The sequence below is a fragment of the Wenjunlia tyrosinilytica genome (assembly GCF_014646055.1).
Classification (GTDB): domain Bacteria; phylum Actinomycetota; class Actinomycetes; order Streptomycetales; family Streptomycetaceae; genus Wenjunlia; species Wenjunlia tyrosinilytica.
The window spans coordinates 1-57,671 of record NZ_BMMS01000013.1; the positions used below are offsets into that span (position 1 = coordinate 1).

Consider the following 57,671-nt stretch of genomic DNA (forward strand, 5'->3'; position numbering starts at 1 on the left):
CATTGGCGTGCGCGGCAAGCTCGGCGGGCGGCTCGAAACGCCGCTCCTCCTTCAACAGGTTGGCCAGGCTCTCGTTGCTCAACGCCTTCTCCCTTTCAGGGTGTACCACTTCAGGGTGTCCACGATGGATCGCGGCCCCTAGCTCATCAGGAGCGGTCCACGCTGACAAGGGTCCTCAGAATATTGGTTTAGACCTGTGTCGATGCGCGGAGGGCCGCGTTCCCCGCGACAGGATCGAAGGTACCCGTGAGCGGGTCGAGAACGTAGGCCTGAGCAGCGGCGAAGTCGAAGTACATGCCGGTCAGGCGCAGGCTGCCGTCGCGGACGCGGCGGGTCACGCACTCGTGCGCCACGAGGTGATCCAGTTGCTGCACGACGTTGACGAGGGCCAGCAGCTCCACCCGGTCCGTCACCGGACGATCGCCCAGTCGTGGCGCGGCGGCGCCCGGGGCACCGAGGCCATCGAGCCGTTCCAGGGCGTCACGCTGTTCGAGGGTGTCGAGCCGTTCCAGGCCGTCACGCCGTTCGAGGGTGTCGAGCCGTTCCAGGCCGTCACGCTGTTCGAGGGTGTCTAGCCGTTCCAGGGCGTCGAGCCGCTTGAGGCTGGGGCGCCCATGGCGCAGCCAGCGGGTCAATGGGGTCTGCGTGCCGCCCGGCCCAGCGCCGTCTGCCTCCCCGCCGTCTGTCTCAGCGCCACCTGCCCACGCGCCCTCCCGCGCCCCGTCGGCCTCGGAAGCCCCGGTCGCCTCAAGGGCCGCAGCGGTGACGAGCGCGTTCATGGCCCCGCAGGTGGAGTGCCCGCACACCGTGATGCTGGCGACCCTCAGCACCTCCACCGCGTACTCGATCGCCGCGGCGACCGAGTCGTCGCCCGCCTCGGCGTCGGGCAGCGGGACGAGATTGCCCACATTGCGGACGGTGAACAGATCGCCCGGCCCACTGGACGTGATCATGCTGGTGACCAGGCGGGAGTCCGCGCAGGTGAGAAAGAGCTGCGACGGCTGCTGCCCCTCGCGCGCCAGCCGGGCCAGCTCCTCACGCACCAGGGGTGCCGTATTGCGCTGGAACGCGCTGACTCCGCCGAGCAGCTGCGGGCTGCCATGGCCCTCGGCGCCCTTGTGCGGCGTCGTGCAGCGGTGGCGGTGCCATGGGGTCCACGGCCGGCAGGGATACGCCGTGGCGTCCGGCTCCGCCACACACCCGAGATGCAGGTCCTGGGGATAGCGCCCCGCCCGGCCCCGTACCTCCACCGAGCCCCCACGGGCCTCGTGGGCAGTCCGCCACCCCTGAAGCGCCTCCAGCGCCGCATGGTCCATGAACGAGCCGTCGAGCTCCACCACCGCGGAGGCGCCGTCCGGCACCTGGGCCAGCATGCGGCTCAGCCGCGGTACGGCCAGAAATGTCAATTGCCCCCTTGCCTGCACTCGGTGGCGCCCGTCGTCCTCGACGACCAGCACCCGGGTGCGCGCCAACCGGTGCAGGGCCACCGCCAGCGACACCACGATGCCCAGGGCGACGCCCTTGAGCACGCCAAGGGTCACGACCGCGACCAGCGTCGCCAGATACACCGGGAACTCGCGGTGCCGCTGCACATGGCGGATGTGCGCGAAGCTCACCATCTGCACGCCGACGACCATGACGAGCGCGGCGAGCGCCGACAGCGGGATCCGTTCCAGCAGCCCGGCGAGCAGCGCCACTCCCAGCAGGATCCAGCAACCGTGCAGGACGGTGGAGGCACGGGTCACGGCACCCGCCCGTACGTTGGCCGTGCCGCGCATGGCCCCGCCCGCGACGGGCAGGCCGCCGAGCGCACCTGAGAGCACATTGGCGGCGCCCTGGCCGAGCAGTTCCCGGTCGAGATTGGCGCGAGGGGCGCCGCCGGGGCGGGAGGCGGCCAGGCGCTCGACGGCCACCGCGGACAGCAGCGACTCGGCACTGGCCACCAGCGCCATCGACACCACGGCACCGGCCAGGCCCAGGAGCGGGCCCTCTGGCAGCGCGGGGAGCACATGCTCGTTCCACGTGGGCAGATCGACGCGAGCCACGTCGAGCCCGAGCCAGGAGGCCGCGAGCGTGGCGACCAGGACGGAGACCAGGGCGGCGGGGGCCTTGCGCAGCACATGGCCGACGCGCCCCGGAAGCCGCGGCCACACCACCAGGCACACCACCGTCAGCACCCCCAGGCCCGTTGACGCGGGGTGGTGGCCCGCGAGTTGTCCGGGCAGGGCCAGGAGGTTGGCCGGTGCGGAGATCTGCGGCTCGGCGCCGAGGACCACGTGGAGTTGGGCCAGGGCGATGGTCACACCGATTCCGGCCAGGGTGGAGTGGACGATCGCGGGGGAGACGGCGAGGGCCGCGCGCGCCACCCGCACGGCGCCGAGGAGGAGTTGGAGCGCTCCGGCGGCGACGGTGATGGCGCAGGTGGCCCGCCAGCCGTAGCGCTGCACGAGATCGGCGGTGATGACGGTCAGTCCGGTCGCGGCGCCGCTGACCTGGAGCGGGGCTCCCCCCGCCAGCCCGGCCACGATGCCGCCGACGGCCGCGGCTACCAGTCCCGCCTGGAGGGGCGCACCGGTGGCCAGCGCGATTCCGAGCGAGAGCGGGATGGCGATCAGGAACACGACGGCCGAAGCGGAGAGGTCCGGGTGGCACCACGGGCCACGGGACGGCGGGGGGGCGTCGGCGGAGGCGGCCTGCCCGGGAGGGTGATCGGTGGTCTCGGACTGCCGGTCGGGCAGGACGGTACGAAGGCGCATGGAATCCCGTCTCCTCAAGGGCGGCGCTGCCCCGATCTCTCGGGGTCGCGGGGGCGCTCTGGGGTACCGGGCCCGGCGGACGCGGGCCCGGGCAGTCATCGGAGCCCGAAGGTGGCCGGGGCGGTGGCTGCCGTTGGTCACGGCTGTGCGGCGGGAAGGCTGGGCGCCTCCGATGCTGGGTGCTCTCGGAGGCTGGTGCCGGAGGAATCGCCCTATGGCCTTTGCGCGGTCATGGATTGTGCGGTGCCGGCCTATGCGGGGTCGTGCCTTGTGCGCGGTCGGCGATTCCTCAAGGTTCGGTAAATGAATCGTAATCGGAAACCAATTTGGCAGTAAGCCCTGACGGTGTTGCGCGGGCGAAGTTACTGCTAACGAGTGAAGTTCTAATGATTACCATTTAAGCCGTGTCATATGACTATCGGTACGGAGCCCTCGTGCAAGTTTGGAAAGGCAAGGGCGCCAACCGCACAGCCGTACAAGGACATCCCCCGAACGGACCAATGGGGATGAGTGCGATTCGCCGCCTGTTCACTTCCGCAGCGCCGGCCGCACTGGAACGAGGTACGTGCATGAAGTCAGCCCGTGGAATTTCGACAGCGGCGGCCACCGCCACTGTTCTGGCTCTCACCGCGTCCGCCTGCTCGATCGGTTCGTCCAATGGGCCGAAGGGCAAAGGAGGCCCCGGACAAGGGCCTCAGCGAGTGCAGCTGATCGGCGACGGTTCCATGGCGAACACGGGTCCGCAGCCGAATCAGCCGAAGGTCGAGCGTCTCAAACCCGGTCAGCGGCCACCGCAGTTCGTCGTGTTCTCCTGGGACGGCGCGGGCGAGAACGACTGGAAGCTCTTCTCGCACTTCCGTGCCGTCGCCAAGAAGTACCACGCCTCCATGACGTACTTCCTCAGCGGCATCTATGTCGTTCCCGAGTCCAAGCGCAAGCTCTACGCTCCGCCCCGGCACGCCCGCGGAGCCGCCGACATCGACTTCCTCGACGACCGCGACATCAGGCGGACCATCGAGCAGGTACGCGAGGCGTGGCTCGAGGGCAGCGAGATCGGCACCCACTTCAACGGCCACTTCTGCGGCCCCGATGAGGGTGTGGGCACCTGGACGCCCAAGCAGTGGAAGAGCGAGATCCGGCAGGCCGAGGCGTTCGTCGGCTCGTGGCGCACCAACACCGGACTGCGCCCCAAGGATGTGGCCCCCCTGCCGTTCGACTACCGCAAGGAACTCGTGGGCGGCCGGGCTCCCTGCCTCGAAGGGCAGAAGAACCTGATGAAGGCGGAGAGGGACCTGGGCTGGCGTTACGACTCCAGCTCGCAGGGCGGCCTCCAAGTCTGGCCGGAGAAGAGAAACGGGATCTGGGACTACCCGCTCCAGCAGATCCCCATGCCGGGACGTTCCTTCGAGACGCTCTCGATGGACTACAACTTCCTCGCCAACCAGTCGAAGACCACCAAGGGCGACCCCGACAAGTACGAGGAGTACGAGGACCAGACACGTGAAGGGTTCCTCGCGGGATTCGATCGGGCGTACGAGAGCAATCGCGCACCCCTGTTCATCGGAAACCACTTCGAGCAATGGAACGGCGGCGCCTACATGCGTGCTGTCGAGGACACGATCAAGACGGTGTGCACCAAGAGCGAGGTGCGCTGTGTCTCGTTCAAACAGCTCACCGACTGGCTGGACGCGCAGGACCCGCGGATCCTTGAGCGGCTGCGCACGCTCGATGTCGGCCATGAGCCCGAGAACGGTGACTGGGGAGCGTTCCTGAGCGAGGCGGCACTCAACGAGTCGGCGAAGGCGGCGAAGGCGGCCGAGAAGGCCGAGAAGGCCGAGAAGAAGGCCACCACGGGGCCCACGGGCAGTCCCGGCACGGACGCCGACGAGAACGGGACCGCGGGGAGCAAGGACGCCGGCAAGGAGGGCACGGGCGCGAAGGACACCCGCAAGGAGGATTCCGACGAGGAGGGCATCCAGGAGGACGCGGGTACGGAGGACACCCGCAAGGAGGATTCCGACGAGGAGGGCATCCAGGAGGACGCGGGTACGGAGGACACCGGCGAGGAGGACACCGGTACGGAGGACACCGGCGAGGAGGACGCCGACAAGGAGGACGTCGGCACGGGCGAGAAGGCCGAAGGCGACGAGGAGACGGCCAAGGAGGCCAAGAAGGCCAAGAAGGCCAAGAAGAAGGCCGAGGAGGCAGAGGAGGGCAGAGAGAGCAAGGAGAGCAAGGGCGAGAAGAAGGCGCACGGCAAGGCGAAGAAGGGCAAGAAGCACCACCGCAAGCACCACGGCAGCGACGAGGACTCATGAGCCCGCCTGCCTGACCCCTTGCGGCGGCCGGGGCCGGAGCGCGCATTGCGGTGGCGCTCCGGCCCTGTGGCCGTCAGACCAGTGCGGCTGCCGCCTCGCCGAGGCAGAACTCGGGGTCCACCTGGGCCGTCAGGTCCATGCCCGTCCTGGCGTTGCCCCAACTTTCCGCGTTCTTCAGATGGAAGTGCACCATCTGGCGCGTGTAGCGGGCCCAGTCGCGGCGCTCATGGGCGCGGTCCACCGCCGTCCGGATTTCGGCCAGCGCCACCCGGTTGGGCTCCTCCAACTCGGCGAAGAGCGGCGGGCGGCCCTTCTCCATCGACCGCACCCAGTTCGAATGACCCACGGTCACCAGCAGGTCGTCACCCACCTCGTCCCGCAGGAACGCCAGGTCGTCGGCCCCCTGGACCTTGTTGCCCACCACGCGCAGCGCCACGTCGAAGTCCTGGGCGTAGTTCTTGTACTGGCGGTAGACCGCGATGCCCTTGCGGGTGGGCTCGGCGACCAGGAACGTCATGTCGAAGCGGGTGAACATGCCCGAGGCGAAGGAGTCCGAACCCGCCGTCATGTCGACGACCACGTACTCGCCCGGGCCGTCGACCAGGTGGTTCAGGCACAGCTCCACCGCTGCGACCTTGGAGTGGTAGCAGGAGACACCGAGATCGGTCTCGTTGAACGGGCCGGTGACCATCAGCCGAACCGCCCCTCCGTCGAGGGGGACGGTGCGGGCGCACAGGTCGTAGACGGGGTTGTCCTCCACCACACGCAGCAGGCGCGAGCCCCGGCCGGGCGGAGTGGTCTTGATCATGGTGCCGGCGTCCGCGATGCGGGGATTGGTGCCGCGCAGGTACTCCTTGATCTGCGGCAGGTGGGCGCCCATCGCGGGGAGGGCGGCGGCCTCGTGCTCGTCCAGGCCGAGGGCGGGACCCAGGTGCTGGTTGATGTCCGCGTCGACCGCGACCACGGGGAGCTGGGCGGCCGCGAGATGGCGGATGAACAGGGAGGACAGTGTGGTCTTCCCGCTCCCGCCCTTGCCGACGAAGGCGATCTTCATGAGTGGCTCCTGATGCGTACCTCAGTTGTTGGAAACCGTTATCGTCTCCAGAATGTGGCCACATGGTAGCGAACCCCATGCCCTCCGTGACCATGGTCGTGTGGGCGCCACCCCATCGGGGGTGTCCGAACAGCGGGCGGCCGGGGGTGCGTAGGGTCTTACCCATGAGTACGAGCGACCCCTTCGCCGCGCTTGCGGCGCTGCCCGGCGTGACCGATTCCGTGGATGCCGTGCGCCGAGCCGTGGACCAGGTCTACGGGCACCGGGTGATGCGGCGGCGCAGCAACGAGGTGACCTCGGAAGCCGCCCTGCGGGGGGCCAGGGGTTCCGCCGCTAGCGAGGGCGCCGACTGGCCGCTCGAAGAGGTCCGCCGGCGGACAGACTTCAGCGGCGACGGCGAGGCGGAGATCGTGGGCGCCGCCCTGCGCCTGTCGGCCGAGGCCGGACAGCTTCTCGGCGTGTGGCGGCAGTCGCCGCTACAGGTCCTGGCGCGGCTGCACTTGGTGGCGGCGAGCGGGGTGCTGGAGCGGGAGCGGGTGGGGCGGCCGCGCGCCGATGGCGAGGGCGTCGCGGACCCGGTCTTCGGTGCGGTGCCGCTGCCGTCCGCGGGTGAGGCGTCGGCCCGGCTCGACGGGCTGGCTCGGCTCCTGTTGGCCGGGACCGAGGCGCCCGCCCTGGTCACGGCCGCCGTGATGCACGGCGAACTACTGGCGCTGCGGCCCTTCGGCTCGATGAACGGGCTGGTGGCGCGGGCGGCGCAGCGTGTGGTCCTGATCGGCGGGGGGCTCGATCCGAAGTCGATCTGCCCGCCGGAGGTGGGGCTGGCCGAGCTCGGCCGCGAGGCCTACGTCCGCGCGCTCGAGGGCTATGTTTCCGGCACGTCCGAGGGTGTCGCGGCATGGATCGCGCACTGCGCGGAGGCGGTGCGCCTGGGAGTGCGCGAGTCGACCGCCGTCTGCGAGGCGCTGCAGCGGGGCGCCGCCTAGCGCTCGGCGGGGGAGCCGGTGGGGGTTCCGCACACAAGGGTGCGGCGGCGCCCCTGGGGGTGCCGCCGCTGGCACGTCTGCCGAGTTACCATGCGTGCACGATTCTTGCCCATCAGGTCGGGATCATTGCCCGTCACCTGGTGCGGCTGGCCCGGATAGCGGGTCGGCTTCGCGTGGGTGCCCGACATTCGTGCTCGGTCCGTGGGGCCACAATTCAGAGGATCCTCTCGGATGCCCTCGGTCTCGCGGGCCGTTGGTTACTTTGTACTCCGCCTCGAGCCCGAGTGGAAGACCCCGCCGCAGTTCTTTACCTTTCACTCCAATTCACGCCAAAGCGGACAAACGTCGCTTACGAGTGGCGAACCACAGCAAGCCGGCAACGGTCGCGACCGCTCCGACAGCCGCCGCGGCCAGCACCGGTGGGGGCGCGGTGCTCAGTGAGGGGATCCGCTGGTTGAGCCGCACCGGGCGGCTGAAGACCAGGATCGGCCACTCGCGGGCCGCCGCTTCACGGCGCAGGGCGCGGTCGGGGTTGACCGCGTAGGGGTGGCCGACCGATTCCAGCATGGGCACATCGGTGGCCGAATCGCTGTAGGCGTAGCTCTGGCTGAGGTCATATCCCTCGGACTCGGCCAGCGCGGTGATCGCCTTGGCCTTTGTCTCGCCATACGCGTAGTACTCAACGGCCCCCGTGTAGCAGCCGTCCTCGACCACCATCCGCGTGGCGACGACATGGTCCGCCCCGATCATCTCACCGATGGGCTCCACAACTTCGGCACCAGATGTACTCACAATCACCACATCACGTCCGGCGGCCTTGTGATCCTCGATGAGGGTGGCGGCTTCGTCGTAGATGATGGGGTCGATCAGGTCATGGAGTGTCTCGGCCACGATCTCGCGAACTTGTTGAACGTTCCACCCTCTGCAGAGTGCCGAGAGGTACTCGCGCATCCGTTCCATTTGATCGTGATCTGCGCCTCCCACGAGGTACACGAACTGCGCATAAGCGGTGCGAAGGACAGCTCGCCGGTTGATCAGCCCGCCCTGATAGAAGGACTTGCTGAAGGCGAGCGTGCTCGACTTCGCGATGACCGTCTTGTCCAGGTCGAAGAAGGCTGCGGCACGGGGCTGGAGGCGGTTTTCCACGAAGACGAGGATAGGCGCCCACCATTCGGCGTAAGCTGAGGCGCGTGGGTTTGCCTGAGAAGGCTCTCGGGTACACCATGGAAGTCACGGATCGTTCGCGACCGTGCTAACCCGGTCCGACTCCTCCCCCCCCGAGTCGGCCGTGGGGACGACCCCCGCTCTCCCCCCCGGCGGGGGTCGTCGCATGTCCGGATACTTTTCCGACCCGCCGGTCGGCGGTGTCTATCTCCGGGGCGCTATCTCCCGTTGTTCTCAACCCCCTTCTGAATCACCTGCTTCACGCCCGCTTCATGACCGCATCACATCACCCGCGGATGAGGACGAGTGGCTGGTTCGGGGTGTTCCCGAACCGGGTCGAACTCACGCGATCGGGTGGCTCCGATATCCACAACCGGGGAGTAATCCACAGAACTGAGGTCCAAGATCCACATGGATCCGGGCAATCGGCTCAGTGTGGTCCCGAGGGTGCGCAACCGGTGCGTGTCCGACGAGGGAGGGACCAGGCCATGGCGTGGAACACAGCGGGGAACGCGGCGGGGAACACAGCAGGGAGCGCGGCGGGAAAGCGGCATCGCGAGGCACGCGAGCCGGAGCGGATCACCGCGGAGCGCGGCGGGGTGGCCGCCCCATTGATCGTGACCGAGGACGACGCCCTGCTCGACGACCTGCTGCGCCTGTGCGCGGCGGCGGGCGCCGAGCCCGAGGTGGCATACGGAGCGCCACCGGGCAGGGTGAGTTGGGAGCGGGCGCCCCTGGTGCTCGTGGGAGACGACAGCGCGGCCAGGATGCTGACGACGGCGACGGCCGGTGGCACACCCCGCCGGGAGGGCGTCCTGCTCATCGGGCGGGATCTCGACGATCACGACGTATGGCGCCGTGCCGTCGACATCGGCGCCGATCATGTGCTCTTCCTCCCCGACGGCGAGAGCTGGCTGGTGGACCGGATCGCCGACGCGGCGGAGGGCGTCGGCCGTCGGGCCCTCACGATCGGGGTCCTGGGAGGACGCGGCGGCGCCGGCGCGAGCACGCTGGCGTGCGCCCTGGCGGTCACGGCTGCTCGCGGTGGACAGCGGACCGTCCTTGTCGACGGCGATCCCCTCGGGGGCGGCCTGGATGTGCTGCTCGGCGGTGAGCGGACCGGCGGACTGCGCTGGCCCGACCTCGCCGACTCCCACGGCCGGGTCAACGGCGCGGCGCTGGAGGAGTCGCTGCCCAGGCTGCACGATCTGTCCGTCCTGTCGTGGGACAGGTCCGACGCCGTGACGATCTCCCCCGAGGCCGTGCGCTCCGTGCTGGGTGCCGCCCGGCGACGCGGAGGGGTGGTCGTGGTGGACCTGCCCCGCCGGGTGGACGAGGCCGCCGCCGAGGCGCTGGCACAGCTCGATGTCGGCCTGCTGGTCGTGCCGTCCGAGCTACGAGCGGTGGCGGCGGCCAAGCGGGTGGCCTCCACCGTGGTCATGGTGCTGCGCGATCTGCGGGTGGTCGTGCGCGGCCCCGTCGCATCCGGGCTGGACGACGCCGAGATCGCCCGGTTGCTGCGGCTGCGGCTGGCCGGGGAACTGCCGCCCGAGCCGGGGCTCGCCGGCGCTCAGGCCGGAGGTGATCCACCCGGCAGCAGTACCCGAGGCCCGCTGTCGCGGTTCTGCTCGGCCTTCCTGACCGAGGCGCTGCCGGCCACGGGCGGGAGCGTGGCGGCGTGAGCGGGGCGGCGGTGGTGAGCACCGCGAGGCACCGCCGGACGACGCGGACAGAGGCCCCCAGGGCCCTGGTGGACGCCGTACGGCTGCGACTGGCCGAGTCCGGGGACGAGCCCACTCCGGCCGGGGTCGCGGCCGCCCTGCGGGCACAGGGGCGGTTGCTCGGAGACGCGGCCGTGCTCGGCGTTGTGCGTGCCCTGCGCTCCGAGATCGTCGGGGCCGGGCCGCTCGAGCCGCTGCTGGCCGAGCCGGAGGTCACCGATGTCCTGGTCAACGCGCCGGACGAGGTCTGGGTGGACCGTGGCGGAGGCCTGGAGCGCGCCGACGTCGGCTTTCCCGACGCGGGAGCCGTGCGCAGGCTCGCCCAGCGACTGGCCATGTCGGCGGGCCGCAGGCTCGACGACGCGCGGCCGTGGGTGGACGCCCGGCTCCCGGACGGCACCCGGATGCACGCGGTGCTCCCGCCGGTCGTGGTCGGCTCTCCGTGCCTGTCCCTGCGCGTCGTGCGCGCCAGGGCGTTCACGCTGGAGGAGCTGGCGGCCGCGGGCACGGTGGGCCGGGAAGGGGCGCGGCTGCTGCGCTCGTTGCTCGACGCCCGGCTGTCCTTCCTCATCAGCGGTGGGACGGGCTCCGGCAAGACCACGCTCCTGAGCAGCCTGCTCGGCCTGGTCGCCCCGGACGAGCGCATCGTGCTCGCCGAGGACTCGGCCGAACTCCGCCCGGACCACCCGCATGTGGTGCGGCTGGAGACCCGCCCGGCGAATCAGGAGGGTGCGGGCCTGGTCACCCTGCGTGACCTCGTCCGGCAGGCGCTGCGGATGCGCCCGGACCGGCTCGTGGTCGGCGAGGTCCGGGGACCCGAGGTCACCGAACTCCTCGCCGCGCTCAATACCGGGCACGAGGGAGGCTGCGGCACGATCCACGCGAACGCCGCGGCGGATGTGCCCGCGCGCCTCGAGGCCCTCGGCTCGTCCGCGGGGCTCGACCGGCCCGCGCTGCACAGCCAACTGGCCGCCGCCCTCGAGGTCGTGATCCACGTCGTGCGGGAGCGGGGAGGGCGCCGCAGGGTCGCCGAGATCCATGTTCTGGAGCGCACCTCCACCGGGCTGGTGGCCACCGTACCGGCCGCGGTCATGGGATTCGGCGGGGCGGTGGTGCGGGAGCGGGGCTGGCCCCGGCTGCGAGAGCTGTGCGGCAGGGGCGTGCAGCCTCCCATGAGCCGGTCGGCTCCGGCCTTCGGTCATCTCCAACTGGCGCTGCCCGACGCGGCGCCCGCCGAGGCGGGAGGCGCGCGATGAGCCCCGTGACACTGGTCTCGCTGGTCGCGCTCGCGGGCGCCGCCGCGTGGCTGCTCAGCGGCCGGGACGAGGCGCTGCACCGGGCGCGCCTGGTCACCGCCGGTGGCGGCGAGGGAGGTGCCTCGGGGGCGTCGTCCTGGCCACCGGGGTCAGCCCTGTCCCGTTGTTGGCGCGAGGGCGCCGAAGCGCTGCGGACATTGCTTACGCCCGAGCGGTCCCCCGTCGCGGCGCAGGCGCTCTGCGTGGCCGTGGGACTGGTCCTCGCGGTACTGCTGAGCTCACCCGTACCGGCACTGGCGGGTATCGGCTCGGTGCCGGTGGTGCGGCGCCTGCTCCGGCGGCGTGCGGCGCGGCGCAAGGCCACGCGGCGGCGGTCCGCAGTCATCGAGTTGTGCTCCACCGTCGCCGGAGAGCTGAGGACCGGCCGCCTGCCGAACGAGGTTCTGGCCGCGGCCCTTGCGGAGAGCACTTGGTCCGCCGATCCGGACATGCCGGGGGCGTCGGCGGGCGTGGTGGCCGCCGCGAGGTTCGGCGGCGATGTGCCGCGCGCGTTGCTCCGGGCGGCGCGCGCTCCCGGGGCCGAGGGGCTCGCCGGAATGGCGGCCTGCTGGCAGGTGGCGCTCGACCGAGGCACCTTCCTCGCGGAAGGCCTGGACCGGGTCGCCGAGGCACTGCGTGCCGATGAGCGGCAACGGGAAGACCTGGAGGCCCTGTTGGCGGGCCCGAAGTCGACGGCGGCACTGCTGGCGGTGCTTCCGGTGTTCGGGTTGGCGCTCGGCTCCATGATGGGCGCGCACCCTCTCCGCGTCCTGCACACCCCCGCCGGACTCGCCTGCCTGGTGCTCGGAGTCGCCCTGGAATGCGCGGGCATCGCCTGGACGGGACGGATCACGCGGGGTGCGTCATGACCGAAGCGGTGCGCGTGCTTCTGGCCGGGCTGCTCGCCCTCTCCGGAGCGGCCGTTGTCTGGTCGAGCCTGGCCGCGGGGCGGCGTGCCTCGGCGGCGCGGGAGCAGGCCGAGCGGCTCACCGGCGGTGAGACGGTCAACGGCTCTCCCCCTGGACGGCTGCGCCTGATCCGGGCCCGATGGCCGGGGCAGGGGGAAGGGGCGCCAAGGGGCATTCCAGCGGCCGTCGCGGCCGGTGCCGGAGCCGCGTTGTTCGTGGGCGGGCTCGCCGGGGTCGCCATGGGCGCCCTGGTGGCCGTCGGGGTGCGGGTATGGCAGCGCAGAGCGGCTTCCTCGGCGATGAGCCCCGAGCAGGCCGCGGAAGCCGACCGGGCACGGCGGCAACTGCCCTTGGCCGCCGATCTGCTGGCCGCCTGCCTGGCGGCGGGCGCGGATCCCCGGCTGGCCGCCGAGGCGGTCGGAGGCTCCCTCGGCGGTCCTGTAGGCGGGCGGTTGTCGCGTGTCGCCGCGGAGCTACGGCTGGGCGGTGACCCGGCGCTGTGCTGGGCCCGGTTCGGCGCGGCTCCGGGGATGTCCGTCCTGGCCCGCCCGATGGAACGGGCCTGCGGCTCCGGTGCGCCGCCGGTCCGCCCGATGGCGGCCCTGGCCGCCCAGTGCCGCTCCGAAGCGGCGAGGGAGCTCCAGACCAGAGCCCGCAAGGCGGGAGTGCTGGCCACCGCCCCGCTCGGGCTGTGCTTCCTCCCGGCCTTCCTGGTGGTGGGAGTGGTCCCCATGGTCATCGGGCTGGCGGGAAGCACGCTCGGCCACTCCTGACGGCGCCTCGGCAACGCAAAGCCCTGCGGCACCAAGTCCTGCGGCACCAAATCCGGCGGCACCAAGCCCTGCACCGCACAACCCGGACCGCACAACCCGGACCACAACGACCGGGCCACAACGACCGGGCCACAACGACCGGACCGCCAAAGTCGGCGACACCGGAACACCACATCGAACGGGGATGACATGCGAGTTCTACGTGCCCTGCGGGGCCGGTTGACGGGCCGCCTCGGCGACTCGGGAATGACGACGGCGGAGTACGCCCTCGGAACGATGGCCGCCATGGGCTTCGCGTCGGTGCTCTACAAGATCGTGAAAAGCCCGGCGATCAGTACCGCGCTGAGCGGCATCGTCGAGAGGGCGCTCAATGCGACCTTCTGAGGCGGCCGGGCCACGCCCAGGGGCCGGTGAGGAGGGCGGTGGCGCTGCTGGGCGTGGCAGCGAGCGTGGGCATGGCGGTGGCCGCCCTCGGGAGTCCGGAGGGGACGCCGGATACGTCACGGCCGAGACCGCCGCGGTGCTGCCGGTGCTGGTGCTCTTCACGGCGATGCTCGTCTGGGGTGTGGTCGCCGCGGCAGCGCAGATCCAGTGCGTGGACGCCGCCCGGGCCGGTGCCCGGGCCGCCGCCCGGTCGGAGCCTGCGTCCGCCGTGCTGGCCACCGCCAAGCAGGCGGCGCCCCGAGGGGCACGTGTGCGGTCGGTCCGGGACGGCGACCTCGTACGGGTGGAGGTGGCCGCGCAGGCGCTGGGACCGGGGAGGTTGGCGTCGCTGCTCTCCGTCGAGGTGCGGTCGTCCGCGTCCGCCCTGGCCGAGGACACGGTGGAGGTGGCGCCATGAGCGGCCCCGTATGCCTGTTGCGGCGAGTGGTTCGGCGTGTGCGACGGTACGCACGGGCAGGTGGGCGGGACCGGGGCTCAGGCACGATCTGGGCGCTGGTGCTGGCCGCCGCGACCGCCTGTGTCTTCGCGGGCGTGCTGGCCGTGGGGCAGGCGGTGGCGGCACGGCACCGGGCGGGCTCGGCGGCCGACCTGGCGGCACTCGCTGCCGCCGACCGGGCGCTGGACGGCCAGGACAAGGCATGCGCTGTCGCGGGGAGGGTGGCCGCAGCGCAGCGCACCCGGTTGGTCTCCTGCCAGGTGCGCGGCGACATCGCGGACGTCACCGCACGAGCGGAGTTCTCCGGCCTCCTGGGCGCCGTCCCACCGGCTGACGTCCGCTCACGAGCGGGACCCGTCGGCCCCGCCGGTCCCGCCGCCGCCCTCGGTCCTCCCGGTGCCGGTCCTGCCGCTACCCTCGGTTCTCCCGGTGCTGGTCCTCCCGGCGCCATCGGTCCTCCCGGCGCCGGTCCCTTCGGCACCGCCGAACTCGGCGTCCCCGGCGACTTTCCCGCCGACGTCTCGAGCCTCAGCCTCCCCGCCGTGCCCGGGCCCGCCGTTGTCCGTGGGCCCACCGCCGTTGTCCGTGGGCCCCGCGGCGTTGTCCATGGGGCCCACGGTGTTGTCCGCGGCGGTGCCCTGGCCGGTGCGGGGGCGGCCCTCAGCCGCCGTACCGACCTCCCCGGGGCCCTCCCGGGCCCCATCCACCCCCTGGGCCCCCCGGGCCCCCTCGGCCTCCTTGACCTCTTCCGGGACAGGCGATGACGACAGGAGGACGTCCAGGAGCCGCACCGCCCCTCGTTTGTCGAGTGGTTCGTTGCCGTTGCCGCACTTCGGGGACTGGATGCACGACGGGCAGCCGAATTCGCACTCGCACACGGCGATCGCCTCGCGGGTGGCGGTCAGCCAGGCCTGGGCGGTACGGAAGGCCCGCTCGGCGAAGCCCGCCCCGCCCGGGTGGCCGTCGTAGACGAAGACGGTGGGCAGGCCGGTGTCCGGGTGCAGCGGCACCGACACCCCGCCGATGTCCCAGCGGTCGCAGGTGGCGAACAGCGGCAGCATGCCGATCGAGGCGTGTTCCGCCGCGTGTGCCGCGCCCGGCAGTTCTTCGGGGAGGATGTCCGCCGTCTCGAGCTGGTCCTCGGTGACCGTCCACCACACCGCGCGGGTGCGCAGGGTGCGGGGAGGCAGGTCGAGCCTGGTCTCGCCCAGCACCTCGCCGGTGATGAGTCTGCGTCTGAGGAAGGAGACGACCTGGTTGGTGACCTCGACCGAGCCGTAGTTCAAGGTGGCTTCGCCCCAGGGCTGTTCGATCTCGGTGTCCAGGATGGAGATGGAGGTGGTGTCCCTGGCCGTCGTCGAGTACGACGGGTCGGCCTCCTCGACCAGGGCGACGTTGTCGTCGAGGTTCAGCTCCCGCACCAGGTAGCTGCGGCCCATGTGGAGGTGTACCGCTCCCTCGTGCACGGCGGCGTGGGCGGCGGAGGCGTCCACCGTTCCCAGCAGCCTGCCGGTCTCGGCCTCGACCACCCGGACCGGGGTGCCGCCACCGCCGCGGATGTCGGTGAGGTCCGCCGCCCGCTCTCGGCGGGTCCAGAACCAGCCGGAGGCGCGCCGCCGCAGCAGTCCGCGCCGCTCCAGCTGCGGCATCAGCTCGGGGGCCCCGGGGCCGAACATCTCCAAGTCGGCCTCGGCGAGGGGGAACTCCGCCGCGGCGGCGCACAGGTGCGGGGCGAGGACGTAGGGGTTGTCCGGGTCGAGCACGGTGGTCTCGACGGGCCGCTGGAAGAGCGCCTCCGGGTGGTGGACGAGGTAGGTGTCCAGCGGGTCGTCACGGGCGATCAGCACCGCCAGTGCCCCCTGCCCGGCGCGCCCGGCACGGCCCGCCTGCTGCCACAGCGAGGCCCGCGTGCCCGGGTACCCGGCGAGCAGGACGGCGTCGAGGCCGGAGACGTCCACTCCCAGCTCGAGGGCGGTCGTCGAGGCGAGGCCGAGCAGCCGCCCGGAGTGCAGCGCCCGCTCGAGCGCGCGCCGCTCCTCGGGCAGATAGCCGCCCCGATAGGCGGCGACCCGGTCCGGGAGGGGACGCTCGCCGGCCGCAACGGGCACCGCGGCGAGCCGCTCCTGGGCGACCAGCGCGATCAGCTCCGCCGCTCGCCGGGAGCGCACGAACGCCACGGTGCGCACCCGCTGGGAGACCAGGTCCGCGAGCAGTTCGGCGCTCTCGGCCGTGGCCGTGCGCCGCACGGGGGCTCCATGCTCCCCGCTGAGCTCGGTCAGCGGCGGCTCCCAGAGCGCGAAGACGACCTCGCCGCGCGGGGAGGCGTCGTCCGTGATCTCGGTGACCTTCACGCCCGTCAGACGGCTCGCCGCGGCCCCGGGCTCGGACGCCGTGGCCGAAGCGAGCAGGAAGACCGGATCGGCGCCGTAGCGGGCGCAGATCCGCCTCAGCCGCCGCAGCACCTGGGCCACGTGCGAGCCGAAGACGCCCCGGTAGGTGTGGCACTCGTCGATCACCACGTAGCGCAGGCTGCGCAGGAAGGAGGACCAGCGGGCATGGGCGGGCAGGATGCCGCGGTGCAGCATGTCGGGGTTGGTGAGCACGTAGTTCGCGTACTGGCGCACCCACTCGCGCTCCTCGAGCGGGGTGTCCCCGTCGTACACGGCCGGGCGAACCTTCGGGGCGACATCGGAGGCCAGATCGGCCACGGCCCGCCTCTGGTCGGCCGCCAGGGCCTTGGTGGGCGACAGGTACAGCGCGGTCGTCCCCCGCCCGTTGGGCGCCTCGGCGCCGTCGAGCAGCGAACTGAGCACCGGCATCAGGTACGCCAGCGACTTCCCGGAGGCGGTTCCGGTGGCCACCACGACCGACCGGCCCTCCACGGCGGCCGCCGCGGCCTGTGCCTGGTGGGACCAGGGACGCTCGATCCCTGCCGCCCGGGCCGCGGCCACAACTTCCGGTCGGATTCGATCAGGCCAATCGGCATGGCGACCGACGCGCGGGGGCAAGTGCTCCGTATGAGTGATGCGCTGCGCCCTGCCCGGACCCGCGGACAGCCGTCCGAGCACGCTGCCGGGGGCCGTGCCTGGCGTGGCGTGTCGACGCGCTGCCTGCGAGAAGGAATCGTGGGCCATCGGCACTCAGTGTGTCATTGGCGTGACGGACAATCGCCTGAAGGCGTCGTGCTCGCCTGCTCGTAAGTGATTGAATGCCATCGCGGCTGCCGATCCATGGGGGGCGACCGCTCGATGCAAGGTGCTGGAGGATCCGTGGACCCGTCCCTGTCGACCCGAACCGTTGGCGATCGAACGATCGTCGAGGTCGGTGGCGAGATTGATGTGTACACCGCGCCCAAGCTGCGGGAGCAGCTGGTCGAGCTCGTCAACGACGGTAGTTACCACCTCGTCGTGGACATGGAAGGCGTGGACTTCCTCGACTCGACCGGCCTGGGTGTGCTTGTTGGAGGTTTGAAGCGGGTGCGTGCCCACGAGGGCTCGCTCCGTCTGGTGTGCAACCAGGAGCGCATTCTCAAAATCTTCCGGATCACTGGTCTGACGAAGGTTTTCCCGATTCACACCTCGGTGGACGAGGCCGTCGCGGCGACTGACTGACGACCACGTAAGGTCGTCCGAAGCGGGGGCTCCGGGCGCTTCGCCCGGGCCCCTGTGCTGCATGCCCTAGAACCGAGGGGGACACATGGCCACCGTCGAACTCCGTTTCAGCGCACTGCCCGAGCATGTGCGCACTGCCCGGCTGGTCGCCGCCGCGGTCGCCCGGCGCGCCGGGGTCGACGAGTCCGTTCTCGACGAGGTCCGCCTCGCCGTGGGCGAAGCCTGCACACGTGCCGTGTATCTGCACCGCAGCAGCGGAGTGGACCGCCCGGTGCGGGTGGTGCTCGTCGAGGACGAGAAGAAGTTCTCGATCGAGGTGGGGGACGAGGTCCCCGACACCGGCTCGAGCTCCACCGGCGCCGAGGGCGGTACCCCGAGCGAGGAGGCCGAGGAAGAGGGCCAGATGGGCCTCGCCGTGATCAGCGGTCTCGTCGACGACGTCGAGGTGACCAGTGGAGAGGCCGGTGGCACCATCCGCATGAGCTGGCCGACCACGACCGCTGCCGTGCTGCCCTGACGCTTCGTCCCACCCTGACGCTTCGTCCCGCCCGTGCGGCCATTCCCGGCCGACCCGGCCGGCTGGATCTCAAGACTCCGCACCCCAGGACCGTGTACTTCAGGACCCCGTTCTTCAGGACCCCGTTCTTCAGGACTCGGTCCTCGAGGTCCCGGCGGAGAGCCCTGTTGTTCAGGAGGCTGGGCGCCCGGGACCTCGGAGGCGCCGCAACTCGCCGTCCGCCCCAGTCGGGTGAAGGTGCGCCGCTTGAGCCATCTGCACCACCTGCACACCTGTACCACCACCTGCACCACCATTCCCACCAGTGGCTCAACGCTTCAGTGGTTCCACGTCGCCTCGGCATGGATTGAGCCCTGTCGGCACTGCGCCGGGTCTGTCCTCCGAGAGGGCCCGACACGCTCGTGACCGAGCGCCGTACCGCCGAGCGGTCGGCCCGCACCCGCCCCCGGGCGGCCCGCATCGGGCCCCGGCGCACGGCCTCCGCTGCCGGGACCAATCTCCGAGCATTTAAACATTGAATTCACTGCAAGTGGTGATTCCGCCGTCATCGGCTTGAATTTCCTGTCACCAGCAGGGGCGAATTTTGTTTGCCGCGCCCTGTTTTGATCATGCCTTGATCCCTAGAATCCCTGCACGTCCCACGCGGTCCCGATCGAGGACAGGCGCGGGTTCGGTTCAACATGCCCGCACAGCAGAGCAGTTACGTGCGCACCGTCGATGGTCGCGACTGTTCAGCGGTCGCAAGGACCTCCGCGGCACCCACGTGCCAAACGTCAAGGAGGACGAATGGCGGGGTCTCTCTTCCCCGGAAATCATGCTGCAGAGATCATTTCTGCAGGGTCAGCAGGGTCTGCCGGGCCGCCACCGGGCCTGGTCCACAAGTGGAGCCTCGCCGCGGATTCGAGCGGGGTGTCGGCCGTGCTCACCGGGGGAAACCGCGCGATCGTTCTGGTGATCGCCGGTGTCGCCCTCGCCGCTCTCGTCCTCGCCGGGGTCCTGGTCCGCCAGGTGCTCGCGGCCGACGAGGGCACGCCCAAGATGAAGGAGATCGCAGGCGCGATCCAGGAGGGCGCCAACGCCTACCTGGCGCGGCAGCTCCGCACGCTGAGCGTGTTCTCCGTCATCGTCTTCTTCCTCCTCATGCTGCTGCCGGCGGACGACTGGAACCAGCGGATCGGCCGCTCGATCTTCTTCCTCGTCGGCGCGGTCTTCTCCGCGACCACGGGCTACATCGGTATGTGGCTGGCGGTGCGCAGCAACGTGCGTGTGGCCGCCGCGGCACGTGCGGCGACCCCGGGTGTGCCCGCTCAGGGCGTCCACGAGGGCGGCGACGCTGCGGCCTCGGCGGGCGGCACGGATGTGAAGACGGTCTCGCACCGCGCGATGCGGATCGCGTTCCGCACGGGCGGCGTGGTCGGCATGTTCACCGTCGGCCTCGGCCTGCTCGGCGCCGCCGCAGTCGTGCTGATCTACGCCGAGAACGCCCCCAAGGTGCTCGAAGGCTTCGGCTTCGGCGCCGCGCTGCTGGCGATGTTCATGCGTGTCGGCGGCGGCATCTTCACCAAGGCCGCGGACGTCGGCGCGGACCTCGTCGGCAAGGTCGAGCAGGGCATCCCCGAGGACGACCCCCGCAACGCCGCGACCATCGCGGACAACGTCGGCGACAACGTCGGTGACTGCGCGGGAATGGCCGCCGACCTTTTCGAGTCGTACGCGGTGACGCTGGTCGCCGCATTGATCCTCGGCACGCTGGCATTCGGTGATGTGGGCCTGTCGTTCCCGCTGCTCGTTCCGGCGATCGGCGTGCTCACGGCCATGATCGGCATTTTCGCCGTGTCGCCGCGGATGAGCGACCGCAGCGGAATGACCGCGATCAACCGCGGCTTCTTCATCTCCGCGGTGATCTCCATCCTGCTGGTGGCAGTGGCGGTCTATGTCTACCTGCCGTCGAGCTTCTCGGATTTGGACAACGTCCCGAACTCGATCTCCAGCCACGACGGCGATCCGCGGATCTTCGCCCTTGTCGCCGTGGTGATCGGAATCGTGCTGGCCGCTCTCATCCAGCAGCTCACCGGCTACTTCACGGAAACGAACCGCCGTCCGGTCCGCGACATCGGCAAGACGTCGCTCACCGGTCCCGCGACGGTCGTGCTCGCCGGTATCTCGGTGGGCCTGGAGTCCGCGGTGTACTCGGCGGTGCTGATCGCCCTCGGCGTCTACGGCGCGTTCCTGCTCGGCGGCACCTCGCTGACGCTGGCGCTGTTCGCGGTGGCGCTGGCCGGAACGGGCCTGCTCACCACCGTCGGGGTCATCGTCGCCATGGACACCTTCGGCCCGGTGTCCGACAACGCGCAGGGCATCGCGGAGATGTCCGGCGACGTGCACGGCGAGGGCGCCCAGGTCCTCACCGAGCTGGACGCGGTCGGCAACACCACGAAGGCCATCACCAAGGGCATCGCCATCGCGACGGCGGTGCTGGCGGCGACGGCGCTGTTCGGCTCGTTCACCCGCGAGATCGACGAGGCGACGGCCGATGTCGGCTCGGCCGCGCACGGTCTGAGCCTCAACCTGAGCATCGCCCAGCCGAACAACCTCGTCGGGCTGATCCTCGGCGCCGCGGTGGTGTTCCTGTTCTCGGGGCTCGCGATCAACGCGGTCTCCCGGTCGGCGGGCGCGGTGGTCTTCGAGGTCCGCAACCAGTTCCGCACCAAGCCCGGGATCATGGACGGCACCGAGAAGCCCGAGTACGGGCGAGTGGTGGACATCTGCACCCGTGACGCGTTGCGGGAGCTGGCCACCCCGGGCCTGCTCGCGGTTCTCGCCCCGATCGCGGTCGGCTTCTCCCTCGGTGTCGGCCCGCTCGGCGCCTACCTCGCCGGGGCCATCGGCGCGGGCACCCTCATGGCGGTCTTCCTCGCCAACTCCGGCGGCGCTTGGGACAACGCGAAGAAGCTCGTCGAGGACGGCCACCACGGCGGCAAGGGGAGCGAGGCCCACGCGGCCACGGTGATCGGTGACACGATCGGCGACCCGTTCAAGGACACCGCGGGCCCGGCGATCAACCCATTGCTCAAGGTCATGAACCTGGTCTCCCTGCTGATCGCCTCCGCGGTCGTGAAGTACAGCTTCGGCGACGACAAGAACATCGGTCTGCGGATCGCCGTGGCCGCCGTGGCCGTCGTGATCATCGTTGGCGCGGTGTACCTGTCCAAGCGCCGCGGCATCACGATGGGCGAAGAGGCCACCTCGGAGGAGTCGGCCGCCCGGTCGGCCGACCCGGCGACGGTCTCCTAGATCCTGAGGGGCCTCCAGATCCTGAGGGCCTCGATTGTGAGGAGCCTCGATCCCGAGGTTCGACGCCGTGGGACGGCGGGAGGACGGCGGGCGGTGCGCATCCGGCGCACCCCCCGCCGCCGTTCTCGGGGATGTGCGAACCCTCTCAGGCAGCCTGGTTCAAACCTGGGCAAAGCGGGTCGCATCCTTCGGTCGGCCAGGCCGGAGCGCTCAATCGGCGTGTATGTTCCGGAGCGCACGAGCCACGGAAGGGACAGACCCGGTGAAGAAGAAGCTGGCTGCTGCACTGACCGGTGCGGCCCTCGCGGCGCTCGCACTCACGGGCTGCGGCGGCGACGACAGCGGCAAGAAGCGCGACAACTGGGCCAAGGACGTCTGCGACTCGGTCAGGAATCCGTTCGACTCGGCGCAGCAGGCACTCGCGGACATCGGCCAGGTCAAGCCGGACGAGAAGCCCGAGGCCCTGAAGAAGCGTCTGACCTCGGACATGGACAGGGTGGCCAAGGCCTACGACCAGTTGGCGGCCGGCGTGAACTCCGCGGGCGCCCCGCCCGTCGACAATGGCGCGACCCTCCAGAAGAACGCGGTCCAGGACCTCAACGACTCCTCCAAGGCCTACCGCGACCTCCAGAAGAAGGTCGCCGCCCTGGACACCAAGGACCAGTCGAAGTTCGCGGACGGCCTCAACGACCTCGGCACCGAGACCGAGACGCTGGGCAAGAAGGGCAGCGCGGGTCTGGACAAGCTCCAGGCCGGCGATCTGGGCAAGGCCATGGCCAAGCAGCCCGGCTGCAAGGCGAGCGGCCCCTCGTCCACCGTCCCCAACGGCACGACGGGCTCCGGAAACGGCTGACGGCGGCACCCCGCCGCCCGGGTGCGGGGCGGCACCCCGCCGCCCCGCACCCGCTCCGCTCGCACATCCGAGGCCGCCCCGGCCCCGGACCCGTGGGAGGGCGCGCCGCCCCCGGCGCGGCCGGGTCGTTCGAGGACCCACGCCGTTGGACAATGGTCCGCATGTACGGCCCCACCTACAACGACTCCCGCACCGCCCGCCTGCGCGAGGCACTGCGCCGTGCCGCCTACACGGCGGACGGCTGCCTCGACCTGCTCGGCGCCACCCCCTACGCCGCGCTCTCCAGGAACGAGACCGTGCCCGCCCTGCGCGCCACCCGCGGTGACAGCCCGCTGGAGACGCTGGTGCGGCTGTTCCTGCTCCAGTCGCCGGTGCCGCGCAAGCAGGCCGAGACCGCCCTGCCGGTGGACGAGTGCCTGGCCGACGGGTGGCTGGAAACCGATGGGGACGCGGTGCGGGCCACGGTCGACATCCGCCCCTACGGCGGAGAGGCCGGCGCCGACTGGTGGATCGTCTGCGACCTCGGCTGCGCGGTGGGCGGCGCGGGCGGCGCCCGAGAGGGCTCGGCCGACCTCGTCCTGGGGGTGGGCGGCGCCTCGACGACGCTGGCGAACATCGCCGTCCGCAAGGGCGTCGGCACCGCTCTCGATCTCGGCACCGGCTCCGGGGTCCAGGCGCTGCACGCCTCCCGTCATGCCGCCCGGGTGACCGCCACCGACCTCAATCCCCGCGCCCTGCGCTTCGCCCGTCTGACCCTGGCCCTGTCCGGGGTGGACAACGTCGAACTGGCCGAGGGCAGCCTCTTCGAGCCGGTCGGCGACCAGCGGTTCGATCTGATCGTCTCCAACCCGCCGTTCGTCATCTCCCCGGCCGGACGGTTCGTCTACCGGGACGCGGGGATGGCGGGTGACGACCTGTGCCGCACCCTCATCGGCCAGGCCGCGGAACGCCTCAACGACGGTGGCTACTGCCAGCTCCTCGCCAACTGGCAGCACGTCGAGGGGGAGGACTGGCACGAGCGGCTCGCCGGATGGATCGCCCCGACCGGCTGCGACGCCTGGGTCGTCCAGCGCGAGGTGCAGGACCCGGCGCAGTACGCGGAGCTGTGGCTGCGCGACGGCGGCGACCACCGCGGCGACCCGGTGGACTACGCGGCGCGCTACGACGAATGGCTGGACGAGTTCGAGCGGCAGCGGGTCAAGGGGATCGGCTTCGGCTGGATCACTCTGCGCAAGGCGGGGTCGGACCGGCCGGCCGTGCGCATCGAGGACTGGCCGCACCCGGTGGAGCAGCCCCTCGGCGAGCACATCGAACGGTGGTTCGCCCGTCAGGACTTCCTGCGCGACCACGACGACGCGGCCCTGCTGGCCACCCGGTTGAGGCTCGCCGACGACGTGGTGCAGGAGCAGATGGGCCTGCCCGGCTCCGAGGACCCGGAGCACGTGGTGCTGCGCCACAACCGCGGGATGTGCCGCGCCACCAAGGTCGACACGGTCGGCGCCGGATTCGCGGGGGCCTGTGACGGCACCTTGGAGGCGGGCGCGATCCTCGACGCCATCGCCCAACTCATCGACGAGGACCCGGTCCGCCTGCGTGACCGCACCCCGGACGCGATCCGCCTGCTGGTCGAGGAGGGCTTCCTCGAACCTCCCGTGTAGGGCACGGCCGGGCCCTGGACGACGGTCGCGGCGGTGGCGGGCAGACGGGTTGGAGGCTGATTTCAAGCCACATTGCGCACCACGGCCCAGGCGACCGCGACCGCCAGGACCGCCGCTGTGCCCCGTGAGTCCAGCCGCGGGGCGTACCGTCGGCCCCGCAGGCCGGCCACGAGCCAGCGGCCGAAAACGAACGCGAGGACCGGCGTCGCGGCGAGCAGGGCCGCGTTGTCGTGCGGAGCCGCGGCGAAGTCGCCGTGGAGCAGGTCGTAGGCCAAGCGGGTGCCGCCGCAGAACGGGCAGAGCAGGCCGGTGGCCCAGTGGAACGGGCAGCGGGGCAGCAGGCCGCCGGGCCCGTGCGGGTCGGTGCCCCACAGATACGTGGCGGCGGCGGTCGCGGCGGTTACGGCCCCCAACGGGGGAGCGGCCGGGTGCCGCGCGAGCGCCCGGACCCGGAGCCGGAGCCGGGCCGGGAGCCGGACTCGGACCCGGATTGGGGCCCGGATCGGGGCCCGGGCCGACGGGCTCTGCTGGGACATGGCCGCCATCCTGCCAGGGCGTGTTTCCCACCAGAAAGGGGTCGCACTCGCCCGGCGCCCTCTCCGCGCCAATCGGGCCTTCCGGAAACCGGCCCACCCCGCCCCCCGTCGCTCTCCCCACTCCCGTTCGTACGGAACTCCCGTTCGTACGGAGCCGCTCCCGTTCGTCCGCTCTTCGCGCTCCTGTTCGTACGGAGCCGCTCCCGTTCGTTCGGAGCGCTCCCGTTCACCCGGGGTTGGTCCGGATGACGCCCCGCCGTGGCGGGCGCGTGGCAGCGTGGCGGCCTCGTTCGGGGAGAGTCGCACGGGGTGACTGGGGAGGGCGCGATGGAGAGCGGTCCCGCGGTGTTCGCCGGGGCGGTGTTCTCGCTGTTCGGCGCGGGGCTGCTGGCATGGTCGGGGGCGCGGTGGCGCCTGCGGTCGCCGGTGGTACAGGGCGCGGGCGCCGGGGCGGCGGCGCTGTGTGTGGCCGCTGGAACAGCTTTTCTCGTGGTTGGCTTCTGGTGCCTGACTAGCGTCTGAATGCAGCTGATCTTTGCTGAGATACACACCAATCGGTACCGAACGGACATCGGTGGCGGTCCGTGGGGCAGGATGAGGGGTACTCGGGTTACCGTTCGAGTGGCGTTGCGGGCATTCTCCGTTTGACACGGGGGGCTGGGTTACGGTCACACTCCGCAACGTCACCCCTTTTCGACACCGAGAGAAGAGCGAAGTTGTCCCCGACCAGCGAGACCGCGCGCAACGGCCGCCGACTCGTCATCGTCGAGTCGCCGGCCAAGGCGAAGACGATCAAGGGCTACCTGGGCCCTGGCTACGTGGTCGAAGCCAGCGTGGGGCACATCCGCGACCTGCCCAACGGGGCCGCCGAAGTGCCCGCCAAGTACAAGGGCGAAACCTGGGCACGCCTCGGCGTGAACGTGCACCAGGACTTCCAGCCGATCTACGTCATCAACAGCGACAAGAAGGCACAGGTCGCCAAGCTCAAGAGTCTGCTCGCCGAGGCCGACGAGCTCTTCCTCGCCACGGATGAGGACCGCGAGGGCGAGGCCATCGCCTGGCATCTGCGGGAAGTCCTCAAGCCCAAGGTGCCTGTGCGCCGCATGGTCTTCCACGAGATCACCAAGGACGCGATCCGCCAGGCCGTCGCCAGCCCGCGCGACATCAACCACCGCCTCGTCGAGGCCCAGGAGACCCGCCGCATCCTCGACCGCCTCTACGGCTACGAGGTGTCGCCGGTCCTGTGGAAGAAGGTCATGCCCAGGCTGTCCGCCGGGCGTGTGCAGTCCGTCGCCACCCGGCTGGTCGTGGAGCGCGAGCGGGAGCGCATCGCGTTCACCTCGGCCGAGTACTGGGACCTGACCGGCACCTTCTCCACCGGCCGCGAGGGCGACGCCTCCGACCCGGGTTCGTTCGGGGCACGCCTGGTCACGGTCGACGGCCGCAGAGTCGCCCAGGGCCGTGACTTCGCCACGACCGGCCGGCTCAAGCCGGGCGCCGACGTCCTCCACCTGGACGAGCAGGCCGCCACCACCCTGGCCGCCGCGCTGCAGGGCTCCGCGTTCAGCGTCCGGGGCGTGGAGTCGAAGCCGTACCGGCGCAGCCCCTACGCCCCGTTCCGCACGACGACCATGCAGCAGGAGGCCTCCCGCAAGCTGGGCTTCGGCGCCAAGCGGACGATGCAGGTCGCCCAGAAGCTGTACGAGAACGGCTTCATCACCTACATGCGTACGGACTCCGTCACGCTGTCGGGGACGGCGCTCACGGCGGCCCGTGCCCAGGTGGAGCAGCTGTACGGCCGCGACTACCTGCCGGACGCCCCGCGCACCTACACGGGCAAGGTCAAGAACGCGCAGGAGGCGCACGAGGCGATCCGCCCCTCCGGCGACCGGTTCAGGACCCCGGCGGAGACGGGCCTTTCGGGCGACGAGTTCCGGCTGTACGAGCTGATCTGGATGCGCACGGTCGCGTCGCAGATGAAGGACGCCGTCGGCCAGTCGGTGACCGTGCGGGTCGGCGGCCTCAGCGCCGACGGCCGCGACGCCGAGTTCTCCGCCTCCGGCAAGATCATCACCTTCCACGGCTTCCTCAAGGCGTACGTCGAGGGCCGCGACGACCCCGAGGCCGAGCTCGACGACCGGGAGCGGCGGCTGCCGCAGGTTGCCGAGGGCGACCCGCTGGGCGCCGACGACGTCACCGCGGACGGGCACGCCACCAAGCCCCCGGCCCGCTACACCGAGGCCAGCCTGGTCAAGGAGCTCGAGGAGCGCGAGATCGGCCGCCCGTCGACGTACGCGTCGATCATCGGCACGATCCTCGACCGCGGCTACGTCTTCAAGAAGGGGACGGCGCTCGTTCCGTCCTTCCTGTCGTTCGCCGTCGTCAGCCTGCTGGAGAAGCACTTCGGCCGCCTGGTCGACTACGACTTCACGGCGAAGATGGAGGACGACCTCGACCGCATCGCCCGCGGCGAGGCCGAGGCGGTGCCGTGGCTGCGCCGCTTCTACTTCGGTTCGGAGGAGGGCCCGGCGGGCTCGGCCGCCGACGCGGGCAACGGCGACGGCGACCACCTCGGCGGCCTCAAGGCGCTCGTCGAGGACCTCGGTGCCATCGACGCCCGTGAGGTCTCCACCTTCCCCGTCGGCGACGGCATCGTGCTGCGGGTGGGCCGCTACGGCCCCTACGTGGAGAAGGACGGTCAGCGCGCCGACGTCCCCGACGACCTGCCGCCGGACGAGCTGACCGCAGAGTTGGCCGAGGAGTTCCTCGCCAAACCCAGCCGTGAGCGCGAGCTGGGCACGGACCCCGAGACCAGTCACCTCATCGTGGCCAAGGACGGCCGCTACGGCCCCTACGTCACCGAGGTGCTGCCCGAGGGCACGCCGAAGACGGGCAAGAACGCGGTGAAGCCCCGGACGGCCTCGCTGTTCAAGTCGATGTCGCTGGAGACGGTCGCGCTCGAGGACGCGCTGAAGCTGTTCAGCCTGCCCCGGGTAGTGGGTGTCGATCCGGAGGCGGGCGAGGAGATCACCGCTCAGAACGGGCGCTACGGGCCGTACCTGAAGAAGGGCACGGACTCGCGTTCGCTCGAGGGCGAGGAGCAGATCTTCACGATCACCCTGGAAGAGGCCTTGGCCATCTACGCCCAGCCCAAGCAGCGAGGGCGGGCCGCGGCCAAGCCTCCGCTCAAGGAGCTGGGCACCGACCCGGTGAGCGGCAAGCCTGTCGTGGTCAAGGACGGGCGCTTCGGCCCGTACGTCACCGACGGCGAGACCAACGCGACCCTGCGGCGGGACGACGACGTCGAGACGATCACGCCCGAGCGCGGCTACGAGCTGCTGGCGGACAAGCGCGCCAAGGGTCCGGCGCCGAAGAAGAAGGCGGCGGCGAAGAAGACGGCCGCGAAGAAGGCCCCGGCCAAGAAGGCCGCCGCGAAGAAGACGGCGACCAAGGCGGCCACGAAGAAGACCACCGCCAAGAAGGCGGCCGCCAAGACCACGGCCGCCAAGACCACAGCCGGCGCAGCCAAGAAGGCGGCGGCGCAGAAGGCGACGGCGGCGAGCGATCCGACCGTGCCGGAGGCCGAGCGCGCGGAGATTCGCTGAACGGGCGGAGAGTCGCTGAACGGTCGGACAGTCGCTGGCAGGTGGAGATTCGCTGAACAGGCGGAGATTCGCTGAGAGGCGGAGAGTCGCTGAGAGACCGCCCGGTTCCGGTCCGTTCGGGGCCGGGCGGACCCATGGGGAGTTCCGTGGGGGCGCGTTCACGGGGGCATGTCCACTGGGCGGGCGCGGTCCGGAGGGCGCGGGAACGGACTTCCGGAGGCGGTTCCGTCCGCCCATCCGCCTGTACGTTCGGGTAGGTGGGTATTGAAAATCGGTGCTCCGGATAGGCTGGCAGGATGACGCGTGGCGACCAGTCAACGGATGTGCCCGAGCCGACAGGCGCAGCGGGGGGCGACGCCGTACTCGCCGCCGACTCCCGTGAGCGTGCCGTCGGAGCTCTGCTGCGCATTCCCAGGCTGCGCAAGCTCTGGACGGCGCAGTTCATCGGCGGGATCGCCGATCGGCTTGCCCTGCTCGTCCTGCTGGTGCTGGCCGTGCAGGCGGCGATCGAGGCCCAGCCGTTCGGCGGTGGCTACCGTGGCGTGGCGTTCTCCGTGGCGGCGGTCTTCGCCGCCCGCCTGCTCGCCACACTGATCTTCGGCGCCGTCCTGCTGGGGCCGCTGGCCGCCCTGACGTCGCCGGGCGGCGGACTCGACCGGCGCTGGACCATGATCGTCGGCGACGGCGTGCGGCTGGCCCTGCTCGTCGTGGCGCCGCTGTGGATCGACTGGACGCCCTCCTCGGCGCTGACGTGGATCCTCGTCACCGCGTTCGTCGTCGGCGCGGCGGAACGGATCTGGACGGTCGCCAAGAACGGCGCCGCGCCCGCGCTCCTGCCGGTTCCGGCCGCCCTCCTGACGCCCGTCGAACCGGCGTCGGCCGCCCCTGGTGCCAAGGCCACCGAGGCCGCCGCCGGGCCCGCTCCCGAAGCGACCGTGCAACTCGGCACGGTGGCCGCCGGTGCCGCCGGTGCCGCCGGGGCCGTTGGAGGCGCCGGGGCGCCCGGCGAGAAGGCCAGGGCCGCCGCGAAGCCGCCGGTGCCGACCGTGCGTCCGTCGGTCGCGCACCTGGACGCGTTGCACCGCCTCGACCTGCGCACCAGCTACGGCACGGTGCCGCTCGCCGCCGCCGCGCTGGTCCTCATCACGCTCCTCGGCAACCTTCTCGCGGTCGGCGTCGACTGGTTCCACACCCACCAGGTTGCGCTCGCCAGTGACGCGGCGGCCGGACTGTTCGCCGCCTCCATCGCCATGCTGTACCTGCTGGACCTTCCGGGCGCCGCGGGCCCCCGGCCCCGTTCGCCGCTCGAAGGACTGCGTCGGCCCGAGGACGGCCAAGGCCGCACCGGAGCCGCGACCGTCCTCGTTCTCAGCACCGCCGCGACATGCGCCGCGGTCGCCGCGGCGTTCGCGCTCGCCGTGCTGCACGCCTTCGACCTCGGCGGAGGGCCCGTCGGCTTCGGCCTTCTCGCCCTCGCGCTGACCGCAGGACCGGCCATCGGGATCAAGCTCGCGCCCAGCACCCTGCGGGGGCTGTCCAGGCGCCGTCTGTTCTCGCTCGCCATCGCCGTCACGGGGCTGGCACTCCTGCTCGCCGGGCTCGTTCCGGATCCGACCACCGTCCTGCTGCTCGCCCTCCTGGCGGGAACCGGCCTAGGCGTCGCCGCCAACACCGGCCACACCCTCCTTGACCACGAGTTCGAGGAGCCGCGTCGCGCTCGTGTCACCGACCATCTGCACGCGGTCGTCCGCCTCTTCGTCGGCCTCGCCGCCGTCGGCGCCCCGCTGATCGCGGGCGCGATCGGCCCCCACCGCGTGGTCAACGGCCACTTCACGTTCTCGCACGGCGGCGCCGGGTTCACCCTGATGCTCGCCGGGGCGCTCCTGCTGCCGGTCGCCGCGCTCGTCCTCATCCGCACCGACGACCGCCAGGGCGTCCCCTTCGGCCGTGATCTGCGCGAGGCACTCCTGCGAGAGCCGGAGCCCAAGCAGCAGCCCGCCGCGACGGGCTTCTTCATCGCTCTCGAAGGCGGGGACGGCGCCGGCAAGTCCACCCAGGTGGAGAAGCTCGCCGACTGGATCCGCGGCAAGGGCCACGAGGTCGTGGTCACTCGCGAGCCGGGCGCCACCGCCATCGGCAAACGCCTTCGCTCGATCCTGCTCGATGTCTCCAACACCGGTATCTCGCACCGCTCCGAGGCCCTGCTCTACGCGGCCGACCGCGCCGAGCACGTGGACTCGGTCGTACGCCCCGCTCTTGAGCGTGGCGCCGTCGTCATCACCGACCGCTACATCGACTCCTCGGTCGCCTACCAGGGCGCGGGCCGCGACCTGTCGCCCACGGAGGTCGCCCGTATCTCGCGCTGGGCGACCGGTGGCCTCGTTCCGCACCTGACCGTGCTCCTCGACGTCTCTCCCGAGGTGGCCAGGGAGCGGTTCACCGAGGCACCCGATCGACTCGAGTCCGAGCCCGCCGAGTTCCACCAGCGCGTGCGCAGCGGTTTCCTCGCCCTCGCGGCGGCCGATCCCGCCCGCTACCTCGTCGTCGACGCGGGCCAGGACCCCGAGGCCGTCGCCACGATCGTGCGGCACCGTCTCGACCGTGAGCTCCCGCTGTCCGAGCAGGAGATCCGGGCGCGGGCCGAGGCCGAGCGCAGGGCCGCCGAGGAGGCGCGCCGCCGGGCCGAGGAGGAGGCCAAGCGCAAGGCGGAGGAGGAGCGCCAGGAGAGGGAGCGGCAGGAACAGCTCGCGAAGCTGCGGGCGGAGGAAGAGGCCCGCAAGCGTGCCGAGGAGGAGGAAGCCCGGCGCCAGGAGGCGGAGCGGCAGGCCGAGGAGGCCCGTCGGCGTGCCGAGGAGGCACGGCTGAGGGCAGAGGAGGAGGCCCGCCGCCGGGAGGAAGAGGAGCGGGCACGGCGGGAGCGGGAGGAGTACGCACGCCGCCAGGCCGAGGAGGAGGCACGGCTTCACCAGGAGGCCGAGGCACGACGGCTGGAAAAGCAGCGCAAGGCCGAGGAGTCCCTGCGCCGGGCGGAGGAGGCGCGCCGCAAGGCCGAGGTGGAGGCGGCCGCGGCGGCCGCTGCCGCGGAGGCGGAAGCCGCGGCCAAGCTCGAGCAGCCCGCCGGGCCCGCCGCGCCCGGTGCCCCGGACACCGTGGAGACGGTGGAGAACCCGGTGCTCGCGCCCGGCGGCAACGACGCCACGCAGACTGTGGAGACCCCGCGTCCCCGGCCGGCGAACGCCGCCGACGAGACCAAGGTCTTCCCCAAGGTGCCGAGTTGGGCCACCGACGAGACCGAGGTGCTGCCGCCCGTCCCCAAGTCACCGCCGGCGCAGCCCACTTCCGGGTCCGAGGAGTCGTCGGAGTCGTCGGCGCGCGGAGCCCGCAAGAGCGCTTCGTCGCCCGAGCCTCCCAGGACCCCGCGGGGGCGGGGCGGGTCCAAGGCTTCCGGCGATTCCGGGATGTCCGAGACCCACGAGATTCCCGGCTCCGGTGTCACGGGCACGCGCCCGTCCGCGGACGCCGACGAGACCACCGTTCTGCCGCCGGTGACGGACGCGGGCGAGACCGCCCGCCTGCCGAGGACGCCCGCGGGTCCGGAGAGCGGCGGCGAACGGGGATCCTCCGGCCATCGCCGGTCGCCCGAGGGCCGGTCGCCCGAGGGTGGGTCGCCCGAGCAGGGGACCACTCCCGCCGACCGCGTTCCGCCGTGGCTGTGGCGTCCCGAGCCCGAGCAGCCGCAGTCCCGCACCGAGCGCACCCGTGAGCTCCCGCAGGTCGGTCCGGCGGGCCGGACGGCTCAGCGTCCGGGCGACGGCACTCAGCGCTCGGGCGACGCGACTCAGCGCTCGGGCGACGCGACTCAGCATCGCAACCGTCCGCGTTCCGACTGGGCGGAGGAGACCCCGCTCGACGACCTGCCGACGCTCGCGGACGAACTGCTCGGCCCGCGCGAGGACGACTGGGACGACGGCAACGAAGGCCGCAGGGGCCGCAAGTAGGGCACCGGGCGGGCCCGAAGCACATCGACGTACTCGGCACAGGGAACAGGAAGCCGTATGGCCGTTTGGGACGACGTGGTCGGCCAGGAGCGAGTGGTGGAGCAGCTGAGCGCCGCCGCCCGCGACGCCGACGCGCTGGTCTCGCACAACGCGAGCCCGGCCGAGCAGTCGGCGATGACGCATGCCTGGCTGTTCACCGGCCCACCAGGCTCGGGACGGTCCACCGCGGCCCGTGCCTTCGCGGCCGCCCTGCAGTGCGTCAGCCCCGACCGCGCCCTCGGCGGCGCTCCCGGCTGCGGCTTCTGCGAGGGCTGCCACACCGCGCTCATCGGCACCCACGCCGATGTCGAGGTCGTCGCCACGGACCAGCTGACCATAGGTGTGAAGGACACCCGGGACCTGGTGCGCCGCTCCTCGCTGTCACCCGCGAGCGGTCGTTGGCAGATCATCGTGCTGGAGGACGCCGACCGGCTGACCGAGGGCGCGGGAAACGTCCTGCTGAAAGCCGTCGAGGAGCCCGCCCCCCGCACCGTGTGGCTGCTGTGCGCGCCCTCGCTCGAGGATGTGCTGCCCACGATCCGCTCCCGCTGCCGCCACCTTGTGCTGCGCACACCGCCCGCGGACGCGATCGCCGATGTGCTCATGAGGCGTGACGGCATCGAACCGGAGATGGCCGTGTTCGCCGCACGCGCCGCCCACGGGCACATCGGCCGGGCCCGCCGCCTGGCCACGGACGAGACCGCGCGCTCCCGCCGCAGCGAGGTGCTTCAAGTGCCGCTCCAGGTCCACGACATCGGCGGCTGCCTCAAGGCCGCGCAGAAGCTCGTGGACTCCGCGGCGGACGACGCCAAGCAGGTCGCCGAGGAGACCGACACCAAGGAGACCGAGGACCTGCGTGCCGCCCTGGGCGCCGCCGCGGGCCTCGGCGGACGCCTGCCCCGAGGCACGGCCGGTGCGATGAAGGACCTCCAGGACCGCCAGAAGAGCCGGGCGACGCGGACCAAGCGCGACACACTCGACCGGGCACTGGTGGACCTGGCGGGCTTCTACCGCGATGTGCTGGCCGTCCAGCTCGGAGCGGGAGGCGAACTCGCCAACGCCGAGGTGCGCCAGTCCATCGACCGGATCGCCTCTTCCTCGACCCCGGAGAACACCCTGCGCCGCCTCGAAGCCATCCTCGGCTGCCGAGAGGCCCTGGAGAGCAATGTGGCCCCGCTCCTGGCCGTCGAGGCGATGACGATGGCCCTGCGAGCGGGCTGAGCCGCCTGCGGGTGGACTGCGCCGTTCCACGCGACGGCCGACTGTCGTGGAGCGGGCTGAACGTCTCGCGAGGACCGAGCCGGGCCGAGGCGCACATGCCCCTTCCCTACGGCGTCTTCCCTACTGCCTTCGGGTGATCATTCGGCGGCGGGCCGGACGCCGACGTGTCCCGTCCCGCGGCGCGTTGCAGGCTGCTTGCGCCGCGCCCGCCTCGTCCCCGCGCGGCGTCGCCCGGTCCCGAGGTGGTTCCCGATGGTCGATACCGTCCTCCTGCTCGTCCTGCTGCTCCTCTCCGGATGGCTCCTCCTCACCCTGCTGCGCTCCGCCCTGCGGCGCTGGCAGATGGAACGCTCCGGCCTCGTCTACGAACTCCCCGCGAACTACCGCGCCGCCCTCCTGCGCCTGGCCGCCGCCGCAGCCGTCCTCGCCGTCACCACCGGCACGGCGGTCGCCGTGGTCACTCGGAACCTCTCACGCCCCGGCCCCGTCGTCGCCGCGCCCGCGACCACCGGGAGCCCGTCCCACACCCACCGTCCGGCCAATGACGACGCCGAGCCGCACCGGGCGGCCCCGGCGACGCGGGCGCCCCGCACCATCGGCCACCCCGCCCGGGGCACCCTCCAGCGACTGCCCGGCACCCGAGCCGAGGTCTGGCTGCCCGCCGTGTACTCCAGCCGCACCGGCAACGCCCTCGCCTACCCCGTCGTCATCGCCCACATCCCCGTGAGCGCCGCCACCGAGCTCTTCGAGGCGTTCGACCGCTACACCCTGCGTGGCCTCTCCCACCCGTTCATCGTCGCGGTGGCCCCCGACTGCGGCCCCGTTGAGCCCTCCACCGGGCAGGGCCCGACCGCGGGCGAAACAGCCATCGACAAAACAGCCATGTACAAGGCCGCCGCGGGTGAAACAGCCGTGGACAAATCAGCGGTGGGCAAAACATCCACGGACAAAACATCCACGGACAAAACAGCCACGGACAAAACAGCCACGGACAAAACAGCCATGGGCAAAACAGCCGTGGGCAAAGAATCCGTGGACAAGACAGGGGACGAAGCGCTGGAACGGGCGCTGGAGGCGCACTACCGCGTACTGCGCGGCCGTACGGGACGCGCTGTGCTCGGCCTCGACACCACCGGCCCCTGCGCCCTCGCCTCCGTGCTGCGCCACCCCGACCGATTCCGGGCCGCCGCGGCCATCTCCAGCAGCCGCGGAGGGCAGGCCGCCGGCCTCCCCGTCTCCGCGCCGCCTGCCGCCTCCGACCGGCACCTCGCGTTGCTCTCCGCCACAACCGACACAGCCGCTCGCAGAGCGGCCTACCAGCTGCGGGCGAAACTGGCCCCGTTCGCCGACACCCGTATCGTGGACAGCATCGGCGGCACAGGGGCCGCCGACGTACGTCGCCACCTGTTCGCCGTCGCTTCCCAGTACCTCACCGAGCAACTCGGCCCGCCTCAGCGCAGGTAGGGGCGCGCCGCCCCGGTCGGCGCCGGGTTCCCCGATCACGGGCAACGGTGCGGCTACGCTCCGTCAATCAGCCGGACGCGAGGACAGAGCCCCGAGCAGCGAGCAGCGAGCAGCGATCACGTATTGCGCGCGGCGCGCGGCGAGCAGCGATCACCGAGCAGCGAGCACCCCGAGCACCTGAGGAACCGATGAGCCCCAAGCGCCCCGAACGCCGCCCCCGAGTCGCCGTAGCCTTCGCGGTGGTCGCCCTGGTGATCTCCGGCTGCTCGTCCGGCGTCACCTCCGGTTCCTCCACCAGCGACGCTCCCTCCGGCTCGCCGAACCCCAAGGTCACCTCGCTCCTCAGCCCGGCCCCCGGCCAGACCCCCGGCGCCCTGCGCCCCTACTACGACCAGAAGCTGGAGTGGCGCGAGTGCGGCGTCCCCGACTTCGAGTGCGCGACCATGAAGGTCCCCCTGGACTACGCGAAGCCGAACCCCGCCGACGACGTCAAGATCGCCGTATCACGGAAGAAGGCCGAGGGGACCGACCGCATCGGCTCGCTCCTGGTGAATCCGGGCGGGCCCGGCGGCTCGGCCATCGACTACCTCCAGCAGGCGGCGGCCCTCGGCTACCCGCAGGTCGTCCGCGACCGGTTCGACATGGTCGCCTTCGATCCGCGGGGCGTCGGCCGCAGCAAGCCGGTGGAGTGCCTGTCGGACCAGGAGATGGACGAGTTCACCAGGACCGACACCACCCCGGACAGCAAGAGCGAGGCCAACCGGGTCGTAGCGGAGGACAAGAAGTTCGCCCAGGGCTGCGAAAAGCGCACCGGCAAGCTCCTGCCGCACGTGAGCACCGTCGAGGCGGCCCGCGACATGGACGTGCTGCGGGCGGCGCTCGGTGACGACAAGCTCTCGTACGTAGGCCTGTCCTACGGCACATTCCTCGGCGCGACGTACGCGGGCCTGTTCCCGAGCCGCGTCGGCCGGCTCGTCCTCGACGGGGCGATGGACCCCACCGTGGACGCCCGCGAGGCGGCCCGAGCCCAGGCGGGGGGCTTCGAGACCGCGTTCAACTCCTTCGCCAAGGACTGCACCAAGCGGCCCGGCTGCCCCCTCGGCGACTCCGTCCAGCAGGCCGGCACCGAGCTCGACACCTTCTTCAAGCAGCTCGACGCCAAGCCGCTGAAGACCCAGGACGACGCCCGCACCCTCAATGAGCCGCTGGCCACCACCGGCGTGATGTCCGCCATGTACGACGAGAGCTTCTGGCCCGTCCTGCGCCAGGCCCTCACCGCGGCCGAGCACGGCGACGGCACCGACCTGCTGCGCCTGTCCGACCTCTACTACGAGCGCGAGGGCGGCAAGTACAGCAACCTCATGTACGCCAACGCCGCCGTGAACTGCCTCGACCTGCCCCCGGCCGCCCGCGGCCCGGCCGACGTGGACAAGGCCCTCCCGTCGTTCAAGAAGACCTCCCCGCGCTTCGGCGTCACCATGGCCTGGTCCGCCCTGGGCTGCGCCTACTGGCCGGTCCCGTCGACCGGCAAACCCCACCGCATCGAAGCCAAGGGCGCCGCCCCCATCCTCGTCGTCGGCACCACCCGCGACCCGGCCACCCCCTACACCTGGGCCCAGTCCCTGGCCACCCAACTCGACTCCGGCGTCCTGCTGACCTACGAGGGCGACGGTCACACGGCCTACACGCGCGGCAGCAAGTGCGTCGACTCCGCGATCAACACCTACCTGACCGAGGGCAAGCCCCCGGCGGACGGCAAACACTGCAGCTGAGCCTCCCCGCCCCCTGGGCAGGGCACCCCGAGAAACTGTGTAGACTTGGCGCCGTTGCCGATGCCACCCTCGTGCTGCACGAACCGTGCATCGCCGCAGCGTGCCGCCTTAGCTCAGTCGGCCAGAGCGACGCACTCGTAATGCGTAGGTCAGGGGTTCGACTCCCCTAGGCGGCTCCACCAAAGGCTCGGGTCAGCTTCTGCTGACCCGAGCCTTTCGCTTGCGCGCTTGCGCGCGGGGTAGGCGGAGAGCTGTTCACTCACCGCTATGTCGCGGCTACCATGAGGCAATTCCTGCCGCAGTGGCGGGACGTGGAGCGAAGCCGAGTGGAGGCAGACATGCCCCGTGCCTGGGAGGCCGACCCGTCCGCGTTATTCGAGCGGCGACTGGGGAGGTCGGCTGCAGAGCTGGGTGTCTCGGACGGCAGAGACGAGTGCCCGGACATCTGGCAACTCGACAACGGCGACATCGCGGTGATCGGCACAGACCTCACCGCCGCCTACACCGCCCACCTCCCGGAAGGCGTGTCCCTCGCCCCGGACGAGCGCCTGGTGGTCATCCCCGGCACCATGCTCCGCGCGGCAAAACCAGACATCCCCGATGCTTGAGCTCCGAGCCCCCGCCCTCCCCTCCGAGCGAGCACGCACTACCGCGCCGGCCGTTTGCGGGAGGCTGGGGTGTTTGCCGAGCAGGCACTGACAGCACATCGATCCCGGAACGATCGGCGCGGTGCGGGCAACGTCCTGCGTCTGCGGGGCGACCTTCAGTGCGAGCTGGGCGACGTGGAGGAGGCGCTGAGGTCGACCAACGACGCGCTCGAGATCGCCCTCAGCCTTCGTGACCACAGGTTGGAGGGCTTCTGGCTCATCACGCTCGGCAATGTCCACCAGGCCAGCGGTCACTTCGCTGATGCGCTGACCGCCTATCAACGCTCGGCGAGGCTCCACCGTCGCCTCGGAGACCGCAGCAGGGAAGCACTGGCGTGGCACGGCGCGGGTGAGACGTACCGTCGGTTGGACCGACACGCGGAGGCGGCGGACTTCCACCGCCAGGCCGTCGCGGTCCATCACGAACTCGGCGACGCCTGGCACGAGGCTCTCGCTCTCGAGGGCTTGGGATTGGCACTCCTGATCAAGGACCCGGAGGCGGCACGTCGGCACTTGACCCAGGCCCGGAGCCTGTTGGCCGGCTACGACGACCCGCGGGCGGTGCAGACCCGCGACCGCGTTGAACGGCGGCTGACGTCGTCGAGTTGAGCCCGGACCGCTTCGCTCGGAGGCCGTTCCGACGAGATCGCCGACGGCATTCAGAGCGGCGCCGGTGGCACGCGGGAGGGTAGTCGGTTGTCGCTCTCAGGGGTGTATTTGCGGAGGGCTGTGGTGGGGCTCGTGGGCCCGTTCCCGCTGGGCTGGGTGGGGGTTATCGGGTCATATGTGCAGGGACAGCGCGTTGCGGGTCAATTGCGAACGTTGGTAGGCATGGTCGCAACGGGTGGTTCCGCACGCGGCGGTCGCCGAGTGCGAGTTGTCGTGTTTGAGGCGACGGCGGGGTGATTCTGTGAAGTTCGACATGGGGAGCCGGACGCTGTCCGCCCTGGTCGCCGGCACTCAGGGGTCGAGTGGCGAACTGGCCGGGCTGATCCGGCAGTTGGTCGCGGCCGCGCAGCCGCTCGAAGGGCGTTTCGACGGGGCCGGCAGGGCTGCCTTCGACACGTTCAAAGCGCACTCCGACGAGGTCACGGCGGCGTTGAACGAGTCGTTGAAGGCGATCCTCGGCGGGCAGTCGGGGATGGATCGCGCCTTCGTCTCCGGCGACCTGGAATCGGCTGACAACGCGCGGCAGGCGATGGCCGCTGCGAACTTCGACGCCGCCCGGTTCTCCGGGCGTTGATGGGGAGGCGGAGACCATGGCAGGTCAGGACCGTCGCAGTTATGACACCGCTGCCTCGAGTGAGGTCCAGGGGAGTCTGCAGAGCGTTGTCGGGCAGCTCGAGCGAGTGCTCGCCGAGCGGGACCGGGCCGTGAAGGCCGCGATGGCGGACTTCCAGGCCGACGGAGTGTCGGACGAGTACCACGCCAAGGAACAGCGGTGGAACCGCGCCGCGCACGAGGTGAGGACGATCATCCACCTGGTGCGCTCCACGTTGGAGAAGAACGACGGGACCGCGCAGCACACCCTTTCCAGAGCCAAGGCCGCCGTGGACGCGATCGGTTGACATCGGAAGGTACAACACAGGTGGAAAACGGGGGTTGCTCGCGTGCCCAGGTGGGACATCGATACGGGTGGCGTTCGGGCGGTGGTCACGCGCACCGGCGCTGTGGCCGAGCATCTGGAGCGGCAGGCCGGGGACTACGGCCAACATCTGGAAAGCGCCGCGAAGTCGGCCGGGACCTTGAGCCGGGGCGGCGGGGTGTCCGAGGGCGGGCTGGTGGCGGTGGCCTTGGCGGAGTTCGCCGAGGCGACGCGGGGCAGGCTTCGGTTTGTGGCGACGCGGTCCGGTAGATCGCTCGCGGGTGCGGTCGACGCGACGACCGCGTACGTCAACGGGGATCTGGAGATGGCCGCGAACGCGCAGCGCGAGGCGCTGACGGCGCCGGTGGTGGACGCGCCGGGCTCCGGCGGGAGCGGCGGGCAGGCGCGGTGATCAAGCCGGCGGAGATTCCGCAGTTCACGGGTGATCTGGAGCAGTTGGAGAGGGACGTCGGGGATCTGCGGAAGGACGCGTCCGCGATCCGGAGGACGGGTGCGGACGTCCACAGCGGGTTTCAGGGGCTTTCGGTGTTCTACCACGCTCCGGAGTCGGAGCAGTTGTTCGCGACGACGGCGCCGGTGCGGGACGTGGCGGATGAGTTCGCGGGGGATCTGGAGAAGGTGCAGGGGGCGCTGTCCGACTACGCGTCGCAGGTGCGGCCGATCGCGGACAGGCTGGAGCGGCTGCGGTTGGAGGCGGCGCAGTTCGTCGAGAGCGTCCGGGATGACGACGACTGGGAGTACGACGGGGACAAGGTCGCCGAGCACAACGATCTGCAGCATGACGTCAACGCCGCTGTGGCGGCCTTTTGGGAGGCCGAGCGTACGGCGGCGAACAAGATCACCGCCGTGTTCGGCGGCACTCGGTATGTGGTGGGTGACGGGTCGGGCAGGCCGGAGACGTACGGCTACACAGCCGGTGATCTGGACCATGCGAAGGTCCCTTGGGGGACGCCGGAGGAGGAGGGGCACCACTTCTACGACGTGGGCCACTGGATCAAGGGCTTTGTCTGGGACGGCTTGATCCTCGACGGAGTATGGGGGACGGTCAGGGGCCTTGGGGCGGTGCTGGGGTTCTCCGGTTGGGACGACATGCAGGCGGCATGGAACGGCCTGGGCATGCTGGCCGTTGGCGTGACCCTGTACCGGATGCCTGGTGGGATGGCTGTTCCGGACTCGGCGTTACCGGCGTGGATGCGCGACTGCAGGAAGGTCGCTCGGGATACGGGCAAGGCGCTGGTGGCGTGGGACGAGTGGGGCAAGAACCCCGCCCGGGCGGCGGGGGCGGTCACGTTCAACGCGCTGACGGCGGCGACCGGGGCGGGGAGTGCCGGGAAGGCCGGCACGGCGGCGAAGGTCGCCGGTGCGGCGGGCAGGGTCGGCAGGGCCATCGACCCGATGGCGTATGTGGTGAAGGCGGGGGGCAAGGCCGGGGACAGGATCCCGAGGGTCGGGGAGGTGATGGCAGGGCTGAGGAAGCTGGACTCCGGCACGGTCGCGGAACTGCCGAACGGCGCGGTGAGGCTCCCCAACGACGCGATCCTGCACGCCGATGGCACGCTGAAGCTGCCTGACGGCAGGCCCAAAGCCCCCCCGATCCCAAGGGAACCGGCGGCCTCGAACCTGCCCCATGCACACGAGCCCCCGGCGCAGAAAGCCCCAACCGCTGTGCACACGGGTCCCGGTAGTGCGGAGAGGGTGGCCCACGGGGTCGACAATCTCCCCCGAGCAGGGCATGACGCGCACGGTCCAGGTAGGCATCCAGGGGACGGAGCAACGGGGCACGTAGCTGACTGCCAGCCTCGAAAGAAGCACGAGTTGCCTGGCACTCGTGACCACAGTGCCGGGTCGCACGTGGAGGGTCATGGCGCCGTCGGTGACGGGGCCAAAGCCAGCATGCACTCCGTTGACGACTCGTCGGGTGTTTACGACGCAGAGCCCAGGCGCCCTGTGCAAGGAGCGCATGATTCAGGATACCGGTTCCCCGACGGACCTAAGCCTCAGGCTTCTGGTGGTATGCGGCCAGATCAGGAGGTGCATGTCGCGTCAGAGCTGGATCGCATGAGGTTGTCCGCAACCGACCAGGATCGCCTCCTAGGGCGGTTACGCAGGTCATCCATCGGCGAGCGGGCTGCAGATCTCATCAGTCGCGGACATCTCTCTGGAGTGCGTAACTACGATGAAGTTCTGAAGATGTTCAAGCAGAAAGGGATAGATCCTGCGGCGACTATGGCTCTGGAGCATGCCACCGAGCTTCAGGCGCGTGGCTTTCACGATTTGGCGTTCGAAATCAAGAACGAGACTGGCCTGGACTTGGATGTTGCCACGCTCAAGCCTGATGGTACGCCAGACTTTGGCTACCAACTCAAGGATGTCAGCAATCTGGAAGGGATCAAATCCGCAGCGAAGAAGGCAGCCAAGCAGCTAGCTGGACACGGTGTCGCTCACAAAGTTGCCGTCCTGGACGTCCGTCAGTCGATGGATGGATTCGTCGACGAGTACCTGAAGGACGTGGAGTTTTATGCTACGAAGTCCAATGCCACATTCCATCTGCGTTTCAGCGATGGCGCCATCATCATCCCCGAACGCGGGCAGATCTTCCCGTAAGGATTTCTATGTCTACTCTGATGCGTGCCCCACGGGAGTGCGGCTCCTGGTCATGGGATCTTGACGGCATTGCCTCTCCTGGTCTCGCATCCGCGCTGGCTGTCGCAGCGCGGATGGCGGAGGTGCTGGCTAAGCACTCGCTGCTTGTTCCCTCGACAATTGAGTATGGCTGGTACATTCCTGGAGGCGGGGGTATCGGGATCACGACGACCCTATGTCTGAGCACGCAACTTGGTGACCCTGAACTGGTGGATGGTGTGCTGCAGAGTCGACCGGTAGGTTTCCAAACCGCCGAGGTAGATGACATCCGCGTGTTGGGTTCAGGGCTGTGGGTAGACGCCGATGGCCAGCAGCACCGTGAATCTGGGCTCCTGGAGTTGGAGGTGTCCCCGGTGCCCATCGGCCTCACCGCAGAAGTCGCTGTCTTCCATGACATCTGGACTTGGTATGACTTTTCCGGGCGTCCTCACCCAGAGGTTCAGAGGAGAAACGCGCCCCGCCTCGCAGCAGCTCTTCGGGCGCTTGATTCTCTGCTTGGAACGAAGGCGGAGCCTGGCGAGCCAACGTATTTCGGAGCTGCAGAGGGGTACGGAGTGCAAGCGGCCGAACCGTCAGCCGATGGAAGCGGCCCAGACTTGACGGATCGGCTCTGATAGATCCTTTGCGGTACGTGTACCGCTTTCCTAGATGGAGCCCGGGCAGGGCGTGCGCAATCAGCGTATTCGTCGCGGCCAACTTGAGAAAAATGCGAGGCATGATGTGGGATTACGACAGTCAGTTGCTGGAGTCTGTGGCCGTGCGGCGGGGGCGGATGCGGTCTGCTTTGGGTGTCGGGCGCAGGGGTGGGGAGGAGAGGTTGGGAAAGGTGTTCGCAGGGGTTGCCGTGGCGGCCGTGTTGTGTGCGGGGTGTGTTGGGTGGTCGTTTGTCTCGGGTGAGATGGGCCGCCCGGGCCCGCATCAGTCCTCTCCGCACCGGTGATGCGTGCCGAGTTGAGCCGGGTGACACTCGTCGGGGACCGGCGGCGGGTGGATCTGGTGTTGCCCTCGAACGAGCCGATCGGCCTGCTTCTGCCCGACGTCATCGAGTTGCTCGGCGACCGCGTCTCCGAGCGGCCCATGCTTCGGCATCTGGTCACCGCCGACGGGGCGGTTCTGCCGCAGGACAGCACGCTCGCATCGGCCGCCGTCAGGGATGGGGCCTTGCTGCGGCTCGTTCGGGCGCGGGATGCTCCGCCCGCTCCCGTCGTGCATGACGTTACCGATGAAGTGGCGCAGGACCTGGATCTACGGGCCTGGCGGTGGCGGCCCGCTTCTCGGAGGGCGGTGGCTGGGCTCTCCGGTGTGACTTTCGCCGTCACGGCCGGGATGCTGGCCCGGAGTTGGTTCGATCAGGCTCGCGTGGCTGAGGTGCTCGTCGCCGTCTCCGTGGGCGCGGCTGTCGCCGGGGGCCTCGTCGCGCGGTTTGGTCGTCGCAATCGAGGGCTCGCCACCACTTGTTTGCTCGTTGCGGGCGCCCTGGGCGTCCTCGCCTCGTGGACCGCCGCTGATGCCTACGCCTGGTCGGTGCAGGCTCGGCTGGCAGGGCTCGCCGTCGCGTTGGCCGCCACCCTGTTCCTCCTGGGGGTGTTCTCGCCTGTTGGGCGGGGCGGGGTGGTGGGCGCGGGGGCGGTCGTGGGGGCCGCTGTTGTGTGGGATGCCACCGCACTCCTTCAGAGTGATCCGGCGCTTCACAATGATCCGGCGCGCGTGGGCGCCGTCTTGGCCGTGGTTTCGGTCACCGTGCTCGGGGTGCTGCCGCGCTTCGCGTTGACGGCCGCCGGGCTGGCGGGGCTGGACGACCGCCGTTGCGCGGGTGTGTCCGTGAGCCGCCAGGAAGTGGTCACCGCTCTGGCCGCGACGCATCGCGGGCTGGTGCTCGCCACCGTCGTCACGGCTGCCTCCGCCACGGCCGCGGGGTGGCTCGCGGTCAGTACGCCCAATCCTTGGACGGTGGGGCTCACCGTGGTCCTCGCGGTGGTTCTTCTGTCGCGGGCTCGTGCCTATCCGCTGGTCGCCGAGGTGGTGGCGCTGCTCGCCGCGGGGGCAGTCCTCCTGGTCCGCCTGGTCGTGCTGTGGGAACGCCACCGCGGCGGGCCGCCCTATGGCCCACTGGCCGTGGTCGCCGGGGCGGCGTTGCTGCCGCTCGGTGTGCTGGCCGTGCATCCTCCTGAGCATGTTCGCGTCCGTCTGCGCCGCATAGCGGATGTGGGCGAGTCGGCCGGTGTCATCGCGCTGTTTCCGCTCGCCGTCGGCGTATTCGGCGTGTACGCACGACTGCTCGGCGCCTTCTGAAGGGTGCGAGCGCCAGGTCGCGAGTGGAAATCGGAGAAACGGCATGGCCGCAGACGATTGGCAGGGCGACCTCCTGCGCCAACTCGGCGGCGAGGCCTGCCAGGGTGCCTTCGGGCCGCCCGGTTCCGGAGGGTTCTCTTGGGGGATTCCCGGCATTGCTCCTGATCCGCATCTGCCGGTCCCCGCGGCGCCGCCGCCCCTCCTGCCGAAGCCGATCCCCGCGGAGCCCTTTCCCGCGGAGCCCTTCCCAGCGAAGCCCCTCCCCCCGAAGCCCCGGCACCCGCCCGCCATCGCCCCGCCCGCCGCACCTGCCGGGCTCATCGACCACGCCCTCGTTCAGGCGCAGCGCAGGCCGAGGAGCGGGGACTCCGCCGCCGCGCGTGCCCGCCGGTCGCTGCGGGAGCTGACGGGTGCGTCGCCGGCCCGCGCGGTGGAGGCCGCCACCGAGGTCGCCAGGGACCTCCAGCAGCCGATCACCACCGGCCGCCAGATCGTGGTCACGAGCATCCGCGGCGGCGCGGGCAAGACCACCGTGGCCGCGCTCCTCGGCCGGACGTTCGAGCACTACCGGCGCGATCCCGTGCTGACGGTAGAGGCCGACGCCGCGCTGGGCACCCTGCCGATCCGGCTCGGCGCCGCCGCCGTCCGCTGGACCTGCGCCGATCTGGCCCAGGTGATCGACCCCTCCATGCAACTGACCGACATCACCGGCTGTCTGGCCCGGCTTCCCGACGGCGGCTGGCTGCTGCCCGGCAGCCGGGGGAACGTGGGCGCCCGACTGGAGTTGCCGCAGTACCAGTCGGTGATGGTGGCGCTGCGCCGCTACTTCGCGATCACCGTCGTCGACTGCCCCACGTTGCCCGGCGAGCTGGCCCGGACGGCACTGGCCGCCGCCCAGGGCCGGGTCGTGGTGGCGCCCGCCACCGTCGAAGGAGTGGCCAGTACCCGCTCGGTGCTCGACTGGATGGCGGGGCTGCGCCGGGCCGGGATGCTCGCCCGCACCGTCGTCGTCCTTGTCTCGTCCTCTCCGCACACGACGATCGACGCCGAGGCGGCCGCCGACCATCTGCGGCTGGACGGCGTCGCGGTGCTCGCGCTGCCCTACGACCGGCACCTGGCCGCCGGGGGCGTCATCCAGGCGTCGCTCCTGGCCCGCGGCACCCGGGAAACGGCGGCGCGGCTGGCCGCCGAAGTCCTCAACCGCGCTGTCGGCAGCCGCCGATGACCACCCGGCTGGTGCACCGCCCCGCGCGCACGACCCGGCCGTCGGCGGTTCCGGAGGCGCGTGCCCTCGAGCCCCCGCCCAACCTCCCGGAGGGCAGGACGGGAGGTGTTCTGCACTCCCTCCTGCCGGTGGCCGGGGTGATGAGCTCGGTGGTCATGATGACGATGATCCGCGACAGCCGGTTCGCGGTCGTCGGCGCGCTGGTCCTGGTGGTCACCGTGGCGGGCGCCCTCGGCATGCTGCTCTCGCAGCGCGGCAGGGCCCAGCGCACCCGGCGCGCGCAGCGCGAACGCTACCTGGGGTATCTGGAGGATTCGCGCGAGGAACTCGGCGACGAGGAACGCCGATGCCGCGACACCGCACGGGTGCTGGACCCCGCGCCCGCGGCCCTGTACGACATCGTTCGCGACCCGGCTCGGCTCTGGGAGCGCCGAAGGCACGACGCCGACTTCCTGCGCGTACGGGTCGGCGTCGGGCAGATGCCGCTGCGGCCGTTGACCGTGAGCCGGCAGGGCGGCAGCGTGCTCACCCCACCGGATCGGTTCATGCTCAACGAGGCGGGGGCGCTGATCAGCCGCTTCCGCAGGGCGGACGGCCTCCCGGTGACCGTTCCGCTCGACCGCGTGGGCGATGTCAGCGTCGTTGGCGACCGTGCGGCGGTGCTGCGCCTGGTCAGAGCACTGATCGTCCAGGTGGCCGCCGCTCACGCGCCCGACGATGTCTCGATCGCTCTCGCCTGCCCCGGAGAGGGGCTTGAGGACTGGGCATGGCTGAAGTGGCTGCCGCACGTGGTGGACCCGGTGGAGCTCGATGGGCCGGTCGGCGCTCGCCGTATCGCCCCGGACCTGGCCCAACTGGCCGCAACGCTCGGCGATGACCTGCGCCGCCGGGCGTCCTACGCGGCCGAGGCGCGGCGCGGCCTGTCACCGAGGTACGCCTTGGACATGACGAGCCGCCTGCTCGTGGTGAGCGATGGATACGGGGAGCCCGCGGCGCGGTTGCCGCGTCCCGACGAGACGGTTTCTCTGCGGGAGATGGCCGTGACCGTCGTGCACCTCGTGGCGGAGCGGGTGGCCGAGCCGGGGCAGGTGTCGATCCGGCTCCGCGTGGACGCGGACGAGGTCGCCGTGGAGGACGTGAGGAGCGACCCGCCCAGGACCGTGCGGGGGACCGTCGACGATATGAGCGCGGCCGCCGCGGAGGGGCTGGCTCGGATGCTCGCGCCGCTGCGGCTGTCGGCCGAGTCCGTGACCGACGCACCGCTGACGGGGCCGGTGGACTTCGCCGACCTCCTGTCGATCGACGACCCGGCCGACGTGGATGTGTCACGGCTGTGGGCGTCACGCGGGGAACGCGCCTTCCTCCGGGTGCCGATCGGAGTCAATGACGCCCATGAACCGGTACTGCTCGATCTGAAGGAGGCCGCCGAGCTGGGCATGGGGCCGCATGGGCTGTGCGTGGGCGCGACGGGTTCCGGCAAGAGCGAGTTGCTGCGCACCCTCGTCCTGGGCCTGGTGGCCACACATCCGCCGGAGGATCTGGCGATGTTGCTCGTCGACTACAAGGGCGGCGCCGCCTTCGCCCCGTTCGCCGAGGTGCCGCACGTCGCCGGGGTGATCACCAACCTGGAGCACCAGGCCGGTCTCGTCGAACGCGTCCACACCAGCCTCGCCGGAGAGGTGCGGCGCCGACAGCAGGTGCTCAAGAGCGCGGGCGATGTCGCCGACATCTCGCGCTACGCGGCGCTGCGCGCCACCCGCCCCGGACTGCCCCCGCTTCCCCACCTCCTCGTCGTCATCGACGAGTTCGGCGAACTCCTCACCGCCAAGCCGGACTTCATCGACCTCTTCCTGTCCATCGGCCGTATCGGGCGCAGCATCGGTGTGCACCTCCTGCTCTCCAGCCAGCGCATCGAAGGCGGCAAGCTCAAGGGTCTGGAGGCCTATCTGTCCTACCGGCTGGGACTGCGGACCTTCTCGGCGGACGAGAGCCGCACGGTGCTCGACACCACTGATGCCTTCCATCTGCCGCCGCTTCCGGGCTTTGGCTACCTGAAGGTCGACACTTCGGCGTACGTGCGGTTCAAGGCGGGCTTTGTCTCCGGCCCGTACCAGGGTCCGGCCCGGCGCGAGCCGAGGAAGGTCACCGGGCCGTCCGTCCTGCCCTATCCGGCGTTCAACACCTTGTCGGCCCCGGATCCCGCGGCGCCCGGCGCATGGGCGCGCGCCAGGCACCGGGACCCGGGCCCCACCGTGCTGTCCGTTCTCGTGGACCGGCTGGGCGCCGCTGCCCCTCGTGTGCGCCGTATCTGGCTCCCTCCGCTGCCGTCCGCGCTCACACTGGACAGCGCCGCGGGCCCGGTCGACGTCGGTGAGCGCGGGATGCAGCTCCTTCGGCGGCCGGGCGCCATGAGGGTCCCGCTCGGCCTGCTGGACGATCCGGCGCGGCAGTGGCAGGGGCAGTGGACGCTCGACCTCACGGTGGCGGGAGGGCACGCGGCGTTCATCGGCGGTCCCCAGTCGGGCAAGACGACGCTCCTGCGCACGCTCGCGCTGTCGTTGGCCCTGACCCACACCCCGCACGAGGTCGGCATCTACGGCCTTGACCTGGTCGGCGGCGGTCTCCAGGCGCTGGCCGGGTTGCCACACGTCGGCGGGGTCGCCGGGAGGGCGGACCGGGAGCGTGCCATGCGGACGGTCGAGGAGGTAAGGGGGATGCTCGCCGCCCGGGAGGAACTGTTCCGAGAGCGCGGCATCGACTCGGTCGAACGGCTGCGGGAGCTGCGTGCCAAGGGGGCGGTGCCACAGCTCGCGTCGACCGACATCGTTGTGCTGGTCGACGGATTCGGCGCGCTGCGTGACGACTTCGAGCAACTCGACGACGCCGTGGCCGACCTGCTCAAACGCGGCAGCGGCTATGGCATCCACGTCGTCGCCGGGATGCTGCGCTGGAACGATGTGCGGATCGCCACCCAGTCCACCTTCGGCACCAGGGCGGAGCTACGGCTCAACGACGCCGCGGACAGCAGCGTCGACCGCAGGCTCGCCGGGACCATCGCGCCGGGTGAGACAGGCCGAGTGCTCACCGACGGCGGGCTCTTCGCCCAGGTCGCCCTGCCTCGCGTCGACTCGCGCGCCGACACCGCCGACCTCGGCTCCGCGGTCGAGCAGGCCGCGGCATCCATCCGTGCTGCCTGGCCGGGGGAGTTCGCGCAGCCGGTCCGAGTGCTGCCGGCGCGGATTCCGGCATCGTCGTTGCCGTCTCCCGCGGCCGAGCCCCTGCGGGTGCCGATCGGGCTGGACCAGACCGCGCTGGAGCCGGTGCTGCTCGACCTGTTCGAGCGCGACCAGCATGTGCTGGTCCTGGGCGACAGCGCTTGCGGCAAGACCAATCTGCTGCGGCTCATCGCGCGGGGCCTGGTGGAGCGCTACTCGGACGACCGGCTCGTCTTCGCGGTCATGGATCCGCGGCGCACGTTGAGGAATCCGGTGCCCGAGCCCTACTGCGGGGGATACGCGCACAACGCCAAGATCTGCGGCGGGCTGGCATCGGGGATCGCCGCCGAGCTCGAGAAGAGGACGCCGGACGGTACCTCCCGCGCGGATGCCGCCCTCGCGTTCGGCTTCGAGGCAGAGGGAACCGGGTGCTCAGGGCCCCGGATCGTGGTCCTGGTCGATGACTACGACATCCTCTCCACCGCTGGACAGCAGCCGCTGGCCCCTTTCCTGCCCTTCATCCCCTCCGCCCCCGACATCGGTCTGCACTTCGTTGTCGCCCGGAGGGTGGCCGGAGCGTCCCGGGCGCTGTACGACCCCTTCCTGACCACCGTGCGGGAGAGCGGCACCGCGGCCGTGGTCATGGCCGGGGACCGGACCGAAGGGCAGCTCTTCCCCGGGGTGCATGCCTCGCCGCAGCCGCCGGGGCGCGGAGTCCTGATCAGGCGCGGTGCTCCGAATCGGTTGATCCAGACAGCCATGGCGACCGCGGCGGCCACCGGGCACGGCGTATGACCATGGACGTGATCGCCCTCACCGAGCGCATGCCCGACACCTGGAGCATGGTGGCGGGGTTGCTCGCCGGAGGGCCGGGACTACGGGTCCAGGCGGTCGGCGCGGGCGGGGATGTCGGGGCGGTCGGGGATGTCGGCGCGGGCGGGGCGGGCAGGGGGGTCGGCCAGGTCGGCGAGGAGGCGGTCCTGCAACTGTGCGACGACAGTGGCCGCCCCCTCGTATCCATCGAGGCGCCGGTCCTCGTGCGGGTCCCGGGGGAGGCGGCCCGGCTGCTGGGACCGGACTGCGCTGCCGCGCCGACCCCTGCCTGGTGGGTCGAGGCCCGTGCGTCCACAGCGGTGAAGGACGCCGAACGGCTGGCCGGGGCCTTCGCGGGACGGCTCGCTGCCCTGCTGGGTGGCACGGTCTGGCCTCCGCGAGCCGCCGCGCGGGCGGGCAGCGGCGCCCCGGTGGCCATGGGGGTCACTGCCGTTCCGGCTCCGGCCGCCGCCTCGCCGGCCGTCGACGTGCTCACCGACAAGGTGGCGGTCGTGCTCCAGGACCGGCCGGTCGTCGCCATGACGGCCTGGCTCTGCGACGCGCTGCGGGCAGCCCTGGCCAGTGACCGGGGTCTGCAGATCGTCACCCCGAAGCACACTCGGCTCAGCCTCCCCACCCGGTCCCTGCTCTGCGGACCGCCGTCCCGCTGGGTGGTCCGGGACGGGGACGGCGGCCACTACGACGGGCTGTCCGGCGCGGTGCTGCGCTGGGGTGACGGCGCCTTCGAACCGGTCGGGGGCACGGCGGACGGCACCGCCGTGGCCGACGCCTTCACCGAGGTGCGGGCAAAGGGCGAACGGCAGTTGGCGCTCTCCTTCCGTACGCTCCTGCCGGCCGATGAGCGGCTGGTCCTGGGCGGCGCGCTGGAAGCGGCCTGGCGGCGACTGACCGGTGGGCCGCCGGTCGGCTGGGGCACGGCGGAACCAGTGGCCCTTCCATGGTCGAGGCGCCGCCTCACCGAGCCGGCTCGGGGCCGCGCGCCCGGGCGCACCTGGTTCGTGGTCCTGGGAGCCGAGGAGCGTCCGGCCATCGCCACCGCGCGGGTCATTCGCACAACCAGGGGCGTGGAGGAGGATGTCACCCTCACCGTCGGGCTCGGCCCGCGGGAAGCGCCGCCGCTCGGTGAGCTTCCTGGGATCGCCCATGAGCTGGTGGCGCGGTACGGGCTCCGGTCGATGCTGGCCCAGCAGCGGTCGGCACGGCGGGACCTGACCGTTCCCGCCCGCATGGAGAGCCCTCCGGTGCCGGTGGCCTTCGCCCTCGGAGCCGAGGCGGTGGCGGACATCGGGCTCACCCGTGCCGGACGCCCGCCCCTCCCGGATCGGCCGCTGGAGTTGGGGGCACCGAGGCGGCCCGGATTCTTCTATCCGCTCGGCGACGGCTCGTCGGCTTCGGGCTGGACAGGGCTCGAGCGGCTCATGCGCCACCTCCAACGCCCGATCCCCGCACCGCGAAGTGGGGTTGAGACGGACTCGGTTGATCCTTGACGCGCGACAGCGGGCGCACAGGGAACCGCCGCTCGTCAGATCCAGCCCTGGCGGGCGGCGTGGAGGGCGAGTTGGAAGCGGGTGGCGGCGCCGGCGGTGCTGGTGAGCTGTTCGAGGTTGCGGGAGAGCGTGCGGCGGCTGATGCCGAGGAGTTCGGCGATGGTCTCGTCCGTGACGCCGCTGCCCAGGAGCTCCAGGATCCGGCTCTGGACCGGCCGCAGCGCGGGTGGGACGCGGTCGCCGAAGTGCAGGGGGAACGCCGAGCGCCAGGACGTCTCGAACAGCCCGGTGAGTGCGGACAGGAGGCTGGAGGGGCGGACGATGAGCATGGAGTCGTTGACCTCGGCCTCCACGAATGACATGGAGACGATCGCCACCCGCCGGTCGAAGATCGTCAGCTTCACGGGGACGGTCGGCAGCACCCTCGCCTGCTCCCCCGCCGCGATGCAGGGCTTGATGTTGCGGGCGTAGTAGGAGCTGTTCTGCACGGCCGACGTGGAGTAGACGACGCGGTACTCGACGCCCCGCTCGAGGTTGCGTCCTTCGGCCGCGTTGGGGCCCGCGGGGATGTGGTAGGGCGGGGAGTCGAAGCGCAGGACCTCCGACCCGGCGGCGCCCTCGATGTGCCAGATGCGTTCCATGATCTGCGGCCCGGTGATCACTTCCACGAGATCGTCCGTGGCCTGGGGGTGCACCGAACGGCGGTAGCCGCGGTAGGCGTTGATCGCCGCTATATGAGCCTGCCGCAACTCGGAGGTCCTGGCATGCGTGAGGCGGTCCAGGGCAATGCCGGGCTCGGTGGGGGCGACGGCGGAGTCCTCCCGGCCGCAACTCGTGGCGAGACCCTGCTCGATGAGGCGGTCCACGGACTGCCGGATGCCCAGGGGATCCTCGCCCAGGCGCTCGGACAGCTCCGCCACGGTGGTGGGGCCCGTGCTCAGCATGGCCAGGTATGTCCGAGCCTCGCGATCCTCCAGCCCGAGACGACGCAGATGGGTCGGCAGGACTTCATCACTCATGTGGTTTTCTCCGGGCAAGGGTGACTGCCCCGCCGCCGGCAGGTTTACGAGGTGTCCGGGAAATCTCCCCGCAAAAGGTTTTCGGTTCGGGGGAATTCAGTTCGTGGCGCCGACGGCAAAGGCCGCCGACCGCCCCACCGCACAGGAGACGAGGGCCGCACACCGGTGTGCGCGAGCCCTCGTCTCCCGGCGCCCCTGGGCAGTTTCTACCCGCTCCACCAGGGCTTCCGGGGCCACCCGGCGCCACTGTCCAGAAGTGGCCATGAGCCCCAGCCGGCCGCCGGGCCGAGGTGCCAAAGCCGCTGTGCCGCCCATCTGAGCCACTGGCGAGCGGCTGCCGCGGGCGAGAACGAGCGGGGAGTACACCAAACGGACCCGAAGGTTCTGGGTGCCCTTTCCTCTCACTTGGAGAAGAAGTGCGCAGAGGCATAAGAAAGCTGACGGTGGCTCTCGCCGTCACGTTGGGGATGGCCGTTCCATTCCTCCCGGGGCACATGTCCCGGGCCGCGCAAACGCCACCCGATCCGGTGCGTTCCGTGGCCGATCCCATAGCCCGCCGCTACATCGTGGTTTTCAAGGACAAGGCGATGTCCCCCCGCTCGGTGAAGGGCGAGAGCGCTCGGATCGTCCGGGCGCACGGTGGCGAGGTCTGGCACACCTATGGCTCGGTGCTGAAGGGCTACGCGGCCCGGATGACGGCGGCTCAGGCGCGGCGGGCCGCGGCCGACCCCCGGGTCTCCTACGTCGAGCAGGACGCCGTGGCCCATGGCTCGGCGACCCAGAGCAATCCGCCGTCATGGGGCCTCGACCGTGTCGACCAGCGCGATCTGCCCCTCGACAAGAGCTACACCTACGCCGGTACGGCGAGCAATGTCACCGCGTACGTCGTCGACAGCGGCATCCGCACCTCGCACAGCCAGTTCCAGGAGCGGGCGAGCGTGGGCGTCGACGAGGTGGGGGACGGCAAGAACGGCCAGGACTGCTTCGGGCACGGCACCCACGTGGCCGGGACGATCGGCGGCAAGGACCACGGGGTGGCCAAGGGCGTCAAGCTGGTGTCCGTCCGAGTCCTCAACTGCGATGACAGCGCGAGTACTTCGGGGATCATCGCCGCCGCGGACTGGATCACCGCGCACGCGGTGAAGCCGGCCGTGGTCAATATGAGCATCAACGGCTCGGCGAACAGCAGCGAGGACACGGCGATCAAGAACTCGATCGCCTCCGGCATCACCTGGGTGGTCTCCTCGGGAAACAGCAACGCCAACGCGTGCAACAACTCTCCGGGCTCCATAGGACCGGCGATCGTCGTCAACAACGCCGATTCCGCCGACCGGCGGCGCTCCGACTCCAACTACGGTCCGTGCACCGACCTCTTCGCCCCCGGCACGGGAATCGTGTCCTCCTGGTACACCAGCGACACGGCGACGCAGACCAAGACCGGAACGTCGCAGGCGGCACCGCATGTGACCGGAGCCGCAGCCCTGTACCTGTCGAAACATCCCACCGCGTCGCCCGCCGATGTCCAGTCGGCGCTGGTCGGTAACGCCACAGCCGACAAGATCACCGGTGCGGGCAGTGGATCGCCGAACCGGCTGCTGTACACAGGCGGCCTCGGTGGGTCCACCGGCGGTGGCTCGGTCGTGTTCTCCGACGACTTCGAGTCGCACAAGGGCTGGACGGTGAATGCGTCCGGGACGGACACCGCCACCGCGGGGGTGTGGGACCGGGGCAACCCCGATCGGACGACGTCGGCGAGCAGCGGCCAGATCAAGCAGCTGGGGACGACGGTGTCCGGGGTCGGCGCGCTGTCCACGGGGTCGGCGGCCGGGGCGTCGGACGGCGCCAATGACCTGGACGGCGGAGTGACCTCGATCCGGTCGGGTGCGATCACGCTGCCCGCAGGCGGAGCGCTGACCCTCGACCTGTCGTACAACGTGGCCAACGGCAAGAACTCCGGCATCGACGACTACCTGCGGGTCAAGGTCGTCGACGGCTCCACGGCGACGACGGTGTTCACCAGGACCGGGTCCGCGGCCGAGGTGCCCGGCGCCTGGCAGACGGCCGCCGCGGACCTGTCGGCCTTCGCGGGCAAGTCGATCCGCCTGTCCGTGGAGGCCGCCGACGCCGGGGCAGCCAGCCTCTTCGAGGCGCAGGTCGACGACGTGTCCATCACCAGCGGATAAGCCATCCCGGGCCCGGCGGCCGACGACCGGTCCACGAGCGGCCACCGCACCAACGGCCGACACCCGTGCCCATCCCTGAACGACCGGTCCACGAGCGGCTGGTCCGTCCATCGCATGTTTCTTCAACAGGAGGCCCTTGATGCGTCCATATCGCATCGCAGGCACGATCTGTGCTTCGGTGCTCGCCCTCGCCGCCGCCGGCTCCGTGCCGGCGATCTCGACGGCCAGTACCGCCCGACACCAGCCTTCCGCGGGCCCCGCAGCCGCGACCGCGGGGGACATCCCCGAGTTCGACCACGTCGTGGTCGTGCTCTTCGAGAACAAGAAGCTTTCGTCCATCAAGGGGAATTCGGACGCCCCCTACTTCAACTCACTGTCGTCCCAGGGAACCCTGCTCACCGGCTCCTACGCGCTCACCCACCCCAGCCAGCCCAACTACATCGGCCTGTTCTCCGGCTCCACGCAGGGCGTCAGCAACGACGACTGCCCGAAGAACTTCACCACCGGCAATCTGGGGCAGCAGCTCCTCGACGCCGGCCAGAGCTTCAAGGCGTACTCGGAGGGCCTGCCCAGCGCCGGGTACACCGGTTGCAGCAGTGGCAAGTACCGCCGCAAGCACGCCCCCTGGGCGAACTTCCCGACGGTGGGCGGCTCCTCGTACAACCTGCCGTTCTCCAGCTTCCCGAGCGACTACAGCAAGCTGCCCACGGTCTCGTTCGTCACGCCGGACATGTGCAGCGACATGCACGACTGCTCGATCGGGACGGGTGACTCCTGGCTCAAGAGCAAGCTCGACGGCTACGCCCAGTGGGCGAAGACCCACAACAGCCTGCTCGTCACGACGTTCGACGAGGACAGCGGGACATCCGTCAACCAGATCTACACCTCCCTGGTGGGAGAGCACGTGAAGGTCGGCTACGAGTCGACCGCGAGCGTCAACCACTACAGCGTCCTGCGCACCCTCGAGGACATGTACGGTCTGCGCGCCCTGGGGAAGGCCGCGGACAAGTCCCCGATCACGGACGCCTGGACCACGTCGACCGGGGTGTCCGTGGCCAACCCCGGCAACCAGAGCGGCAGGATCGGCACGGCGGTCTCGCTGCGGCTGTCCGCCTCGGGAGGGACCGCGCCCTACACCTGGTCCGCGAGCGGCCTGCCCACCGGACTGTCCATCGGCACCACCAACGGCCTGGTGTCGGGTACACCGACCACCAATGGCACCTTCACACCGAGTGTGACGGCCAAGGACGCCTCGGGAGCGACGGCGTCCACCTCCTTCACCTGGACGGTGAGCTCGACCGGTGGCGGTTCGGCGGTGTTCTCCGACGACTTCGAGTCGGACAAGGGCTGGACGGTGAATGCGTCCGGGACGGACACCGCCACCGCGGGGGTGTGGGACCGGGGCAACCCCGATCGGACGACGTCGGCGAGCAGCGGCCAGATCAAGCAGCTGGGGACGACGGTGTCCGGGGTCGGCGCGCTGTCCACGGGATCGGCCGCCGGAGCGTCCGATGGCGCCAACGACCTGGACGGTGGGGTGACCACGGTGTTCTCGGCCCCGATCGCACTGCCTTCCGCAGGGTCGTTGACCCTGCACTTCTCGTACAACGTGGCGCACGGCAACAACTCCGGCTCGGACGACCACCTGAAGGTGCGGGTGCTGGACGGCACCCAGGCGACGACGGTGTTCACGAAGACCGGGGCGGCATCCGAGGTGGCCGGTAAGTGGCAGACGGGCTCCGCGGACCTGTCGGCCTTCGCGGGCAAGTCGGTCCGGGTGTTCCTGGAGGCCGCCGACGCCGGAACCCCCAGCCTCTTCGAGGCCCAGGTCGACGACGTGTCCATCACCAACGGCTGACCCGTCCCCGGCTGAAACGGGCTGACCCGGCCCCACCCTCCGGTGGCCGGAGCCTCCCACAAGGACGGCTCCGGCCACCGCTTCGCGACGCGTGCCGGAATACCGGCGGCTCCGCGCGCCCCCGTGCCGGGCCCTGCCGGAGTAGGCTTGAGCCACCGGGGACACTTCGTACGCGGGCCTCCATGTCGGCGTCGTTCTTGGCGAGCAAATACGCCGGGCAGCCAGAAGCGCGCCCGGGGGCAGGTCGCCTCATGACCATGATCATTGAACGTTCATCGACGGTGCGTGAGCGCGTCTCGTCGCCACCCGCCGCCCGCCTGTCGTGGAAGCCCGCGGAAGCCGCGCGTGGACTGCTGGACGGTGCGTGGTGGCCTCGCTCCCGCGACCTCACGGCCGAGCTCCCCGCTCTGATCGACGCCATGGAGCGCCTCGGCAGGAGGGTCACCCGTGTCACGGTGAACCCCGCCTGCTGGCCGGTCGTTCCACGGAAGGTGCCCATCGGCGGGCGCCTGCTGCACGTGGGGTGGTTCACGAAGGAGCAGGACCCGCACAAACTGATGCTCCTGTCCTACACCGGGGGCCGGTGGGACCTGCTGGTCGTACCGCCGCAGACCGGCGCGGCGGCGGCCGCACGGCTGATGTTCGCGGCGGTGGATCCGCTCAGGCCCGGCCTCACCGCGAGTCGCCTGATCTCCGACGAGGCAGACCACGAGGCAGGCGCCGCAGACGAGGCAGACCACGAGGCAGACGAGGCAGACCACAAGGCAGAAGAGGACTCCGGCGAAGACTCCAACGGCGACTCCAACGGCGACTCCGTCAACGCCGCCACGGGCGCGAGCGGATCGGGTCCCGGCGAGGAAGACGAGTGGGAGGGCGAAGGCGGCGCCGCACCGTCCTCTCTCGGGAAACCGGCCGGGCCCGCGAGCCCGGCACAAGGGATGTGAGAACGATGGTGACAGGCATCACCGTGGCCGTGATCCTGGCCATGATCGCCGTCGGGGTCGTCGTGATCCAGATGCTCAACGCCCAGCACGAGCAGCGCATCGAGACGTTCCGCTACAGCGATGTCCTGCCGAAGCGCCGCGGGCGGGCCGAGCGGACGCAGCGGCCCGGCGCTCCGGACGACGCGGCCACCGAGACGCCCGAGCAGGAGCACCGAGGTGAGAGCCGCAGGCGGCTGATGCGCCCCCGGCACGACAGCGTGCGCTCCCCCCGCGGGCATGCCTGACAGGCCGGCGGCGGATCCCCCGCCGGGGTTCGCCGACGTCAGCATCGTGTCCTCGTCCCCCGAGGCCGCCCGCAAGGTGGCCGAAGCGCTGCGGCACTGGTTCGCGACGACCGAGCAGCGCAGCTACCCTGCGGGCCCCGACGGAGGCACCGGCCTGCGCATGACCGTGGACACCAGGAACACGCCGCGGCCCTCGGAATCGTTCCAGTCCAGGATCACCGGCCACCGGTGCGGACTCGAGGAATCACACGCCGACGGGGCCTGAAGGCAGACCTCGGGACCTCGGCCCAGGCCGTTCCGGACGGCCTGGGCCTTCGGCTGCCGGTCATCGGTCCAGGAACGCCCCGGCGTGGTCCCGGGCCCATAGGGCGAAGGGGCGGGCCGGGTGGCCGGTCAGTTCCTCGACGCAGCGTGTGGTCTCGACGGGCGAGCCGTCGCTCGCCTTCCACAGGTCGACCAACGCGTCCGCGTAAGCCTGCGGAATGTACTTGGCGTTGGCCGCCTTCCAGTCCTGCGGGCCGATGGCGTTGACGGTGATCGGCCTGCCCGCGGCGCGGGCGATGTGTGCGATCTGGTCGGTGAACGGCAGGGACTCGGGGCCGGTCAGGTGGTACCGGCCGCCGCGCAGACGTGCGTCGGTGAGGACGGCGAGCGCGGCCTCCACGAGGTCGCCCTCATGGATGGGGTCGCTGTGGGCGCCGGGGTAGGGGAGGCCGATCGAGCCGGTGGCCCTGATGGGCCGGGCCCAGTGCAGCGCGTTGGTGGCGAAGGCGCCCGGGCGCAGGAATGTGGACTCGATCGGCGAGGCCGCGAGGGCCTGCTCGACGGCGAGGTGGGAGCGGCCGATGGGATCGTCGGCGGCGTCGGGGGACAGGACGGCGCTCGAGGAGAGGAGCACGACGTGCCCGACCCCGGCGGCGAGGGCCCGCTCGAGGAACGCGTCGATCTGTGAGGCCTCGGCGTAGAGGAAGACGGAGGTGATCCCGTCGAGTGCGGCGGGGAAGTCGCGTG

The 57,671-nt window shown here is 71.0% G+C and carries 41 protein-coding genes, 1 tRNA gene and 2 pseudogenes (1 of these 44 running past the window's edge); 37 read left to right on the forward strand and 7 right to left on the reverse strand.

Translation table 11 applies throughout. The features are described 5' to 3' along the window. Nucleotides 1–188 precede the first annotated feature (188 nt). Nucleotides 189–2,756 carry a SulP family inorganic anion transporter gene (locus IEY86_RS15915; protein ID WP_189132358.1) on the reverse strand — a complete coding sequence of 856 codons (2,568 nt, stop codon included), beginning with the start codon at nt 2,754–2,756 and terminating at the stop codon, nt 189–191. Nucleotides 2,757–3,325: 569 nt separating this feature from the next. On the opposite strand from IEY86_RS15915, the pseudogene IEY86_RS15920 reads away from it, so the two are divergent. Beyond that, nucleotides 3,326–4,603 (forward strand): annotated as a pseudogene (locus IEY86_RS15920) (polysaccharide deacetylase family protein); the annotation flags it as partial. 544 nt (nt 4,604–5,147) lie between these two features. Here the strand turns inward: IEY86_RS15920 and IEY86_RS15925 are convergent. Next, nucleotides 5,148–6,128, reverse strand: a complete 981-nt coding sequence (locus IEY86_RS15925; RefSeq protein ID WP_189132359.1) for an ATP-binding protein — start codon at nt 6,126–6,128, stop codon at nt 5,148–5,150. 164 nt (nt 6,129–6,292) lie between these two features. Here IEY86_RS15925 and IEY86_RS15930 point away from each other — a divergent pair, with 164 nt between their 5' ends. Then, entirely contained in the window at nt 6,293–7,114 is an 822-nt protein-coding gene (locus IEY86_RS15930) for a Fic family protein (protein WP_189132360.1), read from the forward strand. Nucleotides 7,115–7,438: 324 nt separating this feature from the next. Here the strand turns inward: IEY86_RS15930 and IEY86_RS15935 are convergent, their stop codons facing one another. Beyond that, entirely contained in the window at nt 7,439–8,272 is an 834-nt protein-coding gene (locus IEY86_RS15935; RefSeq protein ID WP_189132517.1) for an HAD family hydrolase, read from the reverse strand. A gap of 494 nt (nt 8,273–8,766) precedes the next feature. Here IEY86_RS15935 and ssd point away from each other — a divergent pair, with 494 nt between their 5' ends. The 7 genes and pseudogenes from ssd to IEY86_RS36475 form a co-directional block, all read left to right on the forward strand. Further along, nucleotides 8,767–9,960 carry a septum site-determining protein Ssd gene (ssd, locus tag IEY86_RS15940; protein ID WP_189132361.1) on the forward strand — a complete coding sequence of 398 codons (1,194 nt, stop codon included), beginning with the start codon at nt 8,767–8,769 and terminating at the stop codon, nt 9,958–9,960. Nucleotides 9,961–9,971: 11 nt separating this feature from the next. Further along, nucleotides 9,972–11,255, forward strand: a complete 1,284-nt coding sequence (locus IEY86_RS15945; protein WP_189132518.1) for a TadA family conjugal transfer-associated ATPase — start codon at nt 9,972–9,974, stop codon at nt 11,253–11,255. After that, entirely contained in the window at nt 11,252–12,163 is a 912-nt protein-coding gene (locus IEY86_RS15950) for a type II secretion system F family protein (protein ID WP_189132362.1), read from the forward strand. The genes IEY86_RS15945 and IEY86_RS15950 overlap by 4 nt, the downstream gene beginning before the upstream one ends. Beyond that, nucleotides 12,160–12,975 carry a type II secretion system F family protein gene (locus IEY86_RS15955; RefSeq protein WP_189132363.1) on the forward strand — a complete coding sequence of 272 codons (816 nt, stop codon included), beginning with the start codon at nt 12,160–12,162 and terminating at the stop codon, nt 12,973–12,975. Before IEY86_RS15950 ends, IEY86_RS15955 begins: the two co-directional genes overlap by 4 nt. A gap of 189 nt (nt 12,976–13,164) precedes the next feature. Then, nucleotides 13,165–13,359, forward strand: coding sequence for a DUF4244 domain-containing protein (locus tag IEY86_RS15960; protein ID WP_229698471.1), 195 nt, complete (start codon nt 13,165–13,167; stop codon nt 13,357–13,359). After that, nucleotides 13,346–13,816, forward strand: a complete 471-nt coding sequence (locus tag IEY86_RS15965; RefSeq protein WP_189132364.1) for a TadE family type IV pilus minor pilin — start codon at nt 13,346–13,348, stop codon at nt 13,814–13,816. Before IEY86_RS15960 ends, IEY86_RS15965 begins: the two co-directional genes overlap by 14 nt. After that, nucleotides 13,813–14,151, forward strand: a pseudogene (locus IEY86_RS36475) (Rv3654c family TadE-like protein); the annotation flags it as partial. The gene IEY86_RS15965 and the pseudogene IEY86_RS36475, both read left to right, overlap by 4 nt. Nucleotides 14,152–14,196: 45 nt before the next feature. Here the strand turns inward: IEY86_RS36475 and sftH are convergent. Then, nucleotides 14,197–16,989 (reverse strand): DEAD/DEAH box helicase, encoded by a 2,793-nt coding sequence (sftH, locus tag IEY86_RS15975; RefSeq protein ID WP_229698472.1) that lies wholly within the window; start codon nt 16,987–16,989, stop codon nt 14,197–14,199. Nucleotides 16,990–17,124: 135 nt separating this feature from the next. On the opposite strand from sftH, the gene bldG reads away from it, so the two are divergent. The 5 genes from bldG (at nt 17,125) to IEY86_RS16000 (ending at nt 23,788) form a co-directional block, all read left to right on the forward strand. Further along, nucleotides 17,125–17,466 (forward strand): anti-sigma factor antagonist BldG, encoded by a 342-nt coding sequence (bldG, locus tag IEY86_RS15980; protein WP_189132365.1) that lies wholly within the window; start codon nt 17,125–17,127, stop codon nt 17,464–17,466. An 85-nt stretch (nt 17,467–17,551) separates the two neighbouring features. Next, nucleotides 17,552–17,983 carry an ATP-binding protein gene (locus IEY86_RS15985; RefSeq protein WP_189132366.1) on the forward strand — a complete coding sequence of 144 codons (432 nt, stop codon included), beginning with the start codon at nt 17,552–17,554 and terminating at the stop codon, nt 17,981–17,983. 918 nt (nt 17,984–18,901) lie between these two features. Then, nucleotides 18,902–21,277 carry a sodium-translocating pyrophosphatase gene (locus IEY86_RS15990; protein ID WP_229698473.1) on the forward strand — a complete coding sequence of 792 codons (2,376 nt, stop codon included), beginning with the start codon at nt 18,902–18,904 and terminating at the stop codon, nt 21,275–21,277. A 262-nt stretch (nt 21,278–21,539) separates the two neighbouring features. Continuing rightward, nucleotides 21,540–22,130 (forward strand): small secreted protein, encoded by a 591-nt coding sequence (locus IEY86_RS15995; RefSeq protein WP_229698474.1) that lies wholly within the window; start codon nt 21,540–21,542, stop codon nt 22,128–22,130. 161 nt (nt 22,131–22,291) lie between these two features. Further along, the gene (locus IEY86_RS16000; RefSeq protein ID WP_373287036.1) at nt 22,292–23,788 is read left to right on the forward strand and encodes a DUF7059 domain-containing protein; all 1,497 of its coding nucleotides are present in this window, start codon (nt 22,292–22,294) and stop codon (nt 23,786–23,788) included. Nucleotides 23,789–23,850: 62 nt separating this feature from the next. Here IEY86_RS16000 and IEY86_RS16005 read toward each other — a convergent pair whose 3' ends face one another. Further along, nucleotides 23,851–24,201: a DUF2752 domain-containing protein gene (locus tag IEY86_RS16005; RefSeq protein ID WP_308425146.1), complete on the reverse strand. Its 351-nt coding sequence runs from the start codon at nt 24,199–24,201 to the stop codon at nt 23,851–23,853. A gap of 432 nt (nt 24,202–24,633) precedes the next feature. Between IEY86_RS16005 and IEY86_RS16010 the strand changes: the two genes are divergently transcribed. From IEY86_RS16010 to IEY86_RS16090, 18 genes are all read left to right on the forward strand, one after another. Next, the gene (locus IEY86_RS16010; RefSeq protein WP_373287037.1) at nt 24,634–24,846 is read left to right on the forward strand and encodes a hypothetical protein; all 213 of its coding nucleotides are present in this window, start codon (nt 24,634–24,636) and stop codon (nt 24,844–24,846) included. Nucleotides 24,847–25,040: 194 nt separating this feature from the next. Beyond that, nucleotides 25,041–27,929 (forward strand): type I DNA topoisomerase, encoded by a 2,889-nt coding sequence (gene topA / locus IEY86_RS16015; protein ID WP_189132371.1) that lies wholly within the window; start codon nt 25,041–25,043, stop codon nt 27,927–27,929. A 296-nt stretch (nt 27,930–28,225) separates the two neighbouring features. Continuing rightward, a complete protein-coding gene (tmk, locus tag IEY86_RS16020; RefSeq protein WP_189132372.1) occupies nt 28,226–31,927 on the forward strand; it encodes a dTMP kinase in 3,702 nt (1,233 codons plus the stop codon). Between the two features lie 57 nt (nt 31,928–31,984). Next, nucleotides 31,985–33,187, forward strand: coding sequence for a DNA polymerase III subunit delta' (locus tag IEY86_RS16025; RefSeq protein WP_189132373.1), 1,203 nt, complete (start codon nt 31,985–31,987; stop codon nt 33,185–33,187). A gap of 252 nt (nt 33,188–33,439) precedes the next feature. Further along, nucleotides 33,440–34,651 carry a hypothetical protein gene (locus tag IEY86_RS16030; RefSeq protein WP_189132374.1) on the forward strand — a complete coding sequence of 404 codons (1,212 nt, stop codon included), beginning with the start codon at nt 33,440–33,442 and terminating at the stop codon, nt 34,649–34,651. 188 nt (nt 34,652–34,839) lie between these two features. After that, the gene (locus IEY86_RS16035; protein ID WP_189132375.1) at nt 34,840–36,423 is read left to right on the forward strand and encodes an alpha/beta hydrolase; all 1,584 of its coding nucleotides are present in this window, start codon (nt 34,840–34,842) and stop codon (nt 36,421–36,423) included. 102 nt (nt 36,424–36,525) lie between these two features. Further along, nucleotides 36,526–36,602: transfer RNA gene (locus tag IEY86_RS16040), tRNA-Thr, on the forward strand. Nucleotides 36,603–36,761: 159 nt separating this feature from the next. Then, nucleotides 36,762–37,031: a hypothetical protein gene (locus IEY86_RS16045; protein ID WP_189132376.1), complete on the forward strand. Its 270-nt coding sequence runs from the start codon at nt 36,762–36,764 to the stop codon at nt 37,029–37,031. 69 nt (nt 37,032–37,100) lie between these two features. Beyond that, on the forward strand, nt 37,101–37,679 hold the full coding sequence (locus IEY86_RS16050; RefSeq protein ID WP_229698475.1) for a tetratricopeptide repeat protein: 579 nt from the start codon (nt 37,101–37,103) through the stop codon (nt 37,677–37,679). A gap of 301 nt (nt 37,680–37,980) precedes the next feature. After that, on the forward strand, nt 37,981–38,313 hold the full coding sequence (locus IEY86_RS16055; protein WP_189132378.1) for a hypothetical protein: 333 nt from the start codon (nt 37,981–37,983) through the stop codon (nt 38,311–38,313). Between the two features lie 16 nt (nt 38,314–38,329). Continuing rightward, on the forward strand, nt 38,330–38,638 hold the full coding sequence (locus IEY86_RS16060; protein ID WP_189132379.1) for a pore-forming ESAT-6 family protein: 309 nt from the start codon (nt 38,330–38,332) through the stop codon (nt 38,636–38,638). Between the two features lie 42 nt (nt 38,639–38,680). After that, on the forward strand, nt 38,681–39,067 hold the full coding sequence (locus tag IEY86_RS16065; RefSeq protein WP_189132380.1) for a DUF6507 family protein: 387 nt from the start codon (nt 38,681–38,683) through the stop codon (nt 39,065–39,067). Further along, a complete protein-coding gene (locus tag IEY86_RS16070) occupies nt 39,064–41,280 on the forward strand; it encodes a hypothetical protein (protein ID WP_189132381.1) in 2,217 nt (738 codons plus the stop codon). The genes IEY86_RS16065 and IEY86_RS16070 overlap by 4 nt, the downstream gene beginning before the upstream one ends. Nucleotides 41,281–42,034: 754 nt before the next feature. Then, nucleotides 42,035–42,259 (forward strand): hypothetical protein, encoded by a 225-nt coding sequence (locus tag IEY86_RS36485; RefSeq protein WP_229698477.1) that lies wholly within the window; start codon nt 42,035–42,037, stop codon nt 42,257–42,259. Continuing rightward, a complete protein-coding gene (gene eccD / locus IEY86_RS16075; RefSeq protein WP_189132522.1) occupies nt 42,259–43,611 on the forward strand; it encodes a type VII secretion integral membrane protein EccD in 1,353 nt (450 codons plus the stop codon). Before IEY86_RS36485 ends, eccD begins: the two co-directional genes overlap by 1 nt. A 43-nt stretch (nt 43,612–43,654) precedes the next feature. Beyond that, nucleotides 43,655–44,836: a cellulose synthase operon protein YhjQ/BcsQ gene (locus IEY86_RS16080; protein WP_189132382.1), complete on the forward strand. Its 1,182-nt coding sequence runs from the start codon at nt 43,655–43,657 to the stop codon at nt 44,834–44,836. Next, a complete protein-coding gene (gene eccCa / locus IEY86_RS16085; RefSeq protein WP_189132383.1) occupies nt 44,833–48,846 on the forward strand; it encodes a type VII secretion protein EccCa in 4,014 nt (1,337 codons plus the stop codon). The genes IEY86_RS16080 and eccCa overlap by 4 nt, the downstream gene beginning before the upstream one ends. Next, entirely contained in the window at nt 48,843–50,372 is a 1,530-nt protein-coding gene (locus tag IEY86_RS16090) for a DUF6177 family protein (RefSeq protein ID WP_189132384.1), read from the forward strand. The genes eccCa and IEY86_RS16090 overlap by 4 nt, the downstream gene beginning before the upstream one ends. Before the next feature lie 35 nt (nt 50,373–50,407). Here IEY86_RS16090 and IEY86_RS16095 read toward each other — a convergent pair whose 3' ends face one another. Further along, complete coding sequence (locus IEY86_RS16095) at nt 50,408–51,391, reverse strand: helix-turn-helix domain-containing protein (protein WP_189132385.1); 984 nt, start codon at nt 51,389–51,391, stop codon at nt 50,408–50,410. A 536-nt stretch (nt 51,392–51,927) separates the two neighbouring features. Between IEY86_RS16095 and IEY86_RS16100 the strand changes: the two genes are divergently transcribed. The 5 genes from IEY86_RS16100 to IEY86_RS16120 all read left to right on the forward strand — a co-directional run bounded on the left by IEY86_RS16100 (nt 51,928) and on the right by IEY86_RS16120 (nt 56,925). After that, a complete protein-coding gene (locus IEY86_RS16100) occupies nt 51,928–53,574 on the forward strand; it encodes a S8 family serine peptidase (protein WP_229698478.1) in 1,647 nt (548 codons plus the stop codon). Between the two features lie 139 nt (nt 53,575–53,713). Continuing rightward, nucleotides 53,714–55,432, forward strand: coding sequence for an alkaline phosphatase family protein (locus tag IEY86_RS16105; RefSeq protein ID WP_189132386.1), 1,719 nt, complete (start codon nt 53,714–53,716; stop codon nt 55,430–55,432). A 251-nt stretch (nt 55,433–55,683) separates the two neighbouring features. Further along, nucleotides 55,684–56,376, forward strand: coding sequence for a DUF5994 family protein (locus IEY86_RS16110; RefSeq protein ID WP_189132387.1), 693 nt, complete (start codon nt 55,684–55,686; stop codon nt 56,374–56,376). Nucleotides 56,377–56,381: 5 nt separating this feature from the next. Further along, complete coding sequence (locus IEY86_RS16115) at nt 56,382–56,660, forward strand: hypothetical protein (RefSeq protein WP_189132388.1); 279 nt, start codon at nt 56,382–56,384, stop codon at nt 56,658–56,660. Then, complete coding sequence (locus IEY86_RS16120) at nt 56,653–56,925, forward strand: hypothetical protein (RefSeq protein WP_189132389.1); 273 nt, start codon at nt 56,653–56,655, stop codon at nt 56,923–56,925. The genes IEY86_RS16115 and IEY86_RS16120 overlap by 8 nt, the downstream gene beginning before the upstream one ends. Nucleotides 56,926–56,985: 60 nt before the next feature. Here IEY86_RS16120 and IEY86_RS16125 read toward each other — a convergent pair whose 3' ends face one another. After that, on the reverse strand, nt 56,986–57,671 hold the 3' portion of the coding sequence (locus tag IEY86_RS16125; protein ID WP_189132390.1) for an SDR family oxidoreductase. 157 nt of this gene lie beyond the right edge of the window; only the last 686 of its 843 coding nucleotides appear in the window; the start codon falls outside the window, past its right edge; its stop codon occupies nt 56,986–56,988.

Coding starts and splice junctions, on each gene's coding strand:
- IEY86_RS15915 (WP_189132358.1), bottom strand. CDS start 2,756: ATGCGCCTTCGTACCGTCCTGCCCGACCGGCAGTCCGAGACCACCGAT.
- IEY86_RS15925 (WP_189132359.1), bottom strand. CDS start 6,128: ATGAAGATCGCCTTCGTCGGCAAGGGCGGGAGCGGGAAGACCACACTG.
- IEY86_RS15930 (WP_189132360.1), top strand. CDS start 6,293: ATGAGTACGAGCGACCCCTTCGCCGCGCTTGCGGCGCTGCCCGGCGTG.
- ssd (WP_189132361.1), top strand. CDS start 8,767: ATGGCGTGGAACACAGCGGGGAACGCGGCGGGGAACACAGCAGGGAGC.
- IEY86_RS15950 (WP_189132362.1), top strand. CDS start 11,252: ATGAGCCCCGTGACACTGGTCTCGCTGGTCGCGCTCGCGGGCGCCGCC.
- IEY86_RS15955 (WP_189132363.1), top strand. CDS start 12,160: ATGACCGAAGCGGTGCGCGTGCTTCTGGCCGGGCTGCTCGCCCTCTCC.
- IEY86_RS15960 (WP_229698471.1), top strand. CDS start 13,165: ATGCGAGTTCTACGTGCCCTGCGGGGCCGGTTGACGGGCCGCCTCGGC.
- IEY86_RS15965 (WP_189132364.1), top strand. CDS start 13,346: ATGCGACCTTCTGAGGCGGCCGGGCCACGCCCAGGGGCCGGTGAGGAG.
- sftH (WP_229698472.1), bottom strand. CDS start 16,989: ATGGCCCACGATTCCTTCTCGCAGGCAGCGCGTCGACACGCCACGCCA.
- IEY86_RS15985 (WP_189132366.1), top strand. CDS start 17,552: ATGGCCACCGTCGAACTCCGTTTCAGCGCACTGCCCGAGCATGTGCGC.
- IEY86_RS16000 (WP_373287036.1), top strand. CDS start 22,292: ATGTACGGCCCCACCTACAACGACTCCCGCACCGCCCGCCTGCGCGAG.
- tmk (WP_189132372.1), top strand. CDS start 28,226: ATGACGCGTGGCGACCAGTCAACGGATGTGCCCGAGCCGACAGGCGCA.
- IEY86_RS16025 (WP_189132373.1), top strand. CDS start 31,985: ATGGCCGTTTGGGACGACGTGGTCGGCCAGGAGCGAGTGGTGGAGCAG.
- IEY86_RS16030 (WP_189132374.1), top strand. CDS start 33,440: ATGGTCGATACCGTCCTCCTGCTCGTCCTGCTGCTCCTCTCCGGATGG.
- IEY86_RS16035 (WP_189132375.1), top strand. CDS start 34,840: ATGAGCCCCAAGCGCCCCGAACGCCGCCCCCGAGTCGCCGTAGCCTTC.
- IEY86_RS16045 (WP_189132376.1), top strand. CDS start 36,762: ATGCCCCGTGCCTGGGAGGCCGACCCGTCCGCGTTATTCGAGCGGCGA.
- IEY86_RS16060 (WP_189132379.1), top strand. CDS start 38,330: ATGGCAGGTCAGGACCGTCGCAGTTATGACACCGCTGCCTCGAGTGAG.
- IEY86_RS36485 (WP_229698477.1), top strand. CDS start 42,035: ATGATGTGGGATTACGACAGTCAGTTGCTGGAGTCTGTGGCCGTGCGG.
- eccD (WP_189132522.1), top strand. CDS start 42,259: ATGCGTGCCGAGTTGAGCCGGGTGACACTCGTCGGGGACCGGCGGCGG.
- IEY86_RS16080 (WP_189132382.1), top strand. CDS start 43,655: ATGGCCGCAGACGATTGGCAGGGCGACCTCCTGCGCCAACTCGGCGGC.
- eccCa (WP_189132383.1), top strand. CDS start 44,833: ATGACCACCCGGCTGGTGCACCGCCCCGCGCGCACGACCCGGCCGTCG.
- IEY86_RS16090 (WP_189132384.1), top strand. CDS start 48,843: ATGACCATGGACGTGATCGCCCTCACCGAGCGCATGCCCGACACCTGG.
- IEY86_RS16095 (WP_189132385.1), bottom strand. CDS start 51,391: ATGAGTGATGAAGTCCTGCCGACCCATCTGCGTCGTCTCGGGCTGGAG.
- IEY86_RS16105 (WP_189132386.1), top strand. CDS start 53,714: ATGCGTCCATATCGCATCGCAGGCACGATCTGTGCTTCGGTGCTCGCC.
- IEY86_RS16110 (WP_189132387.1), top strand. CDS start 55,684: ATGACCATGATCATTGAACGTTCATCGACGGTGCGTGAGCGCGTCTCG.
- IEY86_RS16115 (WP_189132388.1), top strand. CDS start 56,382: ATGGTGACAGGCATCACCGTGGCCGTGATCCTGGCCATGATCGCCGTC.
- IEY86_RS16120 (WP_189132389.1), top strand. CDS start 56,653: ATGCCTGACAGGCCGGCGGCGGATCCCCCGCCGGGGTTCGCCGACGTC.